Genomic DNA, 57,671 nt, shown 5'->3' on the forward strand with positions numbered 1-57,671 from the left:
TGGTCGGCGAGCTGCTTGCACCAGACCTGGTCGACGGTCGACGACCGCCAGGTGGTGAACACCCGCTGACGCTGTACGCCGAGGCGAACGCCGCGTCGAGCCGGTCGGCGGGCAGGTCGCGGCGGACGTACTGGCAGAGCGCGAAGGTCGGCACCACGTCCAGGGTGACCCGGGTGACGACGCCGAGCGCGCCGAGCGACACCACCATGCCGGCGAACCGGTCGCCGTCGGCCCGGCTCACGGTGAGCAGGTCACCGTCGGCGGTGACCAGTTCCAGCGCGGTGACGGCGGCGGCCAGGTTGCGGTTCCCGTCGCCGGAGCCGTGGGTGCCGGTCGCCACCGACCCCGCCACCGAGATGTGCGGCAGGGAGGCGAGGTTGGCCACGGCCAGCCCCTCGGCGTGCAGCCGGGTCGCCAGGTCCCCGTACCGCAGGGCGGCGGCGACGGTGACCGTCCCGCGTTCCCGGTCCACCTCGACGGTGGGCGGCAGCCCGGCGAGGGAGACCAGGTCGCCGGTGGTGTCACCGAGCCGGTTGAAGGAGTGCCCGGTGCCGACCGCCCGGATCCGGTCGCTGCCGGCCACCAGCCGACGCAGCCCGTCCACGGTGGACGGTCGGTGGAAGCGGCGGGCGGCGTACGCGACGTTGCCGGCCCAGTTGCGGCGCGCGACGTCGGTCACGAGGGCTCCCGTTCGGCGGGCTCGTCGGCCAGCGCCGCGCCGAGGGCGTCCAGCGCCTCGTCCACCTGGAGGGTGCTGTAGCCGCGCAGGTCGACCGGCAGGCCGGCCCGCCGGGCCTGGTCGATCTCGGCCCGGGCCGTGCGGCGCCGGGTCGGGTCGCCCGAGGCGAGGGCCTCCTGCCCGCCCCGGATCAGCGCGTCGACCACGTCGACCCGGTAGCCGCGCAGGCCGACTGCGAAGTCCGGGTCGGCGAAGGCGGCCCGGCGCAGCGCGCGGGCGTCGAGGAAGCGCTCGCCGGCGTACCGGGCGAGGGTCGCCGCGATCTCCCCCGGCGACTCCCGGATCCCGGCCAGGTCGAGCAGCTCGACCGCCGGACGCTCGTCGAGCGGGTGCCGGGCGTCCAGCGGGCCGATTCCGGCGCCGGTGGCCGGCACGGCGAGCAGGCGCGGCGCGGCCGGTACGCCGGAGCGGGGCGCCGGCTGGTCGAGCACCACCGCGGCCAGCTCCGGCCAGCGGATCGTCCGGCGCAGGCCCGGCCGCCGGACGGTCAGGCCGTCGGCGTCGACGACGAACCGGAACGGCCGCAGCGCGCCGACGAGCACCGCCACCCCGAGCGCGATCCCGCCGAGGGCCACCAGGGTCCGCAGCAGCCCACCGCCGTCACCGAGCGTCAGCAGGACGATCCCGGCCAGGATGCAGATCGCCGGCAGCAGCAGCCGGCCCGGCCTGCGGTGCAGTTCCACGTCGTACCCCCGTCCGCGATCGTGTCGGAGTGCATCATCCGGCACGCTTGTCGACGGCGTCCATGGGAACAATGGGTGGATGAGCAGCTACCGCGACCCCACTCTGCACGGCGACGTCTACCCGTCGGAGGAGGAGATGGACCCGACCGGCGTGGGCCTGGAGCCGACGAGCACGCCGCCGGCGGCGTACCCGGATCGGACCGAGCCGGTGCCGACGCCCACGCCCGAGCCGGAGCCCACCCCGCCGACCCCCGGCCCGCCGCCGCGCGCGGCCGGGCCGGGTTCGGTCTCGATCGTCACCCACCACCTGGACGGGTCGACCCAGGTGGTCACCGACCTGGACGGCGACGGGATCGCCGACGTGGTGCAGTTCGACCTGGACGGTGACGGCGTCCCGGACATCACCTATCTGGACAGCGACCGGGACGGCCGGCTGGACACCGTGCTGCGCGAGCCGGGCGGCCTGCGGGCGCGCTGACCGGCCGGGCGCTCAGAGCTGCGGCATCACCTCGGCGGCGACCAGCTCCAGGTGGTCCAGGTCGGTGAGGTCCAGCAGCTGGAGGTAGATCCGCTCGCTGCCGGCCTCGGCGTACCGGCCGATCTTGTCGACCAGTTCGGCGGGGGTGCCGGCGAGGCCGTTCTCGCGCAGCTCGGCGGGTTCCCGGCCGATCGCCTCGGCCCGGCGCCCGATTTCGACCTCGTCGCGTCCGCAGCAGAGCACCAGGGCGTTGGACCAGCGCATGGTGGCCGGGTCACGACCGATCTCCGCGCACGCCCCGCGGACCCGGCCGATCTGCGCGACGGTGTCCTCGATCGAGGCGAAGGGCAGGTTGAACTCGTCGGCGTAGCGGGCGGCGAGGCGCGGGGTGCGCTTCGGCCCCATCCCGCCGAGCAAGATCGGCGGGCGCGGCTGCTGCACCGGCTTGGGCAGCGCCGGCGAGTCGGTGACCGGGTAGTACCTCCCGGGGTGGTCGAAGCTCTTGCCGACCGGGGTCTCCCAGAGCCCGGTGATGACCGCCAGCTGCTCCTCCAGCCGCGCGAACCGCTCCCCGAGCGGCGGGAACGGGATGCCGTACGCGCTGTGCTCCTCGGCGTACCAGCCGGTGCCGATGCCCAGCTCGACCCGGCCGCCGCTCATCTGGTCGACCTGCGCCACGGTGATGGCGAGCGGGCCGGGCAGGCGGAAGGTGGCCGCGGTCATCAGCGTGCCGAGCCGGATGCGGGAGGTGTCGCGGGCCAGGCCGGCCAGGGTGGTCCAGGCGTCGGTCGGCCCGGGTTCCCCGCTCACCGAGCCCATCTTCAGGTAGTGGTCGGAGCGGAAGAAGGCGCCGTACCCGGCGTCCTCGACGGCGCGGGCCACGGCGAGCAGCTGGTCGTAGCCGGCGCCCTGCTGGGGTTCGGTGAAGATCCGCAGTTCCATGTCCCGAGCATATGGAGGCGGCGGCGCCGTCGCCGCCGGTCCTGGACGAGCCTTCATTCCTTGCCAGGCATATGAGCGATACGGCATATTGTGGCGGTGTCCGTCGACGCCTTCGCCGTGCTGGCCGAGCCCACCCGACGCCGGATCCTCGACGCGCTGCGCCGCTCGGAGTGCAGCGTCGGCGAGCTGGTCGACGTGCTGGGCATGAGCCAGCCAGCCGTCTCCAAGCACCTCAAGGTGCTGCGCGAGGCCGGCTTCGTCTCCTGCCGCACGGCGGCCCAGCACCGCATCTACCGCATCGACGTACGCCCGTTCCGCGCCGTGGACGGCTGGCTCGCGCCGTACCGCGAGATGTGGACCGCGCACCTGGACGCCCTGGAGCGCCACCTCGACAAGGAGTGACCATGGACCGCGACTCGTTCCACCCTGGCCCGCCGGCCGAGATCGAGGCCGAGCCCGCCGGCGACCGGTGGACGCTGCTGTTCGTCCGGGAGCTGCGGCACGCGCCGGAGAAGGTGTGGGCGGCGCTGACCGACCCGGCCCGGCTGCGCGAGTGGGCGCCGTTCCTGGCCGACCGCGACCTCGGTGCCCCGGGCGCCGCGACGCTCACTGTGGTCGACGGCGACACGGCCGTGCCGCAACCCGCGACGGTACGCCGGGCCGAGCCGCCCCACCTGCTCGAATACACCTGGGGTGACGATCTGCTCCGCTGGGAGCTGACCCCTTCCGGCACCGGCACCCGGTTGCTGCTGCGACACACCCTCGCCGAGCGGGGGATGCTGCCGATGGTGGCCGCCGGCTGGCACCTCTGCCTCGACGTCGCCGACCACCTGCTGGCCGGCGACCCGGTCGGCCCGATCCGGGGCGCGGAGGCGAAGGACTTCGGCTGGGCCGAGCTGCGCGACACGTACGCCGAACGGCTCGGCGGGCAACCGGACCGCCCCTGACCGACTCCATCCCGACCGGCCGCGGTCCGCCTCAGGCGAGGGTAGTCGCCCGCCCGGCAGGGCCGCCCGGCATGCGCCCGCCGGACGAGCGGGGTCACGCCGGCGGCGACGGGTGCCGACGCCGCCGGCCCCGTCAGACGTACGGCCTGGTCGCGTACGCCGCCCGCAGCGCCGCGAGCCCGTCGGTGCGGGGCGCCAGGGTGCCCCAACCGGAGTTGAAGTAGTTGGTCCGGACGATGCGCGGGCCGCGCTCGCTGTTGAGCCGGGCGACGGCCGCCGGCACGGTGGCGATCCAGGCCGCCTGGTCGGGGATCTCGGCGGCCCGTATTCCCCACTCGGCGATGATCACGGGACGGGAGAGCGCCACCGGCCCGAGGTCGGCGACCGCCCAGTCCTTCGCCCGGCGGAACCGGGCAAGCGCGGTGTGGCTCGGGTCGGTGGCGTAGGCGTTCCACTGGAGGAAGTCCAGCTTGGCCATCAGCGACTCCGGGTGGGTGCGCTGGAAGCAGGCCCGGTCGAAGCCGCCCGACCCGACGGAGAAGGTGGTGCCGGCCGGCAGCGCGCGGGCCCGGAACCAGTTCACGATGTAGGTCATCGCCTGCACCGCGCGGGCGTCCGACTCCGCCCAGCCGTACGACACTCCGGACTCGGTGGTGCCGAACTCGTGGTCGGTGTCCAGCTCGGAGGCGAGCTGGATGTTCACCCCGAAGCCCATCGTCCGGTACTGCGACAGCGCCCGGGCGAAGAGGCCGTCGCAGAGCCCGGCGAGCACCTGGCCGTACCCGTAGGCCTTCGGCCAGGTCGTCCCGGGACGCTGCTGGATGGTCATCGCCGGGGCCGGGACGGTGTAGCTGACGCCGTCCACGGCGAAGGTCTGCGCCGCCGTGGTGGCGACGCCGTAGTGCTTCAGCTCCAGCACCATGTTGATCGCGAACCCGCTGCGGCCGAGGCTGAGCAGCCAGGGCTTGTTGTAGCCCGGGAAAATGTAGCCGTCGGCGAAGCTGCGGTACTGGGTCAGCGAGCGGAAGTTGCCGCCGGCCATGTCGGCCGTCGGGTCGGCGTTGCCCGCCAGGTAGTAGCCGCCGAGGACCGGTGGGGCGAGGGCGTAGTCGGCGGTCGCGGTGGCGGTGCGCCCGCCGCTGTCGCGGACGGTCACGGTGATCCGGGGCATCACGCCACCGCCCGGTAGACGGCCACCGACCCGTTGTCCGACGCCCGGGTCCAGGTACGCCCGGAGTCGTCGGTGACGGTGAGGGTGAGCGGGTCGATCACGGCGGTGACCTTGACCGGGGCGCTGCTGTTGCCCTGCGCGTCGGTCACCACGACGGTGACGGTGAGGGGCCTGGTGTCCGGGTCGCCGTAGGTGACCGTGAGGGTCATCTGGTCGCCGGGGGAATAGGTCGCGGCGTTCAGGCTCGCGGTGACGGTGGGAGCGGCCATGTCCGCCCCCTCCTTCCTTGCTCGTACGCCCGGCTCTCGCCGGTGCGCCCGGTCGAGGCGCGGGACTGCCGCCGGTCAGGCGGAGCGGGACGCGCGACGGCGTCGACCGGAGGTGGTGACGTCCTTGTCCTGTGGGAGCTGACCCCGGCCCTGGCGCCCGGGACGGGGTCCACCGCGACGCGACCGTGGCCGTGGGCGCGGTCGGACCGGCGCGGCCGTGTCCGCCGGGACGGCCGGGCCGAGCCCGGCGATGGCGGCGTCCGACGGCGACCGTGCTGTCGCCGTCGGGGTGAGGGATGGGATGTGGCCCGCCATCCGCAGCCTCTCCACCTGCATAAACAATGCGCCGGTAGGGGGTACGGCGTCCTGTCGGCTATCTGTCCCCGGGGTTGGCCGGGTGGCCGATTGCGACGAGGGCGCGCGGGTGCACCGCGGCGCTCGGCCTGCCCGGCCTCAGCCCCGCCGGCGCCGCAGCAGGTGGGCGACCCCGCTCACCACCGTCGTCCCGAGCCCCGTGCCGACCAGCACCAGCACCGCCCCCACCGCCCAGAGCCCGCTGTCGTCGGTCGAGGCGGCGTGCACCGTCCAGGCGGCGGTGAAGGCGACCGTCAGCACCGGGGCGACCAGCCACGGCCGGAGCCGCCAGCCGGCCACGGCGGCGACCAGGGCGAGGGTGAGCACGCAGCCGGCCACCTGCCACGGCTGGTAGGGCCCGCTGACGGCGCCCGTCTCGGGGTCGATGGTGTAGCCGGTGTCCCACCCCAACCAGGCCCACCAGGTGGCGACCGCCGCCACGGCGAGGACGAGAGCGGCGAGGAGGGCGCGCGTCATGCTGTTCACGCCCCGATCCTCGCGGTACGGACCGCGTCGCGGATGAGCATTCGTACTCACGATCGGGGTGTCGGTGCGGTCCCCCGGACCGCCCAGGCGCGGGCGGCGAGTCGGATGGCGCCTTCCGGTCCGGTCGGTACCCGGTCGCGCAGCAGCTCCCGCAGCTCGGCCCGGTCCGGCTCGGCGAGCGAGCTGACGTAGCCGGGGGCGGAACCCTGCCCACCGAGGAACGGCGTCCAGTAGTCGGCGAAAACGGCGAAGACGGTGGGCACCTCGACGGTCCGCACGGACACGTCGCGGAGCCCGGCCCATACCTCCTGCGCCATGCGGACACCATACGGGCGGTACGCCGTGCCGGCACGCTCCCGGCAGCGATCTGCGGACGTCCACCGTGGACCTTCCGCCCACAAGCGGAGGTATCCGGCGAACTTCCGCAGGGTGTTATCGAACTTTTGCATCCATGAACGAAAGGTATGGGCCTCTAGATAGAAGTTTGTTAATGTTGCCCATCACCGCAGCTCCGGACGCGTCATTCGCCGGCGTCGATGACTTGTCCGGGCTCGCCCGGCGGCTACCGCTCCCCCACCGCATCTCACGGCACGCCGCCGGACCACCCCGACCTCCCAGGAGGAGCAATGGGCACACGGCTGCTGCGCCGATTCCGCAGTCCTGTCCTGACCACCATCGCCGCACTCGTCATGGCCACCGGCGTCTGGGCCGTCCCCGCCCAGGCCGCCCCCGCCCAGGAACCGGGCGTCACGCTGCGCGTCTTCGACGTGCAGGTGCCGCTGAACGAGATCTGCACCCTCAAGCCGGGGCAGACGCCGAACGTGGACAAGCTGATGCCCACCATCAACTGGACGTCGACCACCGACTTCGGCTTCGACCAGTACTTCGTCTCCCAGGTGCTCGGCAACCTGAACATCACCACGGCCGGCAGCTACACGTTCCGGCTGACCAGCGACGACGGCTCCCGGCTGTCGATCGACGACAAGGTCGTCATCAACCACGACGGACTGCACGGACCGACCCCGGCCAAGGAGGGCAGCGTCGCCCTCACCGCCGGACTGCACCCGCTGCGCATCGACCACTTCGAGCGCGAGGGTGGGCAGCAGATCACTCTGGAATGGAAGGCCCCGGGATCGTCGTCCTTCGTCGTGGTGCCCAACTCGGCGCTGAGCACCGACGCCGGTGTGGTGCGGGTGACCGCACCGGGCAAGAAGGAGTGCGAGGGCGTCACCGACTCCCCCGGCGACGGCCTGCCGCTGACCGGCGTGTATCCCGGCTACACCCTGACCAACCTGCGGCCCAGCGGCTTCCAGCCGAAGGTGACCGGGATGGACTGGCTGGCCGACGGCCGCCTGGTGATCTCCACCTGGGGCGGCAGCGACCAGTCCGGCACCTCCCAGGACGGTGAGGTGTACATCCTGGGCAACACCGGCGGCTCGACCGGCCCCGGCAGCGTGACCACCAAGAAGATCGCCGGTGGCCTCAAGGAGCCGATGGGGTTGAAGGTCGTCGACGGCGTGGTCTACGTGTCGGAGAAGCAACGGCTGACCAAGCTGGTCGACACGAGCGGCGACGAAATCGCCGACCGCCTCGACACGGTCGCCACCTGGCCGTACGGGGGCAACTTCCACGAGTTCGCCTTCGGCCTGCTCTACGACGCCGGCTACTTCTACCTGAACCTGTCGGTGTCGATCAACTACGGCGGCGCGACGACCAACCCGCAGCCGGCCCCCAACCGCGGCACCACGATCAAGGTGAACAAGGACACCGGCGCCGTCTCCTACGTCGCCGGTGGCCTGCGCACGCCGCACGGCATCGGCTGGGGCCCGGAGGACGGCATCTTCGTCACCGACAACCAGGGCGGCTGGCTGCCGTCGTCGAAGCTGCTGCACGTCAAGCAGGGCCGGTTCTTCAACCACTACATGAACCCGGCCGGCCCGTTCGACGCCAACCCGGTGACCCCGCCGGTGCTCTGGATGCCGCAGAACGAGATCGCCAACTCCCCGAGCACCCCGCTGTACCTGAAGTCCGGGCCGTTCGCCGGGCAGTTCGTCATCGGCGACGTCACCTACGGCGGGCTCCAGCGCGCGTACGTGGAGAAGGTCAACGGCGAGTACCAGGGCGCCCTCTTCCGGCTCACCCAGGGCCTGGAGGCGGGCGTCTCGGAGGTCAACCTCGGTCCGGACGGCGCGATCTACGTCGGTGGCCTCGGCGCCGGCGGCAACTGGGGTCAGAGCGGCAAGCTCGCGTACGGCCTGCAGAAGCTGACCCCGAACGGCACCACCGCGTTCGACATCCTGGCCATGCGGGCCACCACCGGCGGGTTCGAGCTGGAGTACACCCAGCCGCTCTCCGCCGACACGGCGGCGAACCTGGCCGGGCACTACAAGGTCAAGCAGTGGCGCTACCAGCCGACGGCCAGCTACGGCGGCCCGAAGATCGACGAGGAGACGTTGACCGTCACCTCGGCCACCCTGTCGACGGACCGCAAGAAGGTCAGCCTGGCCGTCGCCGGGCGCAAGGCCGGGCACGTGGTCCACGTCCGCTCGCCCCGCCCGTTCACCTCCGAGAGCGGCCAGTCACTGTGGAGCACCGAGGCCTGGTACACCCTCAACGCCATCCCCGGCACCACCCCGCCGCCGACCGGCGGGAGCAACCTGGCCCTGAACAAGCCGGCCACCGCCGACAGCTCCTGCACCACCACGGAGAGCCCCGACAAGGCGGTCAACGGCTCCGTCGCCGGCGGCAACACCGACAAGTGGTGCTCGAAGGGCACCACCAAGTACCTCCAGGTCGACCTCGGGGCCAGCACCAACGTGAACCGGTTAGTGGTCAAGCACGCCGGCGCCGGCGGCGAGAACACCGCCTGGAACACGAAGGACTTCACCATCGCCACCAGCACCGACGGATCGAACTGGACGACCCGGACCACGGTGACCGGCAACACCGCCAGCACCACCACGCACGACATCGCCGCGGTGGCCGCCCGCTACGTACGCCTGAACGTCACCGCGCCGACCAGCACCACCGACCCGGCGGCCCGCGTCTACGAGTTCGAGGTCTACGGCCCAAGCGGATCCGGCACCATCACCGGCATCGCCGGCAAGTGCCTCGACGTCAGCAACGCGGGCACCGCCGACGGCACGAAGATCCAGCTCTGGACCTGCAACGGCACCACCGCCCAGAAGTGGAGCCGGGCCGGCGACACCTACCGGGCGCTGGGCAAGTGCCTGGACGTCGACAACGGCGGCACCGCCAACGGCACCAAGGTGCAGCTCTGGACCTGCAACGGCACCGCCGCGCAGGTCTGGCAACCACAGAGCAACGGATCGCTGCTCAACCCGCAGTCCGGCAAGGTTCTGGAGACGGCTGGCGCCGGCACCGCCGACGGCACCCAGGCCCAGATCGGGACGTACGCCGGGGGCGCCCACCAGCACTGGGTGGTCAACGGCTGAGCGATGACGGCGGGCCACCGGTGAAGAGGTTTCTTCGCCGGTGGCCCGCCGGCTTCCATGCGCCGGGGCAGCGCTCGACGCCCGCGTCGGGCAGCGGATGTCCAGTCCGTATACGGCTCCGGTCCCGGTCACCCGGACGTCGGCGGTCCGTCCTGGAGTCAGTCCGCTTCGATGCCGCCGGCCCGCAGAATCTGCCGGACCCGTTCGCGGGAGTAGCCCGTCCGCTTGACCAGATCCACCTGCCGCGTGCCGGCCCGATTCTCCGCCACCATCGCGCGGTGCAGCTCGGCGCGGGCCTGTTCAACCCGGGCACGGGCGTCCGCCTTGATCTGCCGGGCGGCCTGCGCGGCGCGTTCCTCCGCCTGCGGTAGCGCCTCTTCGGCAACCCTCAGTGCGCGCATAGCCTGGTCGAGATCCACTTGGCCATCTTCTCGTTGGCATCAAGATAGGCCAAGCCGGATGACCCCCCGACCGAGGACGTACGGCAGGGGGACATCAGCGGCTATCCGGCGTCAGGCGAACACGACATCGTCGACGTCGATGGTGACGAGCTCGATGTCACGCACCACGGTTCCGTCCTCCGCCAGCGGGTAGACGCGCCGCCGGGTCGGGACCATGATGCCGCCGAACTCCTTGTGGTCCGAGCAGTAGTGCGCGGCCGGCCCCGCGTTGAGGACCTCGGCCGTGTAGTCGTGCCGGCGCAGCAGCCCGTCCTGGTCGAAGTAGAACGTCTGCTCCCGGGAGTGGGTGGCGATGTCCTCGGGGAAGACGACCTTGAGACGGTTCCAGGTCTCCCCCTCCTCGGTCACGGGAGACAGTTCCTCGGTCTGGAAGTCGGGCCTCGCGAAGGTGAACGGGGACGTCAGGTACGTCCACATGGCGTACCCGGCGAAGTAGGCGACGTCCAGGTCGTCCCAGGGGGTTTCGAGGACGTGGCCGGCGAAGGAGGCACGGGGGTTGAGGCGCTCGGCCTTCACCTCGCCGGTGTCGCTCTCCACGGCCACTCGCTGAGGGGTGAACGAGGTGTGCAGGTCAGGCGCCTTGAACGGGAAGTGACTGGCGTGCTGGTGGCGCAGGTCGACCCGTACGGCGGCCTGGTCGAAAATCCCCTCCTTGCCCTTGATGGCCCACAGCGCTCCGCCGGAGCGGAAGTGGGCAGTGGCCGAGCTGAACTGCTGGTAGCGGTCCAGGCCGCCATGGGCCTTGATGACGGTGTTCGTAAGGTCGCTCACGATCATTTTCTCCTCAGTGAGGTGGATCCGTCGTCCCGGGGTAGACACCGGTTGACCAGGCGCTGCTTACCCGGCTACCAGTTGAATATGACCGGTCGTCTTAGTAGTGGCAACGAGCGCTGGATCACATGACCGTGAGCTTGACGCGGCCAAGACGACCGGTCATATTTGCACCGGGAGGTGGTCCGTCTTGGCCAGGAAGAGCACGCGCGAAGAGATTGTCACGGCCGCGCTCGACCGGTTCCACGCTCGCGGGTACAACGCCGCCGGCGTCAACGACATCACCCAGGCGGCCGGCGTACCGAAGGGGTCGTTCTACAACCACTTCGACAGCAAGGAAGCCCTCGCCATCGTGGCGCTGGAGCGGTACGGCGCCGGACTCCGGCTCGAGGACCTCGCCGACACCTCGGTCCCGCCCGTGCAGCGGATCCGGGCACACTTCGAGTTCCTCCGCGACGAGGTCGTCGGACACGAGTATCACCGCGGCTGCCTGTACGGGAACTTCGGCACCGAGATCGTCGACCACCGGGACGCCATCCGGGACGCCGTACGGGACAGCCTCGACGAATGGGCCAGCCTCATCGCGACAACCCTGGTCGAGGCGCAGCGTGCCGGGACGATCCGCGCCGACGTTGACGCCGAGGTCACCGCCGGCTTCCTCGTCAACGCCTGGGAGGGCACGCTCATCCGGGCACGCACCGACCGCTTGCCCGCCGCCTTCGACGCCTTTTTCTCGGCATTCGACACCTTGCTTTCGCCGGTCTGAAGCGTGCCGCCGTGGTGGGCTGCTGAAACGCATCTCCATCCAGGTACCCGGCGGGTGCGGTGGAAGGCGCAGGTCCGCGGTGACAGCTCATGACCGCTGCCGGCCGCCGCTGATGGCCCGTGACACCCTTGCTGCTCGCAGGTGGCACTCGAGTGCTGGCTGTTCACGTCGTCGCCCGGGAGGCGGTCATCGGCCGGCGACTTGGCGTTCGGGCGGCCGCAGGTGGGGCCATCGACCAGCAACTCCTATCCCTGTTCCAGCGGGGGGAGATGAAACGGTCGATCTTCGAACCGCCGGAGGGCGTCGACGCCGTCGTTGAGATCGATACCTCAGACCATGAAGCTCCGGCCATCGAGACGATCGTGGCGGCAGTCGTCGCCCTGCTTGGCCCGTCGCGAAGGGGAGGCGGCTCGTTACCGAGCGAGCCAGCAACGAAACATCGACCAGAGCCCCCAGGTAACTGGCGTCCCGGCCAGTCGGTGGAATCGCTCCGTCGGAGTTGAGCGAACCATCATGGTCGGTACGTGCAGGATCAAACCATCAGGCGTACGAGGGCCGACGCGGCTCCAGCAATTCGGTGACGCGGCCACGGTCGAGCACTTCGATGAGTGCGTCTGTGCCGCGTTCGCCCTTGACCCCGCGACCGGTACGAATCAGCCAGGCGGTAAAGGTCCGGCGTCGGGTCTTCGACCGGGCTGCGGGGTCGATCGGTCTCGCCGGCCCGATTCCGCACGAGCAGCGCCACACTGCGCCACGATGGCGGTGGCCGTCGACACCAACCGGCCGGAGGCGTTGATTCTGTCCGTCGGTCTGTGCAGGTGATCCACCCGGCGGCCGAACCGGTGTGGTGGTGTTGACCGCGACCGACGGCGCGGCGGCCAATCGGGTGATGTTGTCGATCGGGCAGGCCCGGGTGTTGCGCTACCGGTTGGGTACGTTGATCGACGCCACGAAGCACAGGCGGGGGTAATCTCCGGTCCGCTTGGCGGACATCATGACGAGCGTTCATCTCGTACGTTGTCCGGCATGGCGGCAGACATCCAGTGGCCCGACGTTGTCGGCGCGGTGGGCGGCATCGTCGGCGTGGTCGCGGCGGTCGGGGTGGGCATCCCGGCGGTGGTGGCCGCCCGGCGTTCCGCCCGTGCAGGCGAGGAATCCGCGCAGGCGGCGAAGGACGCAGCGCGAGGCGCGGCCGACGTGGCGCGGATCGAACGAGCGCGAGAACATGCGCGTCTGGCCCCACCCGCTCCGCCAGAGATCAAGGCCGAGATCGAGGATCACCCGCGCCTGGGCGCGGACGGCGCTGGCCTGTTCGGCTCCATCACGGTGCCACGGGACTACAGGGTGAAGGCGGAGGCCGTGAGCGGCAACGCAAGGTCGCCCATCAGTCTCCCTCTCCTCCTGCGGGCTGGGACCCACTCGTTTGAGATCGAGAAGTGGCCGAGAGGCCGTGAGGAACCGCAGACCGAATTCGTGCTGGTGCGGTTCTGGCCCCCGGCCGAGGTGGACGAGGTTGAACACTGGACGTGCCCGTGCGACCGGCCGATTGCCGACGGGGACGGGCCAGGGCACTGGGAATGGCGGGTGCCTTTGGACTACTACAACCCGATTGTCAGCATCTTCTAGCTGTACCGGCCGATGCCCGGAGCCGCATCGATCGCCGCCGTCGTCGCGGCCCGTCTAGGACAGGGGAACGCTCATGCCGGCGTCTCTGAAGCGCATTCGAGAGACCATGAAGGTGGCCCCGACGGCCCGCAACAAGGGCCTGAAGTTGACCATCACGGTAGTGGCGTACGACAGCGGCATGGTGGAGGTGGACACCGTGCCCATGGATGGGGCCGACGCGTCGGCCGACTGGTTGGATGCGGCGGCGGTGGTGGCGGCCACCATGGCCGAGTTCCGACGGCAGGCGGCCAAGCGGCAGGCGTCTCTGGACGTCTGAAACCGTTACGGCGCAACAGGAACGGCCCCCACCATCATCCGGTGGGGCCGTTCGTTTCCCTCATGACGGCACAGGTGCGGTGGTGTCTGCGGTGACGCGGGTGACGGTCAACGCGACGTCCCAACGGGCCTTGTCGTCGCGGTGTTCGGCGTAGTCGAGACCGAAGAACACCCCGACCATCAGCAGGCCCCGGCCGTTGCGGACCTGCACGGGTCGGCCGGTCCACGATTCCAACCGGTCGGCGTCTGCGCTGGCCACCAGACGCAGCCGGAACGCGTACGTCCCGGCGGTACCGACCTGGGCGACGGCCGTACGGCCGGGGGTCTGGGTGCCATGGCCGGAAGCCACCCCTGCAATACTCGGTCTTCAAGCGGTATGCGTGACTATCAGTCCCTCGATGATCTACGTTTCCGCAGGTGGGGCGGGCGGGACTCGAACCCGCGACCGAGGGATTATGAGTCCCCTGCTCTAACCGGCTGAGCTACCGCCCCGATACCGCGCCGGATCGTAACCCGCTCGACGGATCACCGGCCACCACCGAACCGGCCGACTACAGGCAACCCGACCGGCACGATGGGCTACGCGAGGATAACAGTCAGCAGCGGTCCGCAAGGTCCCGCGCACCGGCCCGGATCACCCCACCGCGCGCAGCTCCGCCAGCACCGCCCCCGCCGTCCGCCAGCCGCTGGCCAGCGCCCCCTGGATCGACGGGCTGTCCCGGTGGTCGCCGGCCACGAACAGCCCGTCGCCGAGCGCCACCGGCTTGCGCAGTCGCCCCTGTGGCGGCGGCGCGGCGGGCAGCGCGTCGGGGACCTCGACGGTCGTCAGGTGGGTCCAGTCCGCGGTGGAGCGTCCGTAGAGGCGGTCCAGCTCGCGTCGGATCGCCGGCTCGGGCGGGGCGCTCGGGCCGACCACCGAGGTGGCCACCAGGTGCCGCCCGGCCGGCGCGTACGTCGGGGCGGCGTTGCTGACCACGACGGTGTTGGCGACCAGCTCCCGCCGGTCCCCGTCGACCAGCAGGATCGGCTCGTCCAGCGGCCTCTCCGGCGTGCTGTGGTAGTAGGTCGTGTAGCTGTGCATGCGTACCCGGGCCAGGGTGGGCAGCAGCGTTCCCGCTGCGGGCGGGTCGACGGCGACCACGACGGCGCGGCAGCCGATGTCGCCGGCCTGGGTGCGGACCCGGCCGGGCGCGACCTCGGCGACCGGGGTGTCCAGCTCGATCAGGTCGGCGGGCAGCGGTTCGGCGACGGCCCGGGGCAGCGCGGCCATTCCCCGGGCGGGCAGGCCGATCCGGCCGCGCGCGAAGGAGCGCAGGATCATGGCCAGCACGTGGCTGGAGGTCTCCAGCTCCCGGTCGATGAGGACGCCGGAGAGGAACGGCCGCAGCAGCTCCTCGATGATCGTGTCGGAGAGCCCGGCCCGGCGCAGCGCGGCCTCGGTGGTGGTCTCCGGTGCGGTGAGCAGCCGGCTCTTCGGCAGGGTGGCGCAGCCGCTGGCGAGCGCCGCGAAGCGGAGCCGGTCGAGCAGCGAGCCGATGCCGGCCAGGGCCGTGCCGGGCGCGCCGCCGGGCTCGCGCAGCGGGTTGACCAGCCGGTCGAGCCGGTCGCCGCGGCGCACCAGCACCCCGGAGGTGAACCAGCCCAACCCCAGGCTGTCGACGTCGAGCAGGGTGCCCAGCCTCGGGTAGGCGGTGTTCAACACCTGGAAGCCGCGGTCCAGCAGGTAGCCGTCGACCGCGTCGGTGGCGACCCGGCCGCCGAGCCGGCCACCGGCCTCCAGCAGCCGCCAGGGCACGCCGGCGCGGTGCAGCCGGCGGGCGGCGGCCAGCCCGGCGAGGCCGCCGCCGACGATGACGACGTCCGTCTCAGCCAGCATGCCCGGCCTCCGTCCCGGTCCGGGCCGTCCGGGCCAGCCGGCTCGGCCACCAGATTTTCGGCCCGATGTCGTACGACAACGCGGGCACCAGCAGCGAGCGGACCACGATGGTGTCCAGCAGTACGCCCACCGCCACCGCCACGCCGAGTTCCACCAGCACCACCAGCGGCAGGACGGCCAGCGCGGAGAAGGTCGCGGCGAGCACGATGCCGGCGGAGGTGATCACCCCGCCGGTCACGGCGAGGCCGGACAGCACCCCGGCCCGGGTGCCCCGCTTGACCGACTCCTCGCGGACCCGGCTCATCAGGAAGATGTTGTAGTCGATGCCGAGGGCGACCAGGAAGACGAACGCGAAGAGCGGGAAGGACGCGTCGACCCCGGGGAAGTCGAAGACGTACCGGAAGATCAGCGCGCACAGCCCGAGGGTGGCCAGGAACGACAGCACCACGGTGGCGATCAGCAGCACCGGGGCGAGCAGGGCCCGCAGCAGCAGGGCCAGGATCACCGCGATGACCACCAGCACCACCGGAATGATCACGTTGCGGTCCCGGGTGGAGGCGGCGGAGGTGTCCACGTTGATCGCGGTGAACCCGCCGACCACGGCGTCGGCGCCGGCGACCCGGTGCACCGCCACCCGCAGGTCGCGGATGGTCCGCTCCGCGCCGTCGCTGTCCGGCGGGTCGGACAGCGTCGCCTCCAGCTGCACCTTCCCGTCGACCACCTTGGGGGGCGCGTTCTCCTCGGGCGGACCGGCCCGCTCACCGGTGACCGGCCGTACGGCGGCGACGCCGGGGACGCCCTGCGCCACCCGGGCGACCTCCTGGGCGGCCTCCTGGTTGGTGAAGATGGTCGCCGGGCTGCCGGTGCCGGCCGGGTAGTGCCGAGCGATGACCTCCTGGCCGGCGACCGAGTCGGTCCGGTTGGTGAACAGGTCGGACTGGCCGAGGGTGGTGACGCCGAGCTGGGCCAGGCCGAGGGTGAGCAGTGCCAGCGCCGCGGCGGTCACCAACCAGACCGGGCGGGCGCGCCGGGCGACGAAGCCGGCGACCCGGCTCCAGATGCCGTGCTCGGCGCGCGGGTCGGCTTGGTCCGCACGGGGCCGGCGGGGCCAGAACGCCCACCGGCCGCCGAGCACCAGCAGCGCCGGCAGGAAGGTGAGCATCACGACCAGCGTGGCGGCGATGCCGACGGCGGCGACCGGGCCGAGCGCCCGGTTGGAATTGAGGCTGGACAGCAGCAGGCAGAGCAGGCTGACGATCACCGTGGCCCCGGAGGCGATGATCGCCGGCGCGGCGCCCCGCCAGGCGGTCTTCATCGCGTCCCAGGGCCGCTCGTGCCGGTGCAGTTCCTCCCGGTAGCGGGCGATCAGCAGCAGCGCGTAGTCGGTGCCGGCGCCGAAGACCAGCACGGTCAGGATGCCCTGCGCCTGCCCGTTCAGCTGGATCACGTCGTTCTTCGCCAGGTAATAGACGAACACCGACGCCAGCGCGTACGACATCCCCGCCGCGAGCAGCGGAAAGAGCCAGAGCACCGGGCTGCGGTAGACGATCAGCAGGATGACCAGCACCACGACCAGGGTGACCAGCAGCAGCGGCCCGTCGATGGCGCCGAACACCTCGATCAGGTCGGCCAGCAGCCCGGCCGGTCCGGCGACGTCGACGGTCAGCCCGTTCCGGTCGCCGCCGGCGATCCCGCGCAGCTCCTCGACCACCCGGCCGATCGCCTCGCCCTCCGACTCGTCGATCGGTACGACGACCTGGAGCGCCTGACCGTCCTGGCTGGGGATCGGCGGCGGCAGCGGCCCGAGCACGCCGGGAACCTGGGCGAACCGCGCGGTGTCGGCGGCCGCCCGTTGCTTGTCGGCGTCCGTGATGCCGGAGCCGCGCTCGTAGACCACCAGCGCCGGGGTGCTCTCCCGCTCCACGAAGCCGCCGGCGAGATCCTGCGCCCGGGTCGCTTCGGCGTCGGCGGGCAGGAACGAGGCGTTGTCGTTGGTGGCGACCTCGCCCAGCTTCCCGGAGTACGGCCCGGCGATCCCGCCGACCACCAGCCAGCCGAGCACCACCAGCACCGCGATCAGCGTCGCCGCGCCAGGTCCCCGTCTTCCGGCCATCTCCACCCGTCCTTGAATCGACGCACCAATCGACGCATCGAAAGACTAAGCCGACATCGCCCATCCTGCCGCCCGAGCACGCCCCAGCGTGCCCAAACCGGACGCGGGACTCCCGCACCCTCTCCACGGTCCGTGCCCACCGGTGATCAAGAAGTTTGCGTCCGCGGGCGGCCCGTCGGTGACGCAAACTTCTTGATCACCGGGGAGGTCACGGCCGGCCGGGCGGGGCAGAGCGGTGACAACGAGAAACGCCCGTCGGCGGGGCCGACGGGCGGGGGTGGAGCGTGAGCTCCCCCGTTTGGACTCGAACCAAAAACCTGCCGGTTAACAGCCGGCTGCTCTGCCAATTGAGCTACGGGGGACTGCTTGTCACCGCGCTCCGGATCTCCCCGGCGCTCGGCGACGGCACAAGAGTACAGGATTCCCGGGGGGTCTGGTCCAGGGGGTTACCTCCACGAGCCCTCGCTTGAGAGGGTCGCGACACGGCAGGAATAAAACCGGACAAATCGTCATCACGGCACAACCAGGCATGAGCGCGGAGCAGGATGGGTAGTTAGCTGCCGACAGAGGACTAGGGCGCGACATGGTCGGTCCCGACCGGATCTCCGGGCGGGAACGGCGGAGCGTCAGGTACGAAAGGAGCCGCCATGCGCGGAAAGATCATGTTCCTTGGCGGGCTGGCTGCGGGCTTCGTCCTGGGCGCCCGTGCCGGCCGGGAGAAGTACGAGGAGCTGGTCGTCCGGGGCCGTAAGGTGCTCGACCACCCGACCGTCCAGGAGGCGGCGGGTGTCGCACAGGCCCAGGCGACCCGGCTCTACAGCGAGGGCAAGGACAAGCTCGGCCAGTCCAAGCTCGGCGAGAAGCTGGGCACCGGCAACGGCAACAAGCAGGAGCTGACCGCGGCGGACGACGCGTTCGCGGGCACGCCGGCCACCATCGGCGCCAAGTCGGGCAGCTCGTCGAGCTCCCCCAGCTCGTCGTCGTCCACCACCAGCCCGCGGCCCAAGTCGTCGGGCCCGGGCACCAACGCCAGCACCCTCTAACCCACCGCACCTTCCCGCGGGCCGGTCGTCGTTGACGACCGGCCCGCTGGCGTGTGGGCCGGAAACAGGGCAGGTCAGACCGATGCTCACCCCGGCCGATGCCACTTTCGCCGATTTGAAGCAAAAGTTCGCACCAAACATCGAAAACTTCTGCCGTCAACCTCTTCTCTTTGGTCCCTCGCGCAAATATCGTCCTGCGTAGAACCTGGCCAGGCTCTTGGTACTCGTAGCGACCCTCCTCAGCGACGGCGCTGAGGCGGACCCGCCCCGACCAGAGCGAGGTTCGATGCGCAGACCCACCGGCCGAAGGGCCACCGCCTACCTCAGCCTTCTCACCCTCGTCGGCGCGACACTCGTCGCGACCGCACCACCGCAGCCGACGCCGGCGCTCGCCGCCCCGGTGCCCGCCAGCAACGGCATGGACTACAAGGTCCTCGTGTTCACCCGGTCCGCCGGAGGCAGCCACGCCGCCACCGCCGCCGGAGTGGACGCGATCCGACAGCTCGGCAACGACCGACGGTTCACCGTGGAGGTGACCGACGACGCCCGCAAGTTCGACGAGCCGCATCTCAAGCAGTTCCGCGCCGTGGTGTTCCTGAACACCTCCGGCGACGTCCTCACCGACGGCCAGCAGGCCGCGTTCGAGCAGTACTACCGCGACGGCGGCGGCTTCGTCGGCGTCCACTCGGCCATCGAGGCCGAGCCCGGCTGGTCCTTCCTGGACAAGGTCCTGGGCACCCGGGCGACCGGCGCCGCCACGTCGGCGAACCCGGCCACCGTCACCGTCGCCGACCGGGTGCACCCCGCCTCCGAGCGGCTGCCGGAACGGTGGACGCACACCGACCGCTGGTACAACTTCGCCGACAACGTCCGGGGCGTGTCGCACGTGCTGGCCACCGTGGACGAGAAGACGTACGCCGGCGGGTCGATGGGCTTCGACCATCCGGTCACCTGGTGCAAGGACTACCAGGGCGGCCGCTCCTTCTACACCGGACTCGGCGCCACGCCGGAGAGCTACGGCAGCACCGACCTGCGCGCCCACCTCGGCGGGGCGATCCAGTGGGCGGCCGGCGTGACCGACGGCGACTGCGGCGCGACCGTGCTGGCCAACTACCAGATGACGGTGGTCGGGGCCCAGCCGAACGTCAGCGAGCCGATCGGCTTCGACACGCTCCCCGACGGGCGGGTGATCCAGACCGACCGCCGCGGCGGCGTACGCCTGCACGACCCGGAGAGCAACGAGACCACTGTGCTGGCCCAGATCCCGGTCTACACCCACAGCGAGGACGGGATGTACGGCCCGGCGATCGACCGGGAATTCGCCACCAACAAGTGGGTCTACCTGTACTACGCGCCCCCGCTGGACACCCCCGCCGGAGGCGCGCCGACCACCAGCACCGACCCGGCCGCCTGGGACCGGTGGAAGGGATACTTCCAGCTCTCCCGCTACAAGTTCGTCGACGGTGAGACCCCCTCGCTCGACCTGAGCACCGAGCAGAAGATCCTCCAGGTGCCGGTGGACCGGGGCGCCTGCTGCCACGTGGCCGGCGACATCGCCTTCGACTCCAAGAACAACCTCTGGCTGGTCACCGGGGACGACACCCCGGCCGGTGGCGGCGGGTCCGGCGGCTTCTCGCCGCACAACGACTCGGTCAGCGCCACCGGCGTCTACCAGGCGCCCTTCGTGGACGCCCGGCGCAGCTCGACCAACACCAACGACCTGCGCGGCAAGGTCCTGCGGATCGCGGTGGGGGCGGACGGCTCGTACACCGTGCCGGCGGGCAACCTCTTCCCGGCCGGCACCGAGAAGACCCGGCCGGAGATCTACGCGATGGGCCTGCGCAACCCCTTCCGGATCACCCTGGACAAGAACGACGTCGCGTACGTCACCGACTACTCGCCCGACTCCTCGACGGCCGCGGTCGGCCGGGGACCGGCGGGCACCGGCCGGATGATGGTGATCGACAAGCCGGCGAACTACGGCTGGCCGATGTGCGTGCAGCCGAACCTGCCATACATCGAGATGAACTGGACCACCAGCCCGATCTCCCCGGTCGCGCCCTTCGACTGCGCGGCGCCGAAGAACACCTCCCGGCACAACACCGGCCTGACCGACCTGCCGGCGGTCGAGAAGTCCGAGCTCTGGTACTCGTTCCAGGCGCCGACCCCGTGCCCGGAGTCCTACCTGTCGACACCGACGCAGACCTGCCCGGTGCTCTTCCCCGAGCTCGGCACCGGCGGTGTCGGGCCGCACGGGGCCGCCCGCTACGACTTCGACCCGGAGCTGAGGTCGGAGACGAAGTTCCCCGAGTACTACGACGGCGCGGTCTTCTTCGGCGAGTTCACCCGGGACACCCTCAAGGAGGTCCGGCTCGACGCCAAGGGCGACATCCTGAAGATCAACAATGTGCTGAACTGCGGCCAGGCGCCCACCACAGCGACCAAGCCGTTCCTCTGCGACAACCCGATGGACATGAAGTGGGGCGCGGACGGCAACTTCTACCTGCTGACGTACGGCGACGGGTTCTTCAACGTCAACCCGGACGCGGCGATGCTGAAGTTCAGCTACGTCAAGGGGCTGCGGGCACCGAACGCCGTGCTCACCGCGACACCCACCAACGGCACCGGGCCGCTGACCGTCGCCTTCTCCAGCGAGGGTTCCAAGGACCCCGACCCGGCGGACTCGATCTCGTTCGCCTGGGACTTCGACGGCAACGGCACCACCGACTCGGTCGACCCGAACCCGTCGCACACCTACACCGCCAACGGGGTCTACACCGCCCGGCTGACGGTGACCGACTCCAGCGGCAAGAGCGCGTCGGCGAACACCACCATCACCGTCGGCAACACCGCGCCGACCGTCACGGTCAACACCCCGCTCGAAGGCGGCTTCTTCAGCTGGGGCGACGACATCCCCTGGTCGGTGACGGTCACCGACCCGGAGGACGGGCCGGTCGACTGCGCCAAGGTCGAGGTGACCTTCGTCCTCGGCCACGACCAGCACGGCCACGGCGAGGCCAACCAGTTCGGCTGCTCCGGGGTGCTGCCCACCGACCCGGACGACGCGTCCCACGGCGGCTACATCTACGGCGTGGTCAGCGCGTCGTACACCGACGGCGGCGCGAACGGCCAACCGGCGCTGACCACCGTCGACCAGCAGATCGTCCAGGCGAAGCGGCAGGAGGTCGAGTTCGCCGCGAACGAGTCCGGCACAACCGTGGGGACCAGCGCCGACACGGGCGGCGGGCAGCAGCGCGGCAGCCTCGACCCGGGCGACTGGATCGCGGTCAACAACACCGTCAACCTGCACAACATGCAGTCCGTGACGCTGCGTACCTCGGGCGGCAGCGCGGCCACCGCCGGGCAGCCCCGGTTCGGCGTCCAGCTGCGGCTGGACTCCCCCACCGGCCCGCTGCTGACCACCGCCACGGTCAACGCGACCACCGGAAACAACGCCTTCACCAGCACCACCGTGCCGATCACCGACCCGGGCGGCACGCACCGGCTCTACCTCGTGTTCACCACCGTCCCCGGCGGCCCGACCAGCGGTTTCGGAAACCTGAACTGGGTCGAGTTCGCCGGCCAGGGCATCGGCGTCACGCCCTAGCGACGCCGTGGCCGGGGGCCGCCGTCGGCGGCCCCCGGCCGCTCCACCTGTCACCACGCACCGGAACCGAGAGAGGCAGCAGCAGATGAACGACAGTCAGCACGGAATGAGCCGGCGCCGGATGCTCGGCGCCATGGCCGGCGTCGCCGGCGCGGCCGCCGTCGGGGCCGCCGGACTGGGCTCCCCGGCCTTCGCCGGCAACGGCCTGCTCGTCCCGACCGGGAAGCGCGGCATCATCCTCTACAGCGTCCGGGACCGGATCGGCGCCGCACCGGACGCCACCGGAGTGCCGTACGGCTTCGAGCGGGTGCTCGCCCGGCTCGCCGAGATCGGCTACAAGGAGGTCGAGTTCGCCGGCTACAACCAGCACGTCTCGATCCTGGGCCGGCAGATCACCGCCGCCGAGATCCGCAAGATCCTCGACGACAACGGGCTGCGCGCCAACGGCTCGCACGCCTCCATCCCGAGCACCATCAACCCGACCACCCTCGCCGCGTTCGAGCAGCAGCTCGACATCGCCGAGACGCTGGGGATGACCCACATCGGCACCGGCAACGACCCGACCGGCAGCAACTACAAGGCCGACTGGGACGCGGCGGCGGACCGGTGGAACACCCTCGGCCAGTTGGCCGCCGCCCGTGGGCTCAAGCTCTACACGCACAACCACGACGCGGCGTACAACTTCCTGCTCGACAGCGGGCCGCTGGACGCGCTGGGCCGGCCCACCCGGTCCTCCGGCGTCCGGAAGCTGGAGTACTTCATCGGGCTCACCGACCCGGAGTACGTCTGGTTCGAGATGGACATCTACTGGGCGCACGTGGCCCAGCACCGGTTCCGCAGCTACACCGACCCGGACGGGGTGACGCAGACCGACGTCTTCGACCCGCTGGCCACGGTGGCGGCCCAGCCGATCCGGTTCCCGCTGTTCCACGCCAAGGACGGCGCGTTCAACCCGAACACCACCAGCGGGTACGACATGGTGCCGCTCGGCCAGGGCGACATCGACTACGGCACCTTCTTCGCCAACATGGGTGCCAAGGGCTACCACAACCCGATGTGGGAGCAGGACAACGCGCCGGGCGGCAGCGCCGACCCGGGCCGCTCGCTGCGCTACGCCGAGGTGAGCTACCAGCACATGTCGGGTCTGCGGGGCTGACGGACCCGAGGTGTCGATCGAGTGGCCGCACCCGGGCGTACCGGGTGCGGCCACTCGCGCCATCAGACGTAACACCGCCGTGGAAGACTCCGGCCGGAGGTGGTGGCGATGGTTCCCGTCCGACCGGAGAACGCGTACCAGGCACGACTGCTGCGGATGCTGCGCGACGACGGCCCGCGGTCGCGGGTGGAGCTGGGCGACGCGGTGGGCCTGTCCCGGTCGAGGCTGATCGCGGAGGTGGACCGCCTCGTGGAGCTGGGCCTGGTCGAGACCGCCGGGCCGGCGGCCTCCCGCGGCGGCCGGAGGTCGTCGCTGCTGCGCGTCGCCCGCACGGTCCACTTCGCCGGCGTCGTGATCGGCACGGACCGGCTCACCGTCGCCGTCACCGACGGCGAGCTGAACGTGCTGGCCGAGCTCCGCGAGCCGGCAGACATCCGCTCCGGTCCGGGGCCGGTGGTCGCCCGGGCCGGGGAACTGGTCGGCAAGCTCCGGGCCGAACTGGGCCTGGCCCAGCTCACCGGGGTCGGCGTCGGGCTGCCGGGGCCGGTCGCCTTCCGGGAGGGCACCCCGATCGCGTCCGGCGCCCTGCCCGGCTGGCACGGGTTTCCGGTGCGGGACACCCTCGGCGCCGAGCTGGGCTGCCCGACGCTGGTCGACAACGACGCCAACGTGATGGCGCTCGGCGAGCAGCACGCCGGCATCGGCCGTACCTTCGACGACTTCCTGTACGTCAAGCTCGGCACCGCGATCGGCTGCGGCCTGATGCTGCGGGGCGCTCCGCACCGGGGCGCGACGAGCGGCGCCGGCGACATCGCCCACCTGCGGCTCGCCGACGACGGCCCGGGCTGCGCCTGCGGCGAGGCGGGGTGCCTGGAGGCGTACTGCGGCGAGGCCGGGCTGGTCGCCGCGGCGCTGGACGCGGCGCGGTCGGGCCGCTCCCCCGCCCTGGCCGACCGGCTGGCCACCATCGGCACCCTGACCATGGCGGACGTCGCCGGGGCGGCGGCCGGCGGCGACCCGGCGGTGCAGGCCGTCGTGCGCGACGCCGCCCGCCGGCTGGGCCAGGTGCTGGTCGGGCTGGTGAGCTTCGTCAACCCCGGCATCGTGATCATCGGTGGCGCCCCGAACGGCCTCGGGCACACCCTGCTGGCCGAGATCCGGGCCGTGGTCTACCGCCGGTCGGCGCCGCTGACCACCGGCACGATGCCGATCGTCCTGTCCGACCTCGGCGAGCGGGCCGGCGTGGTGGGCGCGGCCCGGTTGATCAGCGAGCAGGCCTTCGCCGCCGAGTGACCGGCCCCCACGAAGCCGGCCCGGTGGCCCGACCGACCCCAGGTGCGTCCCGCCGCACGGGAGGTCAGGTAGGGGTCGATCGGGCCGGTGCGCGTCAGTCCTTGCTGCTGAACGCGGCGTCGAACGCCGCCGCGGGGGCGTCGAAGGCGAGCCGGCGGACGAACTGCAACGCCTCCGGCGCGCCGACCAGCCGGTCCATTCCGGCGTCCTCCCACTCGATGGAGATCGGCCCGTCGTAGCCGATCGCGTTGAGCGCCCGGAAGCAGTCCTCCCACGGCACGTCGCCGTGGCCGGTGGAGACGAAGTCCCAGCCCCGGCGAAGATCGGCCCAGGGCAGGTGGGACGAGAGCCGGCCGCGCCGCCCGTCGCCGGTGCGTACCTTCGCGTCCTTGCAGTCCACGTGGTAGATCCGGTCGGCGAACTCGAGGATGAAGTTCACCGGGTCCAGCTCCTGCCAGACGAAGTGCGACGGATCCCAGTTGAGCCCGAACGCCGGCCGGTGGCCGATCGCCGCGAGCGCCCGCCGCGTCGTCCAGTAGTCGTAGGCGATCTCGCTCGGGTGCACCTCGTGGGCGAAGCGGACCCCGACGGAGTCGAAGACGTCGAGGATGGGGTTCCACCGGTCGGCGAAGTCCCGGTAGCCGCGCTCGATCATCTCCGGCGGCACCGGCGGGAACATCGCCAGGGTGTGCCAGATGGACGAGCCGGTGAACCCGACCACCGTCTTCACCCCGAGCTTCGCCGCCGCGCGGGCGGTGTCCTTCATCTCCTCGGCGGCGCGCCGGCGTACCCCCTCGGGTTCGCCGTCGCCCCAGATCCTGGCCGGCAGGATGCCCTGGTGCCGCTCGTCGATCGGGTGGTCGCAGACCGCCTGGCCGACCAGGTGGTTGGAGATGGCGTGGACGCTGAGGTGGTGCTTGGCGAGGGTCTCCCGCTTGCGCTCGACGTACGAGTCGTCGGCGAGGGCCTTGTCGACCTCGAAGTGGTCGCCCCAGCAGGCGATCTCCAGCCCGTCGTAGCCCCACTCGGAGGCGAGCCGGCAGACCTCGTCGAACGGAAGATCGGCCCACTGGCCGGTGAAGAGCGTGATCGGTCGCGCCATCGTCGTTGTCTCCCCTGTCGTGATGGGGATTCCTCAGCGTGGGCGGGGCGAGGGGCCACCAGTGCGGAGGCGTCACGGGTCGCCGGTGGGTGCGGCACGCACCTGGGCCCGACGGGTTGCGCCTCCCGCCGGGTCACCGGCCACCTCGCGGTCGCCGCCCTCACTCTAGGACCGCCGGGACCGGCTGGGAAGGGGCCGCCACGGACCCGCGGACGTCACTCGGCCTGCTCCTCGGCGGCGGGCAGCTCGGCGCGCACCGACCAGCCGCCGTCCGGGCGGGGGCCGGCGGTGAAGGTGCCGCCGACCGCCTCGGCCCGCTCGCGCAGGCCGAGCAGGCCGAGCCCGGCGCTCGGTTCCGGCGCCGGGGACGCCTCGGCGCCGGTGTCGCGTACCTCGATGGCGACGCCGTCGGGGTCGTAGCGCAGCCGGACCGCGACCGCCGCGCCCGGCGCGTGCCGGTGTGCGTTGGTCAGCGACTCCTGGATGATCCGGTACGCCGCGACGTCCACCTCGGTGGGCAGCGGGCGGGGCTGGCCGGCCACGGTCCAGCGCACCGGCTGGCCGGTGCTGAAGCCCTCCACCAGGGCGTCCAGCCGGTTCAGGCTGGGGGCCGGCTCGGTGGGCGCGCTGGTCTCCTCCGGCCGCAAGGTCCGCTCGGCCCGCCGGGCCCCTTCCGCCAGCACCGCCACGTACGCCCGCCGGCTGCGCACCGCGTCGCCGACGGCCACCGCGACGCCGAACCAGAGCAGCAGCACCACCACCGCCGGGTCCGGCCCGACCACGCCGAGCGTGGCGGTCGCCGCCGCGCCGACGGCCAGGGCGCCGACCAGGCCGGCCACGGCGGCGGTCCGCCGGTCGGCGCGGGTGGCGACGGTGTACGCGGCGATCGCCACGGTGAGCACCATGGGCCCCCGGGCGACCCCGGCGAGCTGCGCGAGCACCACGCTGACGGTGGTCAGGGCGAGCACCGGCAGCGGGTGACGGCGGCGCACCGCCAGCGCCCCGGAGCCGATGGCGGCGAGCAGCACGGCGGCGAGGCTGAGCGGCGCCCCGGGCGGTCCGCCGGGCGGGTTCACCGGCAGCAGGCCGGCCACGAAGAGCGCGGCGGCCAGCAGCGCGTCGACGACCGCCGGGTGCGCCCGCGCGATCCGGCGCCACTCCGCGAGCCGTCCCATGCGGTCAAGGTACGGCAGCCGCCCGGCCCGGGGACGCGGCACCGCCGGGGTGCGTGGGCACCCCGGCGGCGTCGCGTGCACCGGATCGACGTGGTGGACGACCCGGTGGGTGGGTCAGGGCAGGACCCACTTCTGGTTGGCCGCGCCGTTGCAGGTCCAGAGCTGGACCGGGGTGCTGTCGGCGGAGTTGTTGCCGGCCACGTCCAGGCACTTGCCGGACTGCGGGTTACGCAGCGACCCGTCGGCCTGGGCCGACCAGTTCTGGGCGCCGCTGCCGTTGCAGGTCCAGAGCTGGATCTTGGTCCCGTCGGCGGAACCGCCGCCGGAGACGTCCAGGCACTTGCCCAGCGCCTTGATCGTCGAGTTCGGCGTCACCGTCCAGGTCTGCGCCGTGGTGCCGTTGCACGTGTAGAGCTGGATCTGCGTGCCGTCGGCCGTGCCGCTGCTGCGGACGTCCAGGCACTTGCCGGCCAGGCCCTTGATCGGTCCGGTGCCGCCGGTGCCGCCGCCACCGCCCCGGACCAGGGTGAAGTCGTCGACGTCGAAGAGCCCGGTGCCGGTGCCGGTGTAGGTCAGGTACAGGTTCTGGGTGCCGGACGGCACCCCGGTCAGGGCGGTGGTGACGTCGGCGTACGTTGTCCAGCTCCCGGTGTTGGGCACCGCGACCGAGCCGAGGATCGTGCCGGTGGTCGAGCCGGTGCGCACCTGGATGGTGCCGCCGGGCCCGCCGGAGACGACCCGCGCCCGGAACGACGTCACCCCGGTCAGGTCCACCCCGTTGTACGCCGACCAGTCGCCCGGGTCGATGTAGCCGAGGGTCTGCCCGCCGTTCGCGCCGGCCTTCGTGAACGGGGTGACCCCGCTGGCCGAGCTGAACGCCTCGGCCTGGACGGTGGTGTTGCCGCCCGGCGGGGTGGAGCCGAGTTCCTTGATCCGGATGTTGCGGAACGAGGCGTCGTCGCCGGTGCCGTGGTTCTGCAGGCCGATGTGCCCGGCGAGCGAGCGGACCGGGTTGGTGTTGGTGAAGTCGTTGATCTTCACGCCGTTGAGGAAGACCTGGAGCCGCTCGCCCTCGACCAGCAGCTCGTAGGTGTTCCACTCGCCCGGCGGGTTCAGCGCCGCGTCCCGGGCGGCGATGTCCGCGGACTTGAAGGTGTAGACCGCGCCGGTGGTGCGGTCGGCCGCGTCGGTGGCGTCGATCTGGATCTCGTAGCCGTTGTTCACCGCCGACCAGGGGTCGGTGGATGGCGGGAAGCCGATGAAGACCCCGGAGTTGTCGTCGCCGGCGAGCCGCCAGTCCAGCTTGAGCGAGTAGTTGGTGAACTGCTTCGCGCTGTACCAGTAGAGCCCCATCCCGCCGACCGAGGTGAGCGTGGCGTCGGCATTGGTGAAGCTGCCCGGCCCGGCCTGCGACCAGCCGGTGGTGGAACCGTTGTAGAGGGTGGTGTAGCCGGTCTCCGGCCGGCAGTCGGCCTTGGCGCGGCCGGCCGCGTAGCGGATGCCGCCGAGCAGGTGGGCCCGGAACGCCGGTTCGGCGTACGACGCCTGGGTGTGCCCACCACCGGTGTAGAAGGCCCGGCCGCCGCTGTAGGTCTTGCACCAGGAGTGCGGGTGGTCCGCGCCCATCCCGCCACCGGAGTACGACGACTCGTCCAGGGTGGCCAGCACCCGGGCGGTGGAGCGGGCGTTGGTCTGGTAGTTGTACCACTCGTCGGTGCGGGTCCAGGTCTGCGGCAGGTGCGCGCTGGCCGGGTGCGCCCGGTTCTCCACCTTGACGTTGGCCTGCTGGATGGCCGGATGCGAGGCGAAGTACGCCCCGACCAGGTTGCCGTAGAACGACCAGCCGTACTCGGTGTCGGCGGCGGCGTGCACGCCGACGTACCCGCCGCCGGAGCCGATGTACGACTCGAAGGCGGTCTGCTGGCTGGCGTTGAGCACGTCGCCGGTGGTGTTGAGGAAGACCACCGCCTCGTACTGGGCCAGGTTGCCGGTGGTGAACGCGGCGGCGTCCTCGGTGGCGGTGACGGTGAAGCTGTTGGCCGCGCCCAGGTCCCGGATGGCCTGGGTGCCGACGGCGATGGAGTCGTGCCGGAACCCGGCGGTCTTGGAGAAGACCAGCACGTCGTACGGGGCGTCGGCGGCGGACGCCGGGGTGGCGGGGGTGGTGCAGGCGATGACGGCGAGGACGGCGGTGGCCGCGCCGAGGACGGGACGCAGGAGTCTGCGCATGTCGCTCTCCTATCGGTGGGCGGGGGCCCCGGGCGGGCCGGCGGGCCGGGCGGGGCCCCGCGCGTTCACTCGGTTACGGCAGGGTCCACTTCTGGTTGGCGGCGCCGGTGCAGGTCCAGAGGTGCACCGGGGTGCTGTCGGCGGAGTTGTTGCCCGAGACGTCGAGGCACTTGGCGGACTGCGGGTTGCGTACCGTGCCGTCGGCCTGGGCGGACCAGTTCTGCGCGCCGCTGCCGTTGCAGGTCCAGAGCTGGATCTTGGTGCCGTCGGCCGAGCCGCCGCCGGAGACGTCCAGGCACTTGCCGAGCGCCTTGATGGTCGAGTTCGGCGTCACCGTCCAGGTCTGCGCCGTGGTGCCGTTGCAGGTGTAGAGCTGGATCTGGGTGCCGTCGGCGGTGGCGGCGTTGCGGACGTCCAGGCACTTGCCGGCGAGCCCGACCACCGGCCCGGTGCGCACCGTCGCGCCCGTGGTGAGGGTGAACGAGTCGACGTCGTAGAGCGCCCCGGTGCCCGACCCGGCGAAGGTCAGGTAGAGCGTCGTGGTGCCCGCCGGTGCCCCGGAGATGGCGCCGGTGACCGTGGTGAAGGAGTCCCAGGCGCCGGTGACCGGCACCGTGGCCGAGCCGAGCACCGTGCCGGTGGCCGACCCGGCCCGGACCTGGAGGGTGCCGCCCGCGCCGGCCGAGGAGACCCGGGCGCTGAACGAGGTGACGTTGCCCAGCTGGTACGGCTGGAAGGCGATCCAGTCCCCGTTGTTGATGTCGCCGACGGTCTTGCCGCCCTCGGCGGTCGCCTTGTCGAAGGTGTTGATGCCGGACGAGGTCTTGAAGTGTTCGGCCTGCCGGTGCCGGGGCTGGAGGGTGTGCTGGGTGTGCGTGGTCAGCCCGCCCGCGTCGGTGTACTCGGCGTCGAAGATGGCGAAGATGTTCGCCGCGTCGTCGTGCTCACCGTCGACCGGGATGGCGATCGAGCCGGAGCAGCCGGTCTTCGAGGTGATCTGGTGGCCGTGCTGGTCGTGGCCGAGCACGTAGGTCATCTTGACCTTGGTGCAGTCGATCGTGCCGTCCTCGGGGTCGGTGACGGTGATGCTGAAGGGCACCGTGTCGCCGTAGGAGAAGAGCTTGCCGTTGCCGGGGCTGTTGATCGTCACGGTCGGGGCGGTGTTGCCGACGCTGATCACCACGCTGGCGCTGCCGGTGGCGTTCTGCGGGTCCTTCACCGTCAGCGTGGCGGTGTACGTCCCGTTGGTGGTGTAGGTCTTCGACGGGTTGGCGGCGGTGGAGGTGGTGCCGTCGCCGAAGTTCCACGCGTACGTCAGCGCCCCGCCCTCCGGGTCCGACGACCCGGCGGAGGAGAAGGTGACGGTCAACGGGGCGGCGCCGGAGGTCTTGTCCGCGGTCGCCTTCGCCGTCGGCGCCCGGTTGCCGCCGCCGATGTGGTCGAAGCGGTAGAGCGCCGAGTTGGCGTCGCCGTTGAAGTAGCCGGTGCCGTAGTCGAGCACGTAGTACGCGCCGTCCGGGCCGAAGGCGGAGTCCATCACCTGCTTGCCGGTCCACGGGAAGCTGTCGATGGTGCCGCGCGAGCCGTCGGCGTTGACGTGGATCGGCTTGATCCAGCCGCGGCCGAACTCGGTGGCGAAGAACTGCCCGTCGAAGGACTGCGGGAACTTGGTGGCCGACGTCGACGACGCGTTGTAGCGGTAGACCGGGCCGGCCATCGGGGACTCGGAGCCGCCGCCGAACTCGGGCGGGCTACCGGCGTCGCCGGCGTACCGGATCCAGGCCGGCTTGGCCGCGGGCAGCGTGCTCTGGCCGGTGTTGCGGAACGAGTTGTTGGTGGGGCCGCCGGTGCAGTTGTACTTGGCGCCCCCGGTGCCGGTGGCGAAGTCCCACTCGTTGTAGGTCTCGGTGCTGGTGTTGGTGCCGGTGCAGTACGGCCAGCCGTAGTTGCCCGGCGCGGTGACCCGGTTGAACTCGACCTGGCCGGAGGGGCCCCGGGTGGCCGAGGTGGTGCCGGCGTCGGGGCCGTAGTCGCCGACGTAGACGATCCCGGTGGCCTTGTCGACGCTCATCCGGAACGGGTTGCGGAAGCCCATCGCGTAGATCTCGGGCCGGGTTTTCGCGGTGCCGACCGGGAAGAGGTTGCCGGACGGGATCGAGTACGACCCGTTGGCGTTCACCTTGATCCGGAGGATCTTGCCGCGCAGGTCGTTGGTGTTGGCGGCGCTGCGCTGCGCGTCGTATCCGGGGTTGCGGTTGGTCCGCTCGTCCAGCGGGGCGTAGCCGGCGGAGTCGAACGGGTTGGTGTCGTCCCCGGTGGACAGGTAGAGGTTGCCGGCGGCGTCGAAGTCGATGTCCCCGCCGACGTGGCAGCACAGCCCCCGGTCGGCGGGTACGTCCAGCACGTCGACCTTGCTGGCCTGGTTGACGGTGAAGTCGGCGTTGAGGGTGAACCGGGACAGCCGGTTGACGCCCTGCCAGGCGGAGAAGTCGCTGCCGGTGGCCGGCGCGTCGCCGGCGGGGGTGGACAGCGGCGGGGCGTAGTAGAGGTAGATGTGCCGGTTGGTGGCGAAGTTCGGGTCGACGCCGACGCCCTGCAACCCCTCCTCGTCGTGGGTGTAGACCGACAGGGTGCCGATCACCGAGGTGGTGCCGTTGGCGTCGGTGCGCCGCAGGGTGCCGTTGCGGGCGGTGTGCAGGACCGAGCGGTCCGGCAGCACGGCCAGGGACATCGGCTCGCCCGTCTCGGCGACGCCGCGGGCCAGCTCGACCTGCTGGAAGTCGGTGGCGGTGATCACGTGGGCGGCGGCCGGGGCGGGGCCGCCGAGGGCGGTCGGGCCGACCGTGACGCCGACCGTGCCGACGGCCGCCACCAGGAGCAGGGCGGACGCGGCGGAGGACCATCGTGGGGAGTGGTGGGTGGGTTCGTCCTTCATGGACATTCTGTGCTGTCCCTTCCTGACGAGTGACTGCCAGGGTGGGGCGCGCGCCGTCGCGCCGGTGCCGGGTACGGGGATGCGGCAGGGCCGTCCGGGCGGCGCCGGACCGGCCGTGACCACCGGTCGGGGCGGGGGGACCGCGCGCCCGGAGGCCACCAGTCGATGGGTTACCGCGCCGCCGGTTCACCTCGACGAAACATGTTCGTGATGCCACGAACATTAAGGCTTGTGAATTTGTCTGTCCATACCTTCTGCCCCATGGAAGCGAACTTTCGTTCAATCGGCTGAAAGCTCGCGGGCATGGCGAGGAAAGGCCCCGGCGGGCCGTGGCGCGCCGACGTCAGCTCCGGCGGTGCACCGCCTGGTCGGCCAGCGCGGCCAGCGCCGCCAGCGCCGGCTTCTCCAGCGGCAGCCGGTCCAACGCCGCCCGGGCGGCGTCCGCCCGCAGCACGATCAGCCGCTCGATCTGCTCCCGGGCCCCGGTCGCCTCGATGATCGCGCGCAGCTCGGCCGCGCCGTCGGCGTCCAGGCCGGGATTGCCGAACAGGTCGCGCAGCCGGACGCTCTGCGCCCGGTCGGCGGCGTCGCGGGCCAGCGCCATCATCACCGTCGGCTTACCCTCGCGCAGGTCGTCCAGGACGGACTTGCCGGTCACCGCCGGGTCACCGAAGACGCCGAGCACGTCGTCACGGAGCTGGAACGCGTCGCCGAGCGGGTCGCCGAAGTCGGTGAGCGCGGCCACCAGCTCCGGCTCCGCGCCGACCAGCGCCGCGCCGATCTGCAACGGGCGGGTGACCGTGTACCGGGCGGCCTTCATCCGGATCACGGTGAGCGCGCTGGCCACCGAACCGTCCCCGACACCGGAGACCAGGTCCAGGTACTCCCCCGCGATCACCTCGGTCCGCATCCGGGCGAAGACCGCGTACCCCCGGCAGACCTGCGCGGTGCTCAACCCGCACTCGTGGAACATCTGATCCGACCAGGCGGCGCAGAGGTCCCCGCAGAGCAGCGCGGTGTTGCGCCCGTACGCCTCCGGGTCGCCGCGCCAGGCGGACCGGGTGTGCAGGTCGGCGAAGAGCCGGTGCACCGACGGCGCGCCCCGGCGGCGGTCGCTGCCGTCGAGGATGTCGTCGTGGATCAGGGCGAACGCGTGGAACAGCTCCAGCGCCGCCGCGGCGACCACGATCGGCCGGTCGTCCCCGCCGCCGGCGCCGCGCCAGCCCCAGTAGCAGAACAGCGGGCGCAACCGCTTGCCGCCGGCCAGCACGAAGCGGTGCAGGGCGGCGAAGATGCCGCGCGGCGCGCCGTCCGGCCAGTCCGGCCCCTGCCGGTCCAGGAAGGCCACCAGTTCGGCGTCGAAGCGCGCCCGCAGCCCGCTGGTGTCGGTCGGGGGCGCGGTGACAGTCACCGCCGCTCCTCCGGTCCGGACAGCGGTCCGGCCGGACCGGGCGGTCGCCCGGAACCACCCGACGACGCCACGGCGGCCCGGGACGGGACCGGCGCCGCACCGGCCGGGGCGGACGGCGGGGCCAGCCCGGCCAGCTCCAGCAGCAGCGCCTTCACCTCGGTGGCCGCGAGCCGGTCCCGGGCGGCGGCCGGGTCGGAGCAGAGCAGCACCGGGGCGTCCGCCGGGTCGGCGGGCAGCCGACCGTGCGAGCCCCGGACCGCCCGCGCCCCGGCGTCGAGGCCGACCACGCTCATCAGGTACCGCATGCCCAGCTTCTTGCGGGCCAGCGCGACCGCCGCCCGGCGCTTCGCCGCCCCGGGCGCGGCCGGGTCGAAGAAGAGCTCCGCCGGGTCGTACCCGGGTTTGCGGTGGATCTCGACGAGCCGGGCGAAGTCCGGGGCGCGGGCGTCGTCCAGCCAGTAGTAGTACGTGAACCAGGCGTCCGGCTCGGCCACCAGCACCAGCTCGCCGGCGCGCGGATGGTCCAGCCCGGCCGCCGCCTTGCCGTCGGCGTCGAGCACCTCGGCCACCCCGGGCAGGCCGGCGCAGAGCTTCGCCACCGCCGGCACGTCGGCCGGGTCGCGGACGTAGACGTGGGCCACCTGGTGGTCGGCCACGGCGAAGGCCCGCGACGTCCACGGGTCCAGGTACTCCATCCCGGCCTGGGTGTAGACCCGCAGCAGCCCCTCGGCGCGCAGCAGCCGGTTGACGTCCACCGGGCGGGAGACGTCGGTGATGCCGTACTCCGACAGCACCACCACGGTCGCGTCCCGCGCGCGGGCGGCGTCCAGCAGCGGGCCCAGCACCGCGTCCAGCTCCGCCGCCGCGGCGGCGGCCCGGGGCGAGGACGGGCCGAAGCGTTGCAGGTCGTAGTCGAGGTGCGGGACGTAGACCAGGGTGAGGTCCGGGGCGTGGTCGGTGAGGATCCGCTCGGCGGCCCGGCAGATCCACGTTGAGGAGGGCAGCCCGGCGCCGGGCCCCCAGTAGGTGAAGAGCGGGAAGGTGCCCAGCGCGTCGGTGAGTGTGTCGTGCAGCTCCGGCGGGTCCGTCCAGCAGTCCGGCTCCTTGCGACCGTCGGCGTGATAGATCGGGCGGGGGGTGACCGTCCAGTTCACGTCCGCGCCCATCGCGTACCACCAGCAGACGTTGGCCACCGTGTAACCCGGTTCGGCCCGGCGGGCGGCCTGCCAGAGCTTCTCCCCACCGACCAGCGCGTGGTGCTGCCGCCACAGCAGCACCTCGCCGAGGTCGCGGAAGTACCAGCCGTTGCCCACGATCCCGTGCCCGGCCGGGAGCTCCCCGGTGAGCAGGGTCGCCTGCGCCGAGCAGGTCACCGCGGGCAGCACCGTGCCCAGGCCGGCGGCGAATCCCTCGTCGGCGACCGCGCGCAGCCGGGGCATGTGCGCCAGCAGCCGCGGGGTCAACCCGACCACGTCCAGCACCACCAGTCGACGGCTCATGCCGGCACCTCGGAATGTCGGTCGGCCACTCGTTCACTCATCGTCGTACCCCTCCGGTCGTCGGGACGGGACTCCCCCGCCGGTGCCAGGCCGAGCGCGACCAGCTCGTCGCGGGCGAAGGCCAGCTCGGCGGCGATGCCGGCGGCCAGCTCCGCGTCGGTGCGCGGCCGGCGCGCCGCCGGCAGCACCCCCCACGTGTACGTCTCGACGTCGAGGTGGTCGCAGCCGGCGGCGGGACCGGCGAACAGCTCGGCCAGCGCGGTGCGCAGCACCGGCACGGTCGAGGTCAGCGGTGGTTCGGGCGGGGCGTGCAGCGGCACGTGGTAGTGCACCCGCCACGGCCCCGGCGGCCGGTCGGCCAGCGCGCCGTCCAGGTCGTCGGCGGCGTACGCCGGGTCGGCCGGGTCGGCGGCGTGGGCGGTGCCGGCGGCCCGGGTCTGGTGCAGGAAGCGGGGCTCCACCCAGCGCGCCAGCGCGTCGGCGGCGGCCGGCGGGTGGGCCGCCTCCAGGGCGGCGGAGACCTGCACCTTCACCACCGGGAGCCCGGCGGCGCGCAGCCGGGCCAACGCCTCGGCCGGTTCCTCCCAGGCGCAGGCGAGGTGCGCCAGGTCCAGGCAGACGCCGAGCCGGTCGGTGTCCACGACGGCCAGCGCGGTGACCGCCTGCCCGGTGCGCTCGACCACGCAGCCCGGCTCCGGCTCGAAGCCGACCCGCACCGGGCGGCCGGTGTCCCGTTCGATCGCGGCGAGCCCGGCCGCGAGGTCGTCCAGCCGGCGGCGGGCGGCGTCGGCGCGGGTGGCGTCCCAGGGCTGCCGCCAGGCCAGCGGCAGGGTGGAGATCGAGCCCCGGGCCGCGTCGTCGGGGAGCAGGTCGGCCAGCACCCGGGCCAGGTCGAGGGTGTAGCGCAGCCGGGCGTCGCTGGTCCAGTCCGGACGGTAGACCGCGCCCTTGACCACGGGTGCCTGGAAGGCCGCGTACGGGAAGCCGTTGAGGGTGACCACCTCCAGCCCGCGACGGGTCAGCTCGGCGCGCAGCCGGCGCCGGGCGGCCGGGTCGGCGGCCAGCTCGGCGGCGACCGGCGCGGCCAGCCAGAGACCGAGCCCGAGCAGGTCGGCGCCGAGCGCCTCGCGCACCGGCTCGGCGTGGGTCCGCAGTTGGGCGAGGATGCCGGCGGCGTCCTCGGCGGGGTGCACGTTGGTGCAGTAGCCGAGGTGGACGGTGCTGCCGTCGGCGTGCCGCAGCCGCATCAGTCGCCGCCGCGCAGGATCGAGTTCCCGGCGAAGGTCCCGGCCGACGCGGCGTCCAGGTCGGTCAGGTCGAGCCGGCCGGACTGCCCGTAGAACTCCACCGGGTTGCGCCAGAGCACCCGGTCGACGTCGTCGTCGGTGAACCCGGCCAGCAGCATCGCCTCGCCGGTGGCCCGGGTCAGCAGCGGGTCCGAGCGCCCCCAGTCGGCGGCGGAGTTGACCAGCACCCGCTCCGGCCCGTACGTCCGCAGCAGCTCCACCATTCGGGGCGGGGACATCTTGGTGTCCGGGTAGATGGAGAAGCCCAGCCAGCAGCCGCTGTCCCGGACCAGTTTGACGGTGACCTCGTTGAGGTGGTCCAGCACCACCCGGCCGGGGTCGATGCCGGACTCGGCGACCACCGCGAGGCTGCGCTCGACGCCCCGGGCCTTGTCCCGGTGCGGGGTGTGCACCAGCGCCGGCAGGTCGTGCGCCACGGCCAGGGCCAGCTGGGCGGCGAACGCCTCGTCCTCCTGCGGGGTCATCGAGTCGTACCCGATCTCGCCGACCGCCACCACGGTGTCCTTCTCCAGGTAGCGCGGGAGCAGGTCGAGCACCGGGCGGCAGCGCGGGTCGTTGGCCTCCTTCGGGTTGAGCGCGACGGTGGCGTGGTGCCGGACGCCGAACTGCCCGGCCCGGAACGGCTCCCACCCGATCAGCGAGTCGAAGTAGTCGGCGAAGGAGGCGGGGCTGGTGCGGGGCTGCCCCAGCCAGAACGCCGGCTCCACCACCGCGCGGACCCCGGCGGCGGCCATCCGCTCGTAGTCGTCGGTGGTCCGCGACGTCATGTGGATGTGCGGGTCGAAGATGCGCATTCACGCCTCCCTGATGGTGAGCCGGTCGAGCAGGTCGGTGGCGTCGGCGGGCAGGTCCCGGCCGGCGGCGTGCCGCTCCGCGGCGAGCGCGGCGAGCATCGCGGCCAGCTCGCCGTCGGCGCGACGGTCCAGGTCGGCCACGCCGGCCAGCGGCACGCCGGCGAAGACGCACTTGAGCACCGCCTGCCGCCAGGACGCCGGGTCCAGGTGCCGGGCGTACGGGCCGAGGGCGGCGGCCACCAGCCGGGTGTCGTTGGTGCGGATCGCGTCGTGCAGCAGCGGCACCCCGGCCGCGCCGACGGGCAGCAGCGGCAGCGCCTTGAGCACGGCCCGCTTCTCGGCGGCGTCACCGTGCCGGTACAGCGCCTCGGCGTGCCTGGCGTGGTCGGCGGGCAGCGCGGTGAGCAGCAGCGCGCGGGCCGCCTCGTCGGCGGTCCAGCCGGGCGCGCCGGCCAGGTCGCCCCGACCGCAGTGCCGGCCGGCGGCCGGGAAGAACCGCGCGATCGTCGCGGGTTCGGCCGCCACGCGGCGCAGCGCCGCCGCCAGCCAGTCGGGATCGGGTACGCCCTCGAGCGCGGCCCGCAGTCGATCCGGTGTCATCCGTCTCTCCTCCCCTGGTGCTGGTCGGTGTCTAGGCCACCTCGGTCGCCCGGTGCGACAGGCCGGTCGGGGCGGCCCCGGCGGCTCGGCCCGCCTCGGCGGCGGCGCGCAGGAAGTCGATGGACCGGGCGGCGACGGTGGGTGCGGCGTGCGAGTGCCGGGGCAGCTCCACCGCCACCAGCCCCCGGTAGCCGGCGTCGGTGAGGGCGCGCAGCACCGGCGGGAAGTCGATCTCGCCGGCGCCGAACTCCAGGTGTTCGTGCACGCCCCGGCACATGTCGTCGATCTGTACGTTGACCAGGTGCGCGGCCACCTGGTGGACGCACTCGGGCACCGGGCGCGGTTCCAGGCAGCGGCAGTGTCCGATGTCGAGGGTAATGCCGAAGCGCGCCGGATCGCCGAGGGCCTGCCGCAGCCGCTGCCAGCCGGCGATGTCCTCGACGAGCATCCCGGGCTCCGGCTCGAAGCCGAGGGTCATCCCGGCGCGGTCCGCGGCGTCGAGCACCGTGGCGCAGCCGGCGACCAGCCGGTCCCAGGCGACGGCCGGCGGTACGGCGTCGGGGCGTACGCCGGCCCAGCAGGAGACCGCCTCCGCGCCGAGGTCGGCGCCGATCCGGACCGCCCGGGTCAGGAAGTCGATCCGGCGGGCCGGCTCGTCGTGCAGCAGCGTCGGCGCGTGCTTGTGCCAGGGGTCGAGCAGGTAGCGGGCCCCGGTCTCGACCACCACGGCGAGGCCGAGCAAGTCCAGCCGGCGGGCCACCTCGTCGACCCGGCGGGCCAGCCCGGGCGCGAACGGGTCGAGGTGGTCGTGGTCGAGGGTGAGCGCGACGCCCTGGTAGCCCAGTTCGGCGATGACCGCGAGGGCGTCCTCCAGCCGGTGGTTGGCGAAGCCGTTGGTGCCGTAGCCGAACCGCGGCCCCGCCCCGCCCCGGTGCTCCCGGCCGACCGGGTCAGGGGTCGGCTGCGGCGGCGGGGTCGGCGGGTGGGGCCGCGCGGTGGTCATGTCGGGGAGATCCTGCGGGCCAGGCGCCGGCCCAGCGGCGCGGCGGCCGCCACCGCCAGGCCGAGCAGGCCGGCACCGGCCCGGGCGGTGAGCGCGCCCTGCAACGCCGGCAGCCCGGTGATCCCGGCGCCGACCGCCGCCCGTACCCGGCCGGCGGACGGGTCGGCCGCCACCCGGGCCTGCGCCCCGCCGTACCGGGCGGCGTACCAGCCGGCCAACACGACGGGCAGCACGGCGGCGGCGCGGCGCGCGCCGGCAGCGGGGCCGGCGGCGGCGATCGCGACCAGGGCGGTGCCGGCGAGGGTGCGCAGCGGCAGCGCGGTGTCCGCGCCGGCCACCTCGCGTCGGGAGAGCGCGGTGACGGTGACGGTGTGCGCGGCGACGGTGAGCGCCGCCGGCAGCGCCCGGACCGGCCGCCCGCCGGTCGCGCCGAGCAGCACGTCCAGCCCCCGGCAGGCGGCCATCACGGCCGGGCCGGCGGCGGTGTTCTTCGCCGCCAGGTCGTACCCCCAGATCGTCGCGGCGAGCGGGATCGCGACGGCGGCGGCCCGGCGGCCGCCCGTGACGGCGGCCAGGCCCAGGCCGGCGGCGGTGAGGCCGGCGGCGAGACCGAGCGCGGCGGCGGGCGGGACCCGGCCGCTGGGGATCGGCCGCTCGGGGCGTTCGACCGCGTCCAGCCGGCGGTCGGCCCAGTCGTTGGCGGCCATCCCGGCCCAATACAGCAGCACCGACGCGCCGGCCAGACCGGCGGTACGCGGACCGAGCGCCCCGGCCGCGGCGGCGCCGGCGACCACGTCACCCGGTACGGAAAGCGCGGCCGGCGCCCGGACCAGCTCGACCAGGTCGCCCAGCGTGCTCACGCGGCGGCCTCGGTGTGCAGCCGCCCGGTGAACTCGACCAGCCGCTGCCACTGCTCGGCCAGCGAGTGGGTGGGTGAGCCGAGCGGGTCCTTGAAGAAGAACGCCAGGTCGGTCAGGGGGCCGACCCGGCCGGCGGCGTGCGCGGCGGCGGTGAGCCGGGCCAGGTCGAGCACGAGCGGGGCGGCGAGCGCGGAGTCGCAGCCGTGCCAGCTGAACTCCATCCGCATGCCGGTGCCGAGGAAACCGGTGAAGGTGATCAGGTCCCAGGCGGTCTTGAAGTCGCCCAGCTCCTCGACGTACTCGATGCGGGTGCCGCCCTGCGGCAGGTAGCCGAGGGTCTCGCCGAGGACCCGCTGCTTGCTGCTCACCTTGGCGGCGTTGGCGGCCGGGTCGGCGAGGGTCGCGCCGTCGCCGCCACCGAGCAGGTTCACCCCGGACCAGGAGCGCACGGCCAGGTGCCGCATCGCGAACATCGGCGCGAGCACCGACTTGACCAGCGTCTCCCCGGTCTTGCCGTCGTGCCCGGCGTACGGCAGGCCGCGCGCGACGGCCAGCTCGGCCAGTGCCGGCAGCCGCAGCCCGGTGGACGGGGTGAAGTCGACGTACGGGCAGCCGGCCTCGACGGCGGCGTACGCGTAGAGCGAGCTGGGCGGCAGTACCTCGTCGGGGCCGGCGAGCGCGGCCCGCAGGGCGGCCGGGTCGGCGTGCCCGGGGTGCGGCCGGGCGGCCGGTTCGGTGGCGGAGACGTCGACCATCACCACCCGGTCCAGCCGGTGCCGTTGGCGGAACGCGGTGAGGTCGGCGACGACGGCGGCGGCCCGATCCGCCTGGGCGCCGCCGGTGGGGGCGGGTCGCAGGTCCTCCTCGACGGCGGTCAGCTCGGCGGCGAGGGTGGCGGCCAGCCGGCCGGGCAGCACGCCCGCGTCGGCGAGCGTCTCGGCCCGCTTGGTCAGCGGGGTGGTGGCCAGGTCGTGGCCGCCGAAGAACAGGTCGGCGAAGGTGGGCAGGGCCGGCCCGCGCAGCGCGGGCAGCTCGGTGACGCAACCGGTCGGCGCGGTGAGCCCGGCCCGCAGGGCGAGACCGCCGACGATGCTGGTGGTCGCGACCGAACCGCGCGCCCCCACCAGCCAGACACCCGTACGCATGGTGCTCCTTCCGTCCGGAGGAACCGCCCTTGCATTTAGCAAAATCAATATCAGATCGTGCGCTGGAAAGACACCGTTCCGCCGGGGCCCCGTCCGCCCGGACGTCCGGGGCGGGACCGGGCCGCGGCGGCGACGTCGGCGGCGCGACGCCGGACCCGGTACCCCGCACGGCGTGCGGACGGGGCTGGCAGGCAGGGTCGGTCGGCGTCTCGGCCCTGCCTCCCCCGTATCCGGTCGACGGGCGGCGGCGCGCCCCGCGACCGGACGTGTGGTGGTGGTGGCGGCCCGGACCCGGCCGGTGGCGGCCGGGCCTGCTGCGGGTCGCCGGGACGGTGGTGGCGGTCCTCCGGTGCGGCCGGGGAATCCCGGTCCGGCCGCACCGGACGACCGTCGTACGCGTGCGCCGCCGGCCATCTTGGCCGGGGCGGCACGCCCTCCGGTGCCGATCCCGTCCCGCCCGCGGGGCGCAACCGCGGTCGGGTCCTCGCCGATCGGCGCCGGAGGTGGCCTGGTCAGACGGCGAGCGCGGCGAGCGCGGGCTCCACCTCCGTCCACCGGGAGCCCAGCTCCGCCGACCGGGTCACCGCGTCCAGCACCAGCTGGACCTGCAACGCGTCGGCGAAGGAGGGCGTCGGGTCGGCGCCGGTCGCCACCGCCTCGACGAAGTCGCGCATCTGGTGGGTGAAGGAGTGCTCGTAGCCGATGATGTGCCCCGGCGGCCACCAGGCCGACAGGTACGGATGCTCCGCCTCGGTCACCAGGATGCGGCTGAAGCCCTGCTCGGCCGTGGGCCGGGTGGCGTCGTAGAACTCCAGCTCGTTGAGGCGTTCCAGGTCGAAGGCGACGGTCCCGAGGGACCCGTTGATCTCCACCCGGAGGGCGTTCTTGCGACCGGTGGCGAACCGGCTCGCCTCGTACGTGGCCAGCGCCCCGTCGTCGAGGCGGGCGACGAAGACCGCCGCGTCGTCGACGGTGACCGGGCCGGTGGCCCGACCGTTGCCGTCGGCCTGCGCGGCCAGGCCGCTCGACCCGCCCGGCAACGGCCGTTCCTTGACGAACGTCTCGGTCACCGCGCTGACCCCGGTGATCCGCTGGCCCGTGACGTACTGGGTCAGGTCGATGATGTGCGCGCCGATGTCACCGAGCGCACCGGAGCCCGCCCTGTCCTTCTGCAACCGCCACACCAGCGGGAACTGCGGGTCGACGATCCAGTCCTGGAGGTACGCCGCCCGGACGTGCCGCAGCACCCCGAGCCGGCCCTCGGCGACGAGCTGCCGCATCAGGGCGACCGCGGGCACCCGGCGGTAGTTGAACCCGCACATCGACCGTACCCCCGCGGCCTGGGCGGTGGCCGCGGCGGCGGTCATCTCCCGGGCCTCGGCCACCGTGTTGGCCAGCGGCTTCTCGCAGATGACGTGCTTGCCGGCGGCGAGCGCGGCGAGCGCGATCTCGGCGTGGCTGTCCCCCGGTGTGCAGATGTCGACCACGTCGATGTGGTCCGAGGCGACCAGGTCCCGCCAGTCGGTGCTGTACGCGTCCCAGCCGAGCCGGTCGGCCGCGGCGGCGACCTTCCCGGCGTCCCGGCCGCAGATCGTCGCCATCCGGACCCGCGCCGGCAACTCGAACACCCGGTTCACGGTGCGCCACGCCTGCGAGTGCGCCGCGCCCATGAACTCGTAGCCGACCATGCCGACCCGCAGTTCGCTGTGCTGTGTGGACAAGGTGGGTCTCCCCCCGTGTGTCAGAACCCGAGCTTGAGGTAGTTGCCCGCGTTCTCCTTGGTGATCGTCTCGGAGGCGAGCACGATCTCCTTGGGCACCTGGAGTTCCACCAGGTCGGACATGCCCTTGCCCTGGCCGATCAGGCGGGCCAGCGAGATGGCCGAGGAGGCCATCGACGGGCTGTAGGTGACGGTGGCCTTGAGCACCGTGTTGTCGGACTGGATGTCCTCCATCGCCTTCTTCGAGCCGGCGCCGCCGACCATGAAGAACTCCTTGCGGTTGGCCTGGTTGACCGCCGCGAGGACGCCGATGCCCTGGTCGTCGTCGTGGTTCCAGAGCGCGTCCATCTTCGGCAGCGCCTGGAACAGGCCGCTCGCCTCCTGCTGGCCGGAGTCGGCGGTGAACCGCGCCGCCCGCCGGTTGGCGACCTTGAGGCCGTTCGCCGCGAGGGTGTCGGCGAAGCCCTTCGACCGCTCCTGGGTCAGCTCCAGCTCGTCCATGCCGGCGATCTCCCCGATCACCGGGTTGCTGACGCCCTTGGCCTTGAGCTGCGCCACGATGTACGTCGCGGCGGCCACCCCCATGCCGTAGTTGTCGCCCTTGATCTGCAGCCGGTAGGCGCGCGCGTCGGGGAAGGCCCGGTCCAGGTTGACCACCGGGATGCCGGCCTTCATCGCCTCCAGGCCGAAGGCGTTGAGCTCCTTGCCGTCGTGCGGCAGCAGCACGATGACGTCGGGCTTCTGCGAGATCAGCGTGGACAGCGCCGCCCGCTGCGCCGCCGCGTCCGCGCCGGCCTCGACGGACTTGAACTCCACGTCCGAGTACGCCTGGGCCTGCGCCTTGGCGTTGTTGGTGATGGCGGCGATCCAGCCGTGGTCGGCGGCCGGGGCGGAGAAGCCGATGATCACCTTCTTGCCCGGCTCGGCGTTGCCGCCGGTCGCGGCGGCCTTGGTCTGCGCGGCGGTGGGCTCGGTCTCGTTGCTGGTGCAACCGGCGAGGAGCACGCCGGCGCCGACGGCGGCCCCGCCGAACAGCAACCGGCGGCGGGACAGGTCACGACTGTGCTGGGTCATGACGACCTCCAAAGTGACGTGGTGGAGCGAAAGAGGGTGTGCGGATCCCGGCCACCGTCGTCAGGTGGCCGCCGAGATGCGGTGTGTCGTGAGGAGCGCGACGCGTCACCGCGCCGCGGACTTCTCAGGCGGTGGTGGCCCGATTGCGGCCGAGGAACTGGGTCAGACTGCGGAACTGCACCTGCTGGACCAGGACGGCGCCGACGATGATGCCGCCCTTGACCATGTTCTGGGCCTCGGTGGAGAGGCCGTTGATGGCGAAGAGGTTGGTGATGGTGGAGAAGATCAGCACCCCGAGCAGGGAGCCGACGATGGTGCCCCGGCCGCCGCTGAGCAGCGTCCCGCCGATGATGGCCGCGGCGATCGCGTCCAACTCGTACAGGTTGGCCATGGCGGCCTGGGCGGAGTTGGCCTGCGCGGTGAGCATGACCGCGGCGATGCCGCAGCAGAGGCCGGAGAGCGCGTAGAGCAGCAGGGTGTGCCGGCGGACGTCGATGCCGGCCAGTCGGGCCGCCTCCGGGTTGCCGCCGACGGCGACCGTGCGCCGGCCGAAGGTGGTGCGGTTGAGCAGCACCCAGCCCGCCGCGACCACGGCCGCCAGGATGTAGACCAGCAACGGGATGCCGAGCAGTTGGGTGGCGGCGATGTCGTTGATGAAGGTGTTGTTCGAGACCTGGGTCTGCTTGTCGGAGATCTCCGCGGCCAGACCACGGGCGGCGACCATCATGGCCAGCGTGGCGATGAACGGCACCAGCCGTCCGTACGAGATCAGCAGGCCGTTGACCAGCCCGACCGCCACGCCCACGGTGAGCGCACTGAAGATCATGCCGCCGGCGCCGTAGCTCTGGGTGGCGACCGTGGTGCACCAGACCCCGGCCAGCGCGACGATCGCCCCGACGGAGAGGTCGATGCCCCCGCCGATGATGACGAAGGTCATCCCGACGGTCACCACGCCGACCACCGAGGCCAGCTTGAGGATGGTCAGGGTGTTGTTCCACACCCAGTCCGGGTTCGAGTAGAGGTCCGAGCGGGTGGCGGCGCCGATGACCACCAGCACCACCAGCACCGCGATCAGGCCGAGGTTGCGCTTCGCGCCCTCGCCGCCGTCGCCGTGCCACCAGGACAGCCGGCCCGGCGCGGCGGCCTTGTTGGTCACCGCCGCCGTCTCCGCCGGGTCGACCGGCGGGGACTGCGCCGGCAACTCCGCCCGACTCTCGGGCGTCGCGGTCTCGCTCATGCCGCCACCTCGCTCCGCTGTGTGCGCTCGTTCATGCGGGCGCGCCTTCCATCAGGGACCCCGCCATGACGAGGTCGAGCACGGTGTTCTCGTCCAGTTCGCCGGCCGGTGCCTCGCGCACCATCCGGCCCTCCCGCATGACCAGCACCCGGTCGGCCAGGCCGAGCACCTCGGGCACCTCACTGGAGACCAGCAGCACCCCGACGCCCTGCGCGGCCAGGTCGCGGATCACCCGGTAGAGCTCGGCCCGGGCGCCGACGTCCACCCCACGGGTGGGTTCGTCCAGCAGCAGCAGCCGGGTGTCGCCGAGCAGCCACCGCCCGACCACCACCTTCTGCTGGTTGCCGCCGGAGAGCGTGCGTACCGGGCGGCGCACGTCCCGGGGCCGGAGCTGGAGGCGGTCGGCGATCCGTTCCGCCTCGTCGCGCTCGCGGCCGGCGTCGGTGAACCCGAGCCGGGCGTACCGGCTGAAGGTGGCGAGGGTGACGTTGCGGTGGATCGGCTCGCCGAGCAGCAGCGCCTGGCTCTTGCGCTCCTCGGGCGCCATCCCCATGCCGGCCCGGACGGCCGCGCCGACGCTGCCGGGGCGCAGCGCCCGGCCGTCCACGTGGACGGTGCCGGTCTCCGGGCGGCGGGCGCCAAAGATGGTCTCCAGCAGCTCGGACCGGCCGGAGCCGACCAGGCCGGCGATGCCGACGATCTCGCCGGCCCGCACGCTGAGGGAGACGTCGGCGAACTCGCCCGCGCGGCCGAGCCCGTCGACCCGCAGCAGTTCCGCGCCGGTGTCGGTGCCGGTCGGCCGGTCCGGGAAGACGTACTCGATGGTGCGGCCGGTCATCTTCGAGACCAGGTCGCGGGTCGGGGTCTCCCGGGCCGGCAGGTTCGCCGCCGTGGTCCGGCCGTCCTTGAGTACGGTCACCCGGTCGCCGATCTCGCGGATCTCCTCCAACCGGTGCGAGATGTAGATGACCGCGATGCCCTGCGCGGTGAGCTCCCGGATGATCCGGAACAGGTTGCCCACCTCGTCGTGGGCCAGCACCGCGCTCGGCTCGTCCATGATGATCAGTCGCGCCTCGTGGGAGAGCGCCCGGGCCATGCTGACCACCTGCTTGCCGGCGGCCGGCAGGGCGCGGACCATCCGGCCGGGCGGGATCTCGCCGTGGCCGAGCCGGCCCAGGATCTCCCGGGTCCGGCGGGCCATCTGCCCGCGCCGGACGAAGCCGAGCCGGCGCGGCTCGTGGCCGAGGAAGGCGTTCTCCGCCACCGAGAGATCCTCGACCAGGTCGAGTTCCTGGTAGATGGTGGCGATCCCGGCGCGCATGGCGGCCTGCGGGTCGGCGAAGGCGGCGGGCTGGCCGCGCCACTCGACGTGCCCCGAGTCCGGCCGGTGCACCCCGGCGAGCACCTTGATCAGGGTGGACTTGCCGGCGCCGTTCTGCCCGAGCAGGCAGTGCACCTCGCCGGCCCGCACCTCCAACTGCACCCCGTCCAGCGCCCGTACGCCGGGGAAGGTCTTCACCACGTCGGTGAGGCGCAGGACCACCTCGCCCGCGACGGTGTCGGCGGGCGGGGTCACCAGCGGAGCCGTCCCGCCCTCGGGCGCGCTCGGCTCACTCCTCGCGCTCACGATGCCTCCCCGAAGGCGACGTCGCTCGCCAGCACCGCGGCGCCGGCGACGCCGGCGCGGGGGCCCAGCTCGGACAGGACGACCGGCAGGTTGCCGGTGGCCAGTGGCAGCGACCGGCGGTAGACCACGCTGCGGATCTCGGCGAGCAGGATGTGGCCGAGCTGGGCCAGCCCGCCGCCGATCACGATCATCGAGGGGTTGGTGAAGCTGACCAGGCCGGCCAGCACCTGGCCGACCCGCCGGCCGCCGTCGCGGATCAGCTGGATGCAGGTGACGTCGCCCTCGACCGCCCCCTCGGCGACGTCCCGGGCGGTGACCACGCCCCGGGCGGCGAGCCGTTCGGCGAGCGCCGGGGAGGTGCCGGCCCGGGCGGCGGCGACCGCCTCGCGGGCCAGGGCGGCCCCGCTGAAGACCGCCTCCAGGCAGCCGACGTTGCCGCAGGAGCAGACCGCGCCGTGCGCGTCGACCTGGATGTGGCCGATGTCGCCGGCGCAGCCGTCGGTGCCCCGGTAGACCCCGCCGCTGAGGTAGATCCCGCACCCTATGCCGGTGCCGATCTTGACGAACAGGAAGTCGTCGATCGAGTGGGCGACCCCGCCGTGCCGTTCCCCGATCGCCATGATGTTGACGTCGTTGTCGACCACCGCCGGGCAGCCGTGTTCGCGGGTGAGCAGCTCACGGACGGGGAACCGGTCCCAGCCGGGCATGATGGGCGGCGAGACGGGCACCCCGTCGCGGAAGCTCACCGGCCCGGGAACGCCCACGCCGACGCCGTCCAGCTTCTCGTACGCCCCGTCCACCCGGGCCTTGTGCAGCAGCTCGTTGACCCGGTGCAGGATCACCTTCGGTCCGGAGCGGATGTCGGCCGGCTCGGCGTACGCGGCGACCGGCTCCAGCCGGCCGTTGACCACCTCGACGTCGATCGAGCTGGCACCCAGGTCGACGGCGGCGAAACGCAACCGGGGGTCCAGCTCGACCAGGGTCGAGCGCCGCCCGCCCCGGGAGGCGGCCAGTCCCGCCTCGGCCACCAGGCCCAGTCCCACCAGCCGCTCCAGCTCGGCCAGCAGCCGGGGCCGGGGCATCTGGAGGCGGTCACCCAGCTCGGCCCGGGACGCCGGCCCCGCGTCGCGGAGCAGCCGCAACAGCCGTAGGTGCAGGGGTTCTACCGTCCGCACGGGATCCACCTCCGCGTCGGTGTTCACATCGATGTGACGTCGATGTGTTGTGTCCGACACAGTAGGAGCCTTCCGTGCCTCCTGTCCATAGCTTCAGTCAATCCGCCGCCAACTTTTGTCCGTTAGGACAAAAGCTATAAGTGGATCAAGAAAAGGCCGACCCCGTCGCGCCGGACGCGACGGGGTCGACCTCGGGCCTGTGGGAGGAGCTAGCGCTCCCCGGCGGCGTTGCGCTTCTTGAGCTTGCGGTCGTCGCGCAACTCGACGTAGGGCTCATCCTCCGGCGAGTGACCGGCCGAGATGGCCCGGCCGCGCTCCAGCTCCGCGTCGAACTCGGCGCCGAGCAGGATGGCGATGTTGCTCAGCCACAGCCAGACCAGGAAGATGATCACGCCGGCCAGCGCGCCGTAGGTCTTGTTGTAGGACGCGAAGTTGCTGACGTACAGGGCGAAGAGGCCGGAGATCACCAGCCAGATCACCACGGCCAGCACGCCGCCCGGGCTGACCCAGCGGAAGCCGCCGTGCCGGGCGTTCGGCGAGGCCCAGTAGAGGATCGCGAACATCAGGCTGACCAGGAGCAGCAGCACCGGCCACTTGGCGATGTTCCACACGGTCACCGCGGTGGAGCCCAACCCGATCGCGCTACCGACCTGCTCGGCGAAACCGCCGGTGAAGACCACGATCACCGCGCAGGCCAGCAGCATCACGCCGATCACCGCGGTCACCCCGAGCCGGATCGGCAGGGTCTTCCAGATCGGCCGCCCCTCGGGCACGTCGTAGATGGTGTTCGAGGCGCGCATGAAGGCGGCGATGTAGCCGGAGGCGGACCAGAAGGCCACGAGCAGACCGACGATCGCGGCGATGCTGGCCAGCCCGCCCGAGGCGCCCGCCTGCTCGATGGCGCCCTCGATGATCTTCCGGATGTTCTCCTCCGGCACCGCCTGGTTGACGGTGTCCTTGACCCCCTGGGTGGCGCGGTCGCCGAGCAGGCCGAGCAGGGAGATCAGCACCAGCAGCCCGGGGAAGATGGAGAGCACCCCGTAGTAGGTCAGCGCGGCGGCCAGGTCGGTGAGGCTGTCGTCCTGGAACTCCTTGACGGTGCGCTTCAGGGCCGCCACCCAGCCGGAGCCGGGCAGCTCGGCCGGGCTGTCCGGGCCCTCGTCGGGACCGACCGGCCGGCTGCCGCGCGGGTTACGGCCCCCCGGGTCGCTCGAACGGGACCCGGCCGCGGTCGCGGTGTTCTGGTCGTCGCGGTCGCGCCCGGCCCGGGCGGACGTGTCGTCGGAGGCCATCGCCCCTCCTCGTGGTCAACGGTTGTCCCCCCGACATGCCCCGGGAAAGCCAACGGTTAACCCCTCACTTGTAGAGCAGGCCCACCATGCGCCGAGACGCCACGGCCAGCCCGAGCCCGGTCAGCGCCAGCAGGTAGAGCAGGTCCAGCAGCCACAGCCAACCGGACCCGCCGACACAGATGTCCCGGATCAGGTGCACCGAGCGGTAGAGCGGGGTCACCTCCACCACCCAGCGCAGCAGCGCAGGGTAGTCCTCGGCCGGCACGAAGGTGCCCGAGAAGAGGAAGAGGGTGAACTGCGCCGAGCCCATCAGGTCGAAGTCCTGCCAGCTGCGCATGAAGGTCGCCAGCGCCATGCCGATAGCGCCGAAGGTGAAGCCGACCAGCACCGCCGCCGGGAACGCCAACAGCGCCCGCCCCACGGAGGTCAGGTCCATCGCCACCATCACCGCGAGGAACGCCGCCGAGTAGGCCGAGCCGCGCACCATCGCCCACCCCAGCTCCCCGAGTGCGATCTCGAAGGGCCGCACCGGGGTGGCGATGATCCCGTCGTAGAGCTTGAGGTACTTCATCTTGCCGAAGAAGTTGAAGGTGGTTTCGGCCAGCGCCCCCGTCATCGCCGAGGAGGCCAGCATGGCCGGGGCGACGAACGCGGCGTACTCCACCACCCGGCCGTCGGCCAGGGTGAGCCCGTCGATCAGCTGGCCCACCCCGACCCCGATGGAGAACAGGTAGAGCACCGGCTCGACGAACCCGGAGAGCAGCAGCAGCCAGTAGACCGACTTGAGCGCCGCCACGTTGCGCTCGACCACCGCGGCCGACCGGCGCGACGTGCCGGAGACGTCGAGCAGCCGGGGCAGGACGAGAGTGACCACGCGAGCCTCCTAGACCACGAGCCGGCGACGGAAGAGCCGGGCGGCCAGCAGCCAGCCGCCCAGCGCCCAGGCCGCGAGGTAGAGCAGGTGGCCGGCGATCGACCACTGCGGGGCCACGCCGAGCGTCGCCGCCCGGCACAGGTCGACGGCGTGCCAGAGCGGAGTCGCGTACGCCAGCCAGCGCAGCACGCCGGGCAGCGACTCGACCGGGAAGAAGATCCCGGCGAAGAGCGTCATCGGGATCACCGCGAACCGGAACAGCATGGCCAGCCAGCTGTCGCTGTCCACCACCGCCGCGTACGCGAAGGTCGGCGCGGCGACCGCCAGGCAGAGCAGCGCCACCACCGGCAGGGTGGCCACCGCCCACCCCGAACGCAGCGCCCCGAACAGCGCCGTCACCAGCAGGAACGCGGCGCTGGCGGTGAGCGCCCGGAACAGCACGAAGGCCAGGTGGCCGGCGAGGATGTCGCGGATCCGCAGCGGTGCCGCGCTCTGCGCGGAGTAGGTCTTGATCCACTGGAAGTTGCTGAACACCGGCCAGGTCGACTCGCCGATGGCCACCTGGAGCGCGGTCGAGGCCAGCAGCCCGGGCACGATCCAGTCGAGGTACCGCACCCCGTCGACGCCCTGGTCGACGTACGCGCCCACGCCGAGGCCGAAGCCGACCACGGTCAGCGTCGGCAGCAGGAAGGACGAGAAGACCCCGGCCCGCCAGGTGCGGCGGTAGCCGGTCAGGTAGTGGGCCAGCACCGCCAGCGCCGGCACCCTCGGCAACGGGGGCCGTTGCGCCACGCTCACCCGGACCTCCTCTCACCCGCCGTCCACCACGGCCTTCCTACCCCGGGGGTACGACAGGCCGCGGCAACCCTACGGCCGGCCGCCCCGCGTGTCGCGCCCTTTACCGGGCCCGCTCGCGGCTCCGGAACGGCACCCGCGCGGGCCGGCCCGGGCACGGCCGGTACCTGCCGCTCTGTCGACCCCCGTTTGCGGCGTGTTGGGGCCTCCCGCCGTCCGGACGCCCCGACACGCCGCAAATGGGGGCGGGGCGCGCCCCGGGGGGCCGGACTCGTCGGCGCGGCGGCGGGGCGGCGGACCGTCGTGGGGCGCCGTTCAGGCGGCGCGGGTCGTGGCGAGCAACGCGCGCGCGGCGTAGCCCCAGAGCAGCAGCCCGGCGCCGGTGCCGACGACCAGGCCGGCCTGGACCGACGAGGTGAGCGCGACGACCAGCCCGGCCAGCGCCACCAGGCACAGCGCGACGCCCAGCGGCACCAGCAGCCGGTCGCGCAGCACCGGAGCCAGCGGCACGAAGTGCAGGCCGACCACCGCGCAGACCAGGACCGGGACGAACTCCGACCAGCCGAGCCCGGCCAGGGCGAGGGCGCCGAGCACGGCCACGGCGAACTCGACGGCGACGATGACGCCGTACCGGCGGTCGGTGCCCCGGTTCCGGGGCAGGACGGCGGCCGCGCGCCCGGTCCGGACCACGACGACCGCGCCGAGCAGCGCGGTGAGCAGGGCCAGGCCGCTGGCCACCACGAGCGCGGCGCGCAGCGGCGGGTCGGCCGCCGGCACGCTGAACCAGATCGTGGCGAACACGCCCAGGTAGAGCGCGGTCAGCCCGGCCTGGCGTCTCGATCCGGCATCCATGGTGGACACTCCTCCCCCGTCGACCGTCGATGCTACGCAGCGGCCGGAGCCGCCCCGCCCACGGCCGTCAGTCGACCAGGGTGCGGCCGGTGAGGTGCAGGAAGACGTCCTCCAGGCTGCTGCGCCGGACCAGGACGCTGGCCGGCGTCAGGCCGCGCGCCTCCACCTGGCCGACGGCGGCGTCCCCGTCGCTGACGTAGAGCAGGATCCGGTCGGGCAGCACCTCGACCCGCTCCCCCAGCCCGTCGAGCTTGCCGGCGAACGCCTCCTGCGACTCGGCCGCGAAGCGCAGCTCCACCACCTCGCGGGTGGAGTGCCGTTCGATCAGCGCCCGGGGCGAGCCCTCGGCGACGATCCGCCCGCCGTCCATCACCACGAGGCGGTCGCAGAGCTGCTCGGCCTCGTCCATGTAGTGGGTGGTCAGCACCAGCGTCACCCCCTGCTGCTTGAGCCGGAACAGCCGCTCCCAGACCAGGTGCCGGGCCTGCGGGTCGAGCCCGGTGGTCGGCTCGTCGAGCAGCACGATCTCGGGCTCGTTGACCAGCGCGCGGGCGATGGTCAGCCGGCGCTTCATGCCGCCGGAGAGCGGCTCGACCTTGCTGTCGGCCCGCTCGGTGAGCTGCACGAAGTCGAGCAGCTCGGCGGCGCGCGCCCGGGCCACCGCGCGGGGCACGCCGAAGTAGCGGGCGTAGGTGGTGAGGTTCTCCCGGACGGTCAGCTCGGGATCGAGGTTGTCGAGCTGGGGGCAGACGCCGAGCCGCGCCCGGATGGCGGGGCCGTCGCGCACCGGGTCCATGCCGAGGATGCGCAGCTCCCCGCCGCTGGGCGGGGAGATGCAGCCGATCATGCGCATGGTGGAGGACTTGCCGGCGCCGTTCGGCCCGAGGAAGCCGAACGCCTCGCCGGGGCGTACCTCGACATCGATGCCGTCGACGGCGGTGAAGTCGCCGAACCGCTTCACCAGCCCCCGAGCCTGGATGAGTGGTTGAGCAGTGGTCACCGGCCGACCCTACCGGCGACGTCCGACACCCTCGACGGGTTTCCGCCCCCGCCACAGCGGGCTCGGATCCGGCAACGCAGAGTAGTTGACACTACGGACAGTCACCGACCGGTACGCTTTCGTGCAACGAGCCGTCGGGCCGTCGCCGCGGGGCATCAGCGGGGCGATGCGGGCATACTGGACAGATCCTTTTCGGACGCACCCCGGCCGCCGGCGCCTGTCAACAGTTCAGCTCCATCAATTTGTTAAATCCTTCTTTACTCAGATTCCTCTGCGTGATTGAAATAGATCGCCATTACCGACTGCAATGATATCCGGCAATGTTCCATGGCGTAGATAATTGGCGTATCGTGCCCCCTCGTGTCGTCCGTACGCTTCTCCGACGGTCCCGCCCCGCAGGCGCCGCACCCCGGCTCCAGGGGGGCGGGAGCCGCCCTCAAGGACGCTCCGGAACCCCTGCCACCGCAGGTCACGGTGGGGACACCACCCCGCGCCGCGGTGCCGGACACCCGCGAACTCGCCGCGCAATTCGAGGACGAGAAACCGGGGCGCTCGCTCACCGGCCCGGTCGGTCTTCTGGTCACCGGCACGACGGTGGGGATCGCCCTGCTGGCACTTGTCCAGGTCTTTCAACCACTTCCGCAGGGCAGCAAGTACTACCTGATCATTTTCCTGGCCGGCGTGCTGCCGACGGTGTTCCTGGCGTACCCGGCGGGCCTTTCGATCCCCTGGCGGCCGGGCCGCACACCCGCCGCCGTCGACGGGCCGGACCCGACCCGGTCGGACTGGCTACTGGCCGCCGCGGCCCTGGTCGCCTGCCTCTACCCGGTGCTGCCGTTCACCGTCGGTGGCGGGGGCGGCGGGTACGACGCCTTCCTCGACCGGCAGGGCCTGCTCGTCGGGCTCGACGTCGCGATGGGCACCGTGCTGCTGCTCCTGCTGCTGGAGGCCTGCCGGCGCACCACCGGCTGGATCCTGCCCGCCGTCTGCCTGCTGTTCCTGGCCTACGGCTACTACGGCGGGCTGCTGCCGCAGTCCTGGCCGGTGGCGCACGCCGGGCTCGACTTCGGCCAGCTCGTGGACGCGTTCTACAACTCCGACAGCGGGTTCTACGGCACCCCGCTCGACGTCGCGGCCTCGTACATCGTGCTGTTCACCATCTACGGCGCGGTGCTGGACCTCTCCGGGGCCGGGCGGTTCTTCGTGGAACTCTCCGCCGCTGCCTTCCGGCGCTCCCGGACGGCCGCCGGGCGCACGGCGGTCGCCTCCGGCTTCCTGCTCGGCACGGTCTCCGGATCGGGCGCGGCGACGACCGTCAGCATCGGCGCGGTGACCTGGCCGCTGCTGCGCCGGGCCGGCTACCCGGCCGAGCGCGCCGGCGGGATGCTCGCCGCCGCCGGCGTCGGGGCGATCCTGTCCCCGCCCACCCTCGGTGCGGCCGCCTTCATCATCGCCGAGTACCTGGGCGTGTCGTACCTCCAGGTGCTGGGCTGGGCGACCATCCCGACGATGCTGTACTACCTCGGCATCCTGCTCGCGGTCGAGATCGACGCCCGGCGCTCGGGCGTGCGACCGGTGGTCGTGCACACCGACTCGCCCTGGCGGCTGCTGGGCCGCTTCGGCTACCACTTCCTGTCCCTGCTGGTGATCACCGGCCTGCTCGCCCTGGGCGTCTCGGCGACGAAGGCGGTGGTGGGGGCGACCGTGCTGGCCGCCGCGCTGTCCTTCCTGGACCGTCGGCACCGGCTCACCCCGGCCCGGCTGGTCGAGGCGCTCGGCACCGGCGCGCGCGGGGTGCTCGCGGTCAGCGCGGTCTGCGCCGCGGCCGGCATCATCACGGCGACCACCACCAAGACCGGGCTCGGCCCGCAGGCGGCGGCACTGCTGGTCTCCGGCGCGCAGGCGGTCTCGTCCGACCCGGCCGTGGTACTGGCGCTCACCGCCGTGCTGGCCGCCGTCGCGCTCAGCCTGCTGGGGCTGGCCGTGCCGGTCACCGCCTCGTTCGTGATCGGCTGGGTGATCATCGGCCCGGCCCTGCTGGACCTGGGCGTCGCCGCGCCCGCCGCGGCGATGTTCGTCTTCTACTTCGCGGTCCTGTCCGAGGTCTCCCCACCGACCGCGCTCGCCGCGGTGGCCGCCGCCGCGGTCACCGGCGGCCGGCTGGTGCCGACCATGTGGCAGACCCTGCGGTACGCCCTGCCGGCCTACCTGATCCCGATCGCCTTCGTGATCACCCCGGCCGGTCTGGGGCTGCTCGGAATCGGCGGGCCGCAGCGGGTCGCCGTGGCCGTGGTGGTCTCCGCGCTCAGCGTCGCCGTGCTCGCCGTGGCGGCGGGCGGCTGGCTGCCCGGCGTCGGCCCGGCCGGCGTACCGGAACGGATCCTCGGCGCGCTCGCCGGGCTGACGCTGCTCTGGCTCGAACCCGTACCCGTCACGGTCGGCGCGGTCCTGGCCGCCGCCGTGGTGGCGGGTGTCCTCGTACGACGCGGCTCCGCCAACCGGACCGGCGAGCCGTCGGCAACACCACCGGTGAACCATGGGGAGGAAAACAGTGAGACGGATCAACGTGCGGCTCGCCGCGGGAGTGGGGGCGCTCGCCCTCGTCGCGAGCGGCGCCGCCGGCTGCGGGGGCAAACAGGACGGCGCGACGAAGGACGACGCCGCCAGCGAGATCACCTGCAAGGTCACTGACAGCACCCGCGTCGGCATCGCCACCGGTAACGCCACCGGCGTGTACTACGTGGTCGGCAACGCCCTCGCCGGCCAGCTCTCCACGACGACCGACGGCAAGCTGACCGGCACCGCCGCCGAGACCGGCGCCTCGGTGCAGAACATCGAGCAGCTCGTCGGCGGCCAGTACGACGTCGCGTTCTCGCTCTTCGACACCGCCGTCAACGCGGTGCAGGGCAAGGGCAGCTTCACCTCGCCGCAGCCGGTGGAGGCGCTGGCCCGGATCTACGACAACTACACCCAGGTGATCGTGCGGGCCGATTCCGGCATCGGCTCGGTCGCCGACATGAAGGGCAAGAAGATCTCCACCGGCTCCCCCAAGTCCGGCACCGAGGTCATCGCCAACCGCCTGCTCACCGCCGCCGGTCTCGACCCGGCCAAGGACGTCCAGGCGCAGCGACTCGACCTGGCCAAGACCGTGGAGGGGATCAAGGACGGCAGCATCGACGGCTTCTTCTGGTCCGGCGGGGTGCCGACCGGCGGGGTCACCGACCTGTTCACCACGGCGGGCGACAAGGTGAAGTTCCTGGACATCGCCCCGCTGCTGCCCAAGATGACCGAGCAGAACCCCGCGTACCAGGCCGGGACGATCCGCGCGGACGTCTACAAGACGGCGACGGACACCCCGACCATCGTGGTGCCCAACGTGCTGCTGGTCCGCAAGGACCTCAACGCCAACGTCGCCTGCGCCGTCGCGCGGACCGTCTTCGACAAGAAGGACGCGCTGGCCCAGGCCAACCCGGCCGCCAAGGGCATCAACCTGGACAACGCCCGCAAGACCGACCCCGTACCGCTGCACCGCGGGGCGGCCAAGGCCCTGCAGGACCTCGGCGCGAGCTGACCGACGGCGCCGGGTCCGGGCCACCGCCCGGGCCCGGCGTCCCCGACCATTCCCGGGAGACCCGCGTGCCGCTCCCCCGCCCCGCCCGCGTACGCCGGCACAATCGGCCGGCGGACCACACCGACCGGCTCTGGTCGGTCCGCACCCAACTGCTCGCACCGATCCTGGTCGCCACCATCGGCCTGGTCGTGCTGGGCGCCACCCAGACCAGCACCGCGCTGGACGCCTCCGCCGACGCCGACCGGGCCCGGGTCCTCGCCGGCACCGCCACCGCCACCGTGCGCCTGGTGCACGAGCTGGAGCGGGAACTCGGCGAGACGGCCGCCCTGCGCCAGCGGGGTGGCTCCACCGGCCGGCCGCTGGTGGACGCCCAGCGGCTGCGGGTGGACACCGCCGTCGACCGGTTCCGCACCGCCAGCCGGGACGCCCGCCGGGCCGCACCGGACCTCGGGCGGGTGCTCGACACCGCCGACGACCAGCTCTACCAGCTCGACCCCGCCCGCCGGTCGGCGCCCACGTCGGAGGGGGCCGACCCCACCTACGTGGCACTGGTCGAGTCGCTGCTCACCGTCGCCGACGCGCTGCCCGCGCAGCTGCGCGACACCGAGCTGGCCAACGCCGCCCGGGAGGTGGCGGCGGTCGCCAGCCAGGAACACCTGGCCGCGCTGGAACGCGACCTGCTCCGGACGGTCTTCGTCCGCGGCGAGCTGGCCCAGGGCGAACTGGTCCGGCTCGGCCAGCTGCGGGGCGCGCGGGAACAGCGCCAGGCCGAGTTCTCCCGGATCGCCGACTCCGACGCCGAGGCCGCGTACGCCCGGCTGGTCGCCGGCGCCGACGTGGCGACCGCCCAGCGGATGCGGGACACCGCCGTCAAGGGCGAGACCCTGGCCGCCGCGCTGAAGGTCGACGGCGACGCCTGGTACGTGGCCCAGAGCGGCACGATCCGGCGCTTCAACCTGCTCGGCCGGGAACTCTCCGAGGACCTGGACCAGCAGGCCGCCAGCCTGGCCCGGGACGCCCGCCGGCGGGCCCTGGTCACCGGCGGGGCCACCACCGCCGTCGCGGCGGGCTCGCTGCTGGCCGCCGCGCTGCTGGCCGTACGGACCAGCCGCCGGCTGCGCCGGCTGCGGGTGGCGGCGCTCACCGTGGCCAACTCGGAGCTGCCCGAGCGGATCACCGCGATCGCAGCCGGCGAGGGCACACCGGCCGAGGGCGAGGCGACCCGGCTGACCGAGGACATCCGGCAGGGGCGCGACGAGGTCGCCCAGGTGGCCGAGGCGTTCGACACGGTCAACCGGGCGGCGCTGCGACTCGCCGGCGAGCAGGCCGAGCTGCGGCTGGACGTGACCCGGATGGCCGAGGCGCTGGCCCGTCGGATCCGGACCCTGATCACCCGGCAGCTGCGCCTGCTCGACGACTTCGAACGCGACGAGACCGATCCGGACGCGCTGGCCCGGCTCTTCGCGCTCGACCATCTCGCCGCCCGGATGCGCCGCAACGGCGAGAACCTGCTGGTCCTCGCCGGTGGCGAGCCGGGGCGGGCGTACGAGGGGGACCACCTGCTCGGCGACGTGGTGCGCGCGGCCTCCTCCGAGATCGAGGACTACACCCGGGTGGAGATCGACGTGCCGGCGGCGGCGGTGCACGGGTCGGCGGTGGGTTACCTGGTCCACCTCCTCGCCGAGCTGCTGGAGAACGCCACCAACTACTCGCCGCCGCACACCCCGGTGCAGGTCGACGGCCGACGGACGATCGACGGGCTCACGCTGCGCGTGCACGACCAGGGCATCGGCATCAGCGAGGGCCGGCTCGCCGCGATCAACAAGCGGCTGCTCGCCCCGGC

Annotated in this window: 47 protein-coding genes, 2 tRNA genes and 1 pseudogene (2 of these 50 running past the window's edge); 14 read left to right on the plus strand and 36 right to left on the minus strand. The window is 72.7% G+C overall.

Features of this window, described 5'->3' with window-relative positions; genetic code table 11:
- Positions 1–679, minus strand: a pseudogene (locus ACTMTB_RS14005) (FAD-binding protein) (it extends 568 nt beyond the left edge of the window).
- A complete protein-coding gene (locus ACTMTB_RS14010; RefSeq protein ID WP_441145660.1) occupies positions 676–1,422 on the minus strand; it encodes a hypothetical protein in 747 nt (248 codons plus the stop codon). The pseudogene ACTMTB_RS14005 and the gene ACTMTB_RS14010 overlap by 4 nt, the downstream one beginning before the upstream one ends.
- 79 nt (positions 1,423–1,501) lie before the next feature.
- Between ACTMTB_RS14010 and ACTMTB_RS14015 the strand changes: the two genes are divergently transcribed.
- Positions 1,502–1,900, plus strand: a complete 399-nt coding sequence (locus ACTMTB_RS14015; RefSeq protein WP_441145662.1) for a hypothetical protein — start codon at positions 1,502–1,504, stop codon at positions 1,898–1,900.
- Between the two features lie 12 nt (positions 1,901–1,912).
- Here the strand turns inward: ACTMTB_RS14015 and ACTMTB_RS14020 are convergent, their stop codons facing one another.
- Positions 1,913–2,842: an LLM class F420-dependent oxidoreductase gene (locus ACTMTB_RS14020; protein ID WP_441145664.1), complete on the minus strand. Its 930-nt coding sequence runs from the start codon at positions 2,840–2,842 to the stop codon at positions 1,913–1,915.
- Between the two features lie 96 nt (positions 2,843–2,938).
- Here ACTMTB_RS14020 and ACTMTB_RS14025 point away from each other — a divergent pair, with 96 nt between their 5' ends.
- Positions 2,939–3,244: an ArsR/SmtB family transcription factor gene (locus ACTMTB_RS14025; RefSeq protein ID WP_377611705.1), complete on the plus strand. Its 306-nt coding sequence runs from the start codon at positions 2,939–2,941 to the stop codon at positions 3,242–3,244.
- A 2-nt stretch (positions 3,245–3,246) separates the two neighbouring features.
- On the plus strand, positions 3,247–3,789 hold the full coding sequence (locus ACTMTB_RS14030; protein ID WP_441145666.1) for an SRPBCC family protein: 543 nt from the start codon (positions 3,247–3,249) through the stop codon (positions 3,787–3,789).
- A 133-nt stretch (positions 3,790–3,922) separates the two neighbouring features.
- On the opposite strand, the gene ACTMTB_RS14035 is transcribed toward ACTMTB_RS14030, so the two are convergent.
- The 4 genes from ACTMTB_RS14035 to ACTMTB_RS14050 all read right to left on the minus strand — a co-directional run bounded on the left by ACTMTB_RS14035 (position 3,923) and on the right by ACTMTB_RS14050 (position 6,386).
- Complete coding sequence (locus tag ACTMTB_RS14035) at positions 3,923–4,960, minus strand: hypothetical protein (protein ID WP_441145668.1); 1,038 nt, start codon at positions 4,958–4,960, stop codon at positions 3,923–3,925.
- Positions 4,960–5,229 (minus strand): hypothetical protein, encoded by a 270-nt coding sequence (locus ACTMTB_RS14040; RefSeq protein ID WP_210776334.1) that lies wholly within the window; start codon positions 5,227–5,229, stop codon positions 4,960–4,962. Before ACTMTB_RS14040 ends, ACTMTB_RS14035 begins: the two co-directional genes overlap by 1 nt.
- 453 nt (positions 5,230–5,682) lie before the next feature.
- Positions 5,683–6,060, minus strand: coding sequence for a hypothetical protein (locus ACTMTB_RS14045; protein WP_441145928.1), 378 nt, complete (start codon positions 6,058–6,060; stop codon positions 5,683–5,685).
- A gap of 56 nt (positions 6,061–6,116) precedes the next feature.
- Positions 6,117–6,386, minus strand: a complete 270-nt coding sequence (locus ACTMTB_RS14050; RefSeq protein WP_441145670.1) for a hypothetical protein — start codon at positions 6,384–6,386, stop codon at positions 6,117–6,119.
- A 309-nt stretch (positions 6,387–6,695) separates the two neighbouring features.
- Here ACTMTB_RS14050 and ACTMTB_RS14055 point away from each other — a divergent pair, with 309 nt between their 5' ends.
- Positions 6,696–9,524 (plus strand): ricin-type beta-trefoil lectin domain protein, encoded by a 2,829-nt coding sequence (locus tag ACTMTB_RS14055; RefSeq protein ID WP_441145672.1) that lies wholly within the window; start codon positions 6,696–6,698, stop codon positions 9,522–9,524.
- A 158-nt stretch (positions 9,525–9,682) separates the two neighbouring features.
- On the opposite strand, the gene ACTMTB_RS14060 is transcribed toward ACTMTB_RS14055, so the two are convergent.
- Positions 9,683–9,943 (minus strand): hypothetical protein, encoded by a 261-nt coding sequence (locus tag ACTMTB_RS14060; protein ID WP_441145674.1) that lies wholly within the window; start codon positions 9,941–9,943, stop codon positions 9,683–9,685.
- 93 nt (positions 9,944–10,036) lie between these two features.
- Positions 10,037–10,756 (minus strand): hypothetical protein, encoded by a 720-nt coding sequence (locus tag ACTMTB_RS14065; protein ID WP_441145676.1) that lies wholly within the window; start codon positions 10,754–10,756, stop codon positions 10,037–10,039.
- A 106-nt stretch (positions 10,757–10,862) separates the two neighbouring features.
- Here ACTMTB_RS14065 and ACTMTB_RS14070 point away from each other — a divergent pair, with 106 nt between their 5' ends.
- From ACTMTB_RS14070 to ACTMTB_RS14080, 3 genes are all read left to right on the plus strand, one after another.
- Entirely contained in the window at positions 10,863–11,522 is a 660-nt protein-coding gene (locus ACTMTB_RS14070; RefSeq protein WP_441145678.1) for a TetR family transcriptional regulator C-terminal domain-containing protein, read from the plus strand.
- A 1,026-nt stretch (positions 11,523–12,548) separates the two neighbouring features.
- Complete coding sequence (locus tag ACTMTB_RS14075; RefSeq protein WP_441145680.1) at positions 12,549–13,148, plus strand: hypothetical protein; 600 nt, start codon at positions 12,549–12,551, stop codon at positions 13,146–13,148.
- 73 nt (positions 13,149–13,221) lie between these two features.
- Positions 13,222–13,464, plus strand: a complete 243-nt coding sequence (locus tag ACTMTB_RS14080; protein ID WP_441145682.1) for a hypothetical protein — start codon at positions 13,222–13,224, stop codon at positions 13,462–13,464.
- A gap of 60 nt (positions 13,465–13,524) precedes the next feature.
- Here the strand turns inward: ACTMTB_RS14080 and ACTMTB_RS14085 are convergent, their stop codons facing one another.
- From ACTMTB_RS14085 to ACTMTB_RS14105, 5 genes are all read right to left on the minus strand, one after another.
- On the minus strand, positions 13,525–13,812 hold the full coding sequence (locus ACTMTB_RS14085; protein WP_441145683.1) for a hypothetical protein: 288 nt from the start codon (positions 13,810–13,812) through the stop codon (positions 13,525–13,527).
- Positions 13,813–13,881: 69 nt separating this feature from the next.
- Positions 13,882–13,955, minus strand: a tRNA-Ile gene (locus tag ACTMTB_RS14090).
- Positions 13,956–14,097: 142 nt separating this feature from the next.
- Entirely contained in the window at positions 14,098–15,339 is a 1,242-nt protein-coding gene (locus ACTMTB_RS14095) for an NAD(P)/FAD-dependent oxidoreductase (protein ID WP_441145685.1), read from the minus strand.
- Positions 15,329–17,452: an MMPL family transporter gene (locus ACTMTB_RS14100; RefSeq protein WP_441145687.1), complete on the minus strand. Its 2,124-nt coding sequence runs from the start codon at positions 17,450–17,452 to the stop codon at positions 15,329–15,331. Before ACTMTB_RS14100 ends, ACTMTB_RS14095 begins: the two co-directional genes overlap by 11 nt.
- Before the next feature lie 289 nt (positions 17,453–17,741).
- A tRNA-Asn gene (locus tag ACTMTB_RS14105) sits at positions 17,742–17,814 on the minus strand.
- 285 nt (positions 17,815–18,099) lie between these two features.
- Between ACTMTB_RS14105 and ACTMTB_RS14110 the strand changes: the two genes are divergently transcribed.
- The 4 genes from ACTMTB_RS14110 to ACTMTB_RS14125 all read left to right on the plus strand — a co-directional run bounded on the left by ACTMTB_RS14110 (position 18,100) and on the right by ACTMTB_RS14125 (position 24,551).
- Positions 18,100–18,495: a hypothetical protein gene (locus ACTMTB_RS14110; protein WP_441145689.1), complete on the plus strand. Its 396-nt coding sequence runs from the start codon at positions 18,100–18,102 to the stop codon at positions 18,493–18,495.
- A gap of 286 nt (positions 18,496–18,781) precedes the next feature.
- The gene (locus ACTMTB_RS14115) at positions 18,782–22,102 is read left to right on the plus strand and encodes a ThuA domain-containing protein (RefSeq protein WP_441145691.1); all 3,321 of its coding nucleotides are present in this window, start codon (positions 18,782–18,784) and stop codon (positions 22,100–22,102) included.
- An 85-nt stretch (positions 22,103–22,187) separates the two neighbouring features.
- Entirely contained in the window at positions 22,188–23,258 is a 1,071-nt protein-coding gene (locus ACTMTB_RS14120; RefSeq protein ID WP_441145693.1) for a sugar phosphate isomerase/epimerase family protein, read from the plus strand.
- Positions 23,259–23,366: 108 nt separating this feature from the next.
- On the plus strand, positions 23,367–24,551 hold the full coding sequence (locus tag ACTMTB_RS14125; protein ID WP_441145695.1) for an ROK family protein: 1,185 nt from the start codon (positions 23,367–23,369) through the stop codon (positions 24,549–24,551).
- A gap of 94 nt (positions 24,552–24,645) precedes the next feature.
- Here ACTMTB_RS14125 and ACTMTB_RS14130 read toward each other — a convergent pair whose 3' ends face one another.
- The 22 genes from ACTMTB_RS14130 to ACTMTB_RS14235 all read right to left on the minus strand — a co-directional run bounded on the left by ACTMTB_RS14130 (position 24,646) and on the right by ACTMTB_RS14235 (position 52,257).
- The gene (locus ACTMTB_RS14130; RefSeq protein WP_154942563.1) at positions 24,646–25,653 is read right to left on the minus strand and encodes a sugar phosphate isomerase/epimerase family protein; all 1,008 of its coding nucleotides are present in this window, start codon (positions 25,651–25,653) and stop codon (positions 24,646–24,648) included.
- A gap of 215 nt (positions 25,654–25,868) precedes the next feature.
- Positions 25,869–26,828, minus strand: coding sequence for a sensor histidine kinase (locus ACTMTB_RS14135; protein ID WP_441145697.1), 960 nt, complete (start codon positions 26,826–26,828; stop codon positions 25,869–25,871).
- Positions 26,829–26,942: 114 nt separating this feature from the next.
- Positions 26,943–29,057, minus strand: a complete 2,115-nt coding sequence (locus ACTMTB_RS14140) for a ThuA domain-containing protein (protein ID WP_441145699.1) — start codon at positions 29,055–29,057, stop codon at positions 26,943–26,945.
- A 73-nt stretch (positions 29,058–29,130) separates the two neighbouring features.
- Positions 29,131–31,998, minus strand: coding sequence for a PQQ-dependent sugar dehydrogenase (locus ACTMTB_RS14145; RefSeq protein ID WP_441145701.1), 2,868 nt, complete (start codon positions 31,996–31,998; stop codon positions 29,131–29,133).
- 337 nt (positions 31,999–32,335) lie between these two features.
- Positions 32,336–33,403, minus strand: coding sequence for a polyprenyl synthetase family protein (locus ACTMTB_RS14150; protein WP_441145703.1), 1,068 nt, complete (start codon positions 33,401–33,403; stop codon positions 32,336–32,338).
- Complete coding sequence (locus ACTMTB_RS14155; RefSeq protein WP_441145705.1) at positions 33,400–34,902, minus strand: alkaline phosphatase family protein; 1,503 nt, start codon at positions 34,900–34,902, stop codon at positions 33,400–33,402. The genes ACTMTB_RS14150 and ACTMTB_RS14155 overlap by 4 nt, the downstream gene beginning before the upstream one ends.
- Positions 34,899–36,149 carry a metabolite traffic protein EboE gene (gene eboE, locus ACTMTB_RS14160; RefSeq protein WP_441145707.1) on the minus strand — a complete coding sequence of 417 codons (1,251 nt, stop codon included), beginning with the start codon at positions 36,147–36,149 and terminating at the stop codon, positions 34,899–34,901. The genes ACTMTB_RS14155 and eboE overlap by 4 nt, the downstream gene beginning before the upstream one ends.
- Complete coding sequence (locus tag ACTMTB_RS14165) at positions 36,149–37,003, minus strand: TatD family hydrolase (RefSeq protein ID WP_441145709.1); 855 nt, start codon at positions 37,001–37,003, stop codon at positions 36,149–36,151. Before ACTMTB_RS14165 ends, eboE begins: the two co-directional genes overlap by 1 nt.
- Positions 37,004–37,603 (minus strand): EboA domain-containing protein, encoded by a 600-nt coding sequence (locus ACTMTB_RS14170; protein WP_441145711.1) that lies wholly within the window; start codon positions 37,601–37,603, stop codon positions 37,004–37,006.
- A gap of 31 nt (positions 37,604–37,634) precedes the next feature.
- Positions 37,635–38,606, minus strand: a complete 972-nt coding sequence (locus tag ACTMTB_RS14175; RefSeq protein WP_441145713.1) for a sugar phosphate isomerase/epimerase family protein — start codon at positions 38,604–38,606, stop codon at positions 37,635–37,637.
- Positions 38,603–39,466 (minus strand): SCO3242 family prenyltransferase, encoded by an 864-nt coding sequence (locus ACTMTB_RS14180; protein WP_441145715.1) that lies wholly within the window; start codon positions 39,464–39,466, stop codon positions 38,603–38,605. The genes ACTMTB_RS14175 and ACTMTB_RS14180 overlap by 4 nt, the downstream gene beginning before the upstream one ends.
- On the minus strand, positions 39,463–40,611 hold the full coding sequence (locus tag ACTMTB_RS14185; RefSeq protein ID WP_441145717.1) for an inositol-3-phosphate synthase: 1,149 nt from the start codon (positions 40,609–40,611) through the stop codon (positions 39,463–39,465). The genes ACTMTB_RS14180 and ACTMTB_RS14185 overlap by 4 nt, the downstream gene beginning before the upstream one ends.
- Before the next feature lie 512 nt (positions 40,612–41,123).
- Complete coding sequence (locus ACTMTB_RS14190; RefSeq protein ID WP_441145930.1) at positions 41,124–42,299, minus strand: Gfo/Idh/MocA family protein; 1,176 nt, start codon at positions 42,297–42,299, stop codon at positions 41,124–41,126.
- Between the two features lie 53 nt (positions 42,300–42,352).
- A complete protein-coding gene (locus tag ACTMTB_RS14195; RefSeq protein WP_441145719.1) occupies positions 42,353–43,405 on the minus strand; it encodes a substrate-binding domain-containing protein in 1,053 nt (350 codons plus the stop codon).
- Positions 43,406–43,529: 124 nt separating this feature from the next.
- Complete coding sequence (locus ACTMTB_RS14200; RefSeq protein ID WP_441145721.1) at positions 43,530–44,642, minus strand: ABC transporter permease; 1,113 nt, start codon at positions 44,640–44,642, stop codon at positions 43,530–43,532.
- A 31-nt stretch (positions 44,643–44,673) separates the two neighbouring features.
- Positions 44,674–46,185, minus strand: a complete 1,512-nt coding sequence (locus ACTMTB_RS14205) for a sugar ABC transporter ATP-binding protein (RefSeq protein ID WP_441145932.1) — start codon at positions 46,183–46,185, stop codon at positions 44,674–44,676.
- 80 nt (positions 46,186–46,265) lie between these two features.
- Positions 46,266–47,444, minus strand: coding sequence for an ROK family protein (locus tag ACTMTB_RS14210; protein ID WP_441145723.1), 1,179 nt, complete (start codon positions 47,442–47,444; stop codon positions 46,266–46,268).
- Between the two features lie 209 nt (positions 47,445–47,653).
- Positions 47,654–48,736, minus strand: a complete 1,083-nt coding sequence (locus ACTMTB_RS14215; protein ID WP_441145725.1) for a YihY/virulence factor BrkB family protein — start codon at positions 48,734–48,736, stop codon at positions 47,654–47,656.
- A gap of 64 nt (positions 48,737–48,800) precedes the next feature.
- The gene (locus ACTMTB_RS14220; RefSeq protein WP_441145727.1) at positions 48,801–49,610 is read right to left on the minus strand and encodes an ABC transporter permease; all 810 of its coding nucleotides are present in this window, start codon (positions 49,608–49,610) and stop codon (positions 48,801–48,803) included.
- A gap of 9 nt (positions 49,611–49,619) precedes the next feature.
- On the minus strand, positions 49,620–50,408 hold the full coding sequence (locus tag ACTMTB_RS14225) for an ABC transporter permease (RefSeq protein WP_441145729.1): 789 nt from the start codon (positions 50,406–50,408) through the stop codon (positions 49,620–49,622).
- 312 nt (positions 50,409–50,720) lie between these two features.
- Entirely contained in the window at positions 50,721–51,257 is a 537-nt protein-coding gene (locus ACTMTB_RS14230; RefSeq protein ID WP_441145731.1) for a hypothetical protein, read from the minus strand.
- 67 nt (positions 51,258–51,324) lie between these two features.
- On the minus strand, positions 51,325–52,257 hold the full coding sequence (locus tag ACTMTB_RS14235) for an ABC transporter ATP-binding protein (protein WP_441145733.1): 933 nt from the start codon (positions 52,255–52,257) through the stop codon (positions 51,325–51,327).
- A 360-nt stretch (positions 52,258–52,617) separates the two neighbouring features.
- Here ACTMTB_RS14235 and ACTMTB_RS14240 point away from each other — a divergent pair, with 360 nt between their 5' ends.
- From ACTMTB_RS14240 to ACTMTB_RS14250, 3 genes are all read left to right on the plus strand, one after another.
- Complete coding sequence (locus ACTMTB_RS14240) at positions 52,618–54,948, plus strand: TRAP transporter permease (protein ID WP_441145735.1); 2,331 nt, start codon at positions 52,618–52,620, stop codon at positions 54,946–54,948.
- On the plus strand, positions 54,842–55,828 hold the full coding sequence (locus ACTMTB_RS14245; RefSeq protein ID WP_441145934.1) for a TAXI family TRAP transporter solute-binding subunit: 987 nt from the start codon (positions 54,842–54,844) through the stop codon (positions 55,826–55,828). Before ACTMTB_RS14240 ends, ACTMTB_RS14245 begins: the two co-directional genes overlap by 107 nt.
- A 65-nt stretch (positions 55,829–55,893) precedes the next feature.
- Positions 55,894–57,671, plus strand: partial view of a sensor histidine kinase gene (locus tag ACTMTB_RS14250; protein WP_441145736.1) — the 5' portion only. Its footprint extends 649 nt past the window's final position; 1,778 of the gene's 2,427 nt are visible here — the first part of the coding sequence; the start codon lies at positions 55,894–55,896; its stop codon lies off the right edge, out of view.

This window comes from Micromonospora sp. L32 (genome assembly GCF_052068055.1).
GTDB classification, from domain to species: Bacteria; Actinomycetota; Actinomycetes; order Mycobacteriales; family Micromonosporaceae; genus Micromonospora; species Micromonospora purpureochromogenes.

Excerpts from the sequence above, each read along its gene's own strand:
- ACTMTB_RS14170 (WP_441145711.1), bottom strand. The coding sequence starts at position 37,603 with ATGACACCGGATCGACTGCGGGCCGCGCTCGAGGGCGTACCCGATCCC.
- ACTMTB_RS14190 (WP_441145930.1), bottom strand. The coding sequence starts at position 42,299 with ATGGTCGGCTACGAGTTCATGGGCGCGGCGCACTCGCAGGCGTGGCGC.
- ACTMTB_RS14040 (WP_210776334.1), bottom strand. The coding sequence starts at position 5,229 with ATGGCCGCTCCCACCGTCACCGCGAGCCTGAACGCCGCGACCTATTCC.
- ACTMTB_RS14230 (WP_441145731.1), bottom strand. The coding sequence starts at position 51,257 with ATGGATGCCGGATCGAGACGCCAGGCCGGGCTGACCGCGCTCTACCTG.
- ACTMTB_RS14100 (WP_441145687.1), bottom strand. The coding sequence starts at position 17,452 with ATGGCCGGAAGACGGGGACCTGGCGCGGCGACGCTGATCGCGGTGCTG.
- ACTMTB_RS14035 (WP_441145668.1), bottom strand. The coding sequence starts at position 4,960 with ATGCCCCGGATCACCGTGACCGTCCGCGACAGCGGCGGGCGCACCGCC.
- ACTMTB_RS14095 (WP_441145685.1), bottom strand. The coding sequence starts at position 15,339 with ATGCTGGCTGAGACGGACGTCGTCATCGTCGGCGGCGGCCTCGCCGGG.
- ACTMTB_RS14050 (WP_441145670.1), bottom strand. The coding sequence starts at position 6,386 with ATGGCGCAGGAGGTATGGGCCGGGCTCCGCGACGTGTCCGTGCGGACC.
- ACTMTB_RS14175 (WP_441145713.1), bottom strand. The coding sequence starts at position 38,606 with ATGACCACCGCGCGGCCCCACCCGCCGACCCCGCCGCCGCAGCCGACC.
- ACTMTB_RS14155 (WP_441145705.1), bottom strand. The coding sequence starts at position 34,902 with ATGAGCCGTCGACTGGTGGTGCTGGACGTGGTCGGGTTGACCCCGCGG.
- ACTMTB_RS14195 (WP_441145719.1), bottom strand. The coding sequence starts at position 43,405 with ATGACCCAGCACAGTCGTGACCTGTCCCGCCGCCGGTTGCTGTTCGGC.
- ACTMTB_RS14115 (WP_441145691.1), top strand. The coding sequence starts at position 18,782 with ATGCGCAGACCCACCGGCCGAAGGGCCACCGCCTACCTCAGCCTTCTC.
- ACTMTB_RS14135 (WP_441145697.1), bottom strand. The coding sequence starts at position 26,828 with ATGGGACGGCTCGCGGAGTGGCGCCGGATCGCGCGGGCGCACCCGGCG.
- ACTMTB_RS14020 (WP_441145664.1), bottom strand. The coding sequence starts at position 2,842 with ATGGAACTGCGGATCTTCACCGAACCCCAGCAGGGCGCCGGCTACGAC.
- ACTMTB_RS14215 (WP_441145725.1), bottom strand. The coding sequence starts at position 48,736 with ATGGCCTCCGACGACACGTCCGCCCGGGCCGGGCGCGACCGCGACGAC.
- ACTMTB_RS14110 (WP_441145689.1), top strand. The coding sequence starts at position 18,100 with ATGCGCGGAAAGATCATGTTCCTTGGCGGGCTGGCTGCGGGCTTCGTC.
- ACTMTB_RS14120 (WP_441145693.1), top strand. The coding sequence starts at position 22,188 with ATGAACGACAGTCAGCACGGAATGAGCCGGCGCCGGATGCTCGGCGCC.
- ACTMTB_RS14125 (WP_441145695.1), top strand. The coding sequence starts at position 23,367 with ATGGTTCCCGTCCGACCGGAGAACGCGTACCAGGCACGACTGCTGCGG.
- ACTMTB_RS14200 (WP_441145721.1), bottom strand. The coding sequence starts at position 44,642 with ATGAGCGAGACCGCGACGCCCGAGAGTCGGGCGGAGTTGCCGGCGCAG.
- ACTMTB_RS14030 (WP_441145666.1), top strand. The coding sequence starts at position 3,247 with ATGGACCGCGACTCGTTCCACCCTGGCCCGCCGGCCGAGATCGAGGCC.
- ACTMTB_RS14165 (WP_441145709.1), bottom strand. The coding sequence starts at position 37,003 with ATGCGCATCTTCGACCCGCACATCCACATGACGTCGCGGACCACCGAC.
- ACTMTB_RS14045 (WP_441145928.1), bottom strand. The coding sequence starts at position 6,060 with ATGACGCGCGCCCTCCTCGCCGCTCTCGTCCTCGCCGTGGCGGCGGTC.
- ACTMTB_RS14015 (WP_441145662.1), top strand. The coding sequence starts at position 1,502 with ATGAGCAGCTACCGCGACCCCACTCTGCACGGCGACGTCTACCCGTCG.
- ACTMTB_RS14130 (WP_154942563.1), bottom strand. The coding sequence starts at position 25,653 with ATGGCGCGACCGATCACGCTCTTCACCGGCCAGTGGGCCGATCTTCCG.
- ACTMTB_RS14055 (WP_441145672.1), top strand. The coding sequence starts at position 6,696 with ATGGGCACACGGCTGCTGCGCCGATTCCGCAGTCCTGTCCTGACCACC.
- ACTMTB_RS14075 (WP_441145680.1), top strand. The coding sequence starts at position 12,549 with ATGGCGGCAGACATCCAGTGGCCCGACGTTGTCGGCGCGGTGGGCGGC.
- ACTMTB_RS14080 (WP_441145682.1), top strand. The coding sequence starts at position 13,222 with ATGCCGGCGTCTCTGAAGCGCATTCGAGAGACCATGAAGGTGGCCCCG.
- ACTMTB_RS14185 (WP_441145717.1), bottom strand. The coding sequence starts at position 40,611 with ATGCGTACGGGTGTCTGGCTGGTGGGGGCGCGCGGTTCGGTCGCGACC.
- ACTMTB_RS14145 (WP_441145701.1), bottom strand. The coding sequence starts at position 31,998 with ATGTCCATGAAGGACGAACCCACCCACCACTCCCCACGATGGTCCTCC.
- ACTMTB_RS14140 (WP_441145699.1), bottom strand. The coding sequence starts at position 29,057 with ATGCGCAGACTCCTGCGTCCCGTCCTCGGCGCGGCCACCGCCGTCCTC.
- eboE (WP_441145707.1), bottom strand. The coding sequence starts at position 36,149 with ATGCGGCTGCGGCACGCCGACGGCAGCACCGTCCACCTCGGCTACTGC.